The organism is Serratia sp. PF-27, assembly GCF_030053255.1.
GTDB lineage: Bacteria > Pseudomonadota > Gammaproteobacteria > Enterobacterales > Enterobacteriaceae > Serratia > Serratia bockelmannii.
This window is the reverse complement of record NZ_JASGBT010000009.1, coordinates 1-56,504: the sequence shown is the minus strand read 5'-3', so window position 1 is coordinate 56,504 and position 56,504 is coordinate 1. Positions and strand designations below refer to the sequence as shown.

The 56,504-nt window shown below is 56.9% G+C and carries 54 protein-coding genes, 1 tRNA gene and 2 pseudogenes (1 of these 57 running past the window's edge); 17 read left to right on the top strand and 40 right to left on the bottom strand.

What is annotated here, in order from left to right; translation table 11 throughout:
- Positions 1–140, top strand: the 3' portion of a protein-coding gene (locus QMZ29_RS04260; RefSeq protein ID WP_197811414.1) for a VOC family protein. It extends 292 nt beyond the left edge of the window; only the last 140 of its 432 coding nucleotides appear in the window; its start codon lies beyond the left edge, outside the window; it ends in the stop codon at positions 138–140.
- A 6-nt stretch (positions 141–146) separates the two neighbouring features.
- Here the strand turns inward: QMZ29_RS04260 and QMZ29_RS04255 are convergent, their stop codons facing one another.
- The gene (locus QMZ29_RS04255; RefSeq protein WP_025304098.1) at positions 147–1,691 is read right to left on the bottom strand and encodes a BCCT family transporter; all 1,545 of its coding nucleotides are present in this window, start codon (positions 1,689–1,691) and stop codon (positions 147–149) included.
- Positions 1,692–1,849: 158 nt separating this feature from the next.
- On the opposite strand from QMZ29_RS04255, the gene betI reads away from it, so the two are divergent.
- Positions 1,850–2,446, top strand: a complete 597-nt coding sequence (betI, locus tag QMZ29_RS04250; RefSeq protein ID WP_025304099.1) for a transcriptional regulator BetI — start codon at positions 1,850–1,852, stop codon at positions 2,444–2,446.
- A gap of 9 nt (positions 2,447–2,455) precedes the next feature.
- On the opposite strand, the gene QMZ29_RS04245 is transcribed toward betI, so the two are convergent.
- Positions 2,456–4,225, bottom strand: coding sequence for an ABCB family ABC transporter ATP-binding protein/permease (locus tag QMZ29_RS04245; protein WP_049206157.1), 1,770 nt, complete (start codon positions 4,223–4,225; stop codon positions 2,456–2,458).
- A 181-nt stretch (positions 4,226–4,406) separates the two neighbouring features.
- Between QMZ29_RS04245 and QMZ29_RS04240 the strand changes: the two genes are divergently transcribed.
- Positions 4,407–5,264 carry an AraC family transcriptional regulator gene (locus tag QMZ29_RS04240; RefSeq protein WP_043142553.1) on the top strand — a complete coding sequence of 286 codons (858 nt, stop codon included), beginning with the start codon at positions 4,407–4,409 and terminating at the stop codon, positions 5,262–5,264.
- Positions 5,265–5,298: 34 nt separating this feature from the next.
- Here the strand turns inward: QMZ29_RS04240 and actS are convergent, their stop codons facing one another.
- Positions 5,299–6,048, bottom strand: a complete 750-nt coding sequence (gene actS / locus QMZ29_RS04235) for an amidase activator ActS (RefSeq protein ID WP_025304102.1) — start codon at positions 6,046–6,048, stop codon at positions 5,299–5,301.
- A 188-nt stretch (positions 6,049–6,236) separates the two neighbouring features.
- A complete protein-coding gene (gene ycaC / locus QMZ29_RS04230; protein ID WP_025304103.1) occupies positions 6,237–6,866 on the bottom strand; it encodes an isochorismate family cysteine hydrolase YcaC in 630 nt (209 codons plus the stop codon).
- Positions 6,867–7,055: 189 nt separating this feature from the next.
- Between ycaC and QMZ29_RS04225 the strand changes: the two genes are divergently transcribed.
- Entirely contained in the window at positions 7,056–7,922 is an 867-nt protein-coding gene (locus tag QMZ29_RS04225) for a LysR substrate-binding domain-containing protein (RefSeq protein ID WP_161781787.1), read from the top strand.
- A gap of 127 nt (positions 7,923–8,049) precedes the next feature.
- Positions 8,050–8,619: an HdeD family acid-resistance protein gene (locus tag QMZ29_RS04220; protein WP_149570145.1), complete on the top strand. Its 570-nt coding sequence runs from the start codon at positions 8,050–8,052 to the stop codon at positions 8,617–8,619.
- A 58-nt stretch (positions 8,620–8,677) separates the two neighbouring features.
- Here the strand turns inward: QMZ29_RS04220 and QMZ29_RS04215 are convergent, their stop codons facing one another.
- Positions 8,678–9,937, bottom strand: a complete 1,260-nt coding sequence (locus QMZ29_RS04215; protein WP_261426896.1) for a glycoside hydrolase family 75 protein — start codon at positions 9,935–9,937, stop codon at positions 8,678–8,680.
- Positions 9,938–10,169: 232 nt separating this feature from the next.
- Complete coding sequence (locus QMZ29_RS04210; protein ID WP_282995041.1) at positions 10,170–10,736, bottom strand: hypothetical protein; 567 nt, start codon at positions 10,734–10,736, stop codon at positions 10,170–10,172.
- 607 nt (positions 10,737–11,343) lie between these two features.
- Here QMZ29_RS04210 and QMZ29_RS04205 point away from each other — a divergent pair.
- The 3 genes from QMZ29_RS04205 to QMZ29_RS04195 all read left to right on the top strand — a co-directional run bounded on the left by QMZ29_RS04205 (position 11,344) and on the right by QMZ29_RS04195 (position 14,475).
- Entirely contained in the window at positions 11,344–11,958 is a 615-nt protein-coding gene (locus QMZ29_RS04205) for a 2OG-Fe dioxygenase family protein (protein WP_225735536.1), read from the top strand.
- Positions 11,955–13,187, top strand: a complete 1,233-nt coding sequence (locus tag QMZ29_RS04200; RefSeq protein WP_197765201.1) for a cysteine desulfurase-like protein — start codon at positions 11,955–11,957, stop codon at positions 13,185–13,187. The genes QMZ29_RS04205 and QMZ29_RS04200 overlap by 4 nt, the downstream gene beginning before the upstream one ends.
- 295 nt (positions 13,188–13,482) lie before the next feature.
- On the top strand, positions 13,483–14,475 hold the full coding sequence (locus tag QMZ29_RS04195) for a LacI family DNA-binding transcriptional regulator (protein WP_043142708.1): 993 nt from the start codon (positions 13,483–13,485) through the stop codon (positions 14,473–14,475).
- Between the two features lie 120 nt (positions 14,476–14,595).
- On the opposite strand, the gene QMZ29_RS04190 is transcribed toward QMZ29_RS04195, so the two are convergent.
- The 4 genes from QMZ29_RS04190 to QMZ29_RS04175 form a co-directional block, all read right to left on the bottom strand.
- Positions 14,596–15,993, bottom strand: a complete 1,398-nt coding sequence (locus tag QMZ29_RS04190) for a c-type cytochrome (RefSeq protein ID WP_261426891.1) — start codon at positions 15,991–15,993, stop codon at positions 14,596–14,598.
- Complete coding sequence (locus tag QMZ29_RS04185) at positions 15,990–17,642, bottom strand: GMC family oxidoreductase (protein WP_025304112.1); 1,653 nt, start codon at positions 17,640–17,642, stop codon at positions 15,990–15,992. The genes QMZ29_RS04190 and QMZ29_RS04185 overlap by 4 nt, the downstream gene beginning before the upstream one ends.
- The gene (locus QMZ29_RS04180) at positions 17,639–18,226 is read right to left on the bottom strand and encodes a sugar dehydrogenase complex small subunit (protein ID WP_147823263.1); all 588 of its coding nucleotides are present in this window, start codon (positions 18,224–18,226) and stop codon (positions 17,639–17,641) included. Before QMZ29_RS04180 ends, QMZ29_RS04185 begins: the two co-directional genes overlap by 4 nt.
- A gap of 377 nt (positions 18,227–18,603) precedes the next feature.
- The gene (locus QMZ29_RS04175; RefSeq protein WP_197836024.1) at positions 18,604–19,074 is read right to left on the bottom strand and encodes a NanQ anomerase/TabA/YiaL family protein; all 471 of its coding nucleotides are present in this window, start codon (positions 19,072–19,074) and stop codon (positions 18,604–18,606) included.
- Positions 19,075–19,647: 573 nt separating this feature from the next.
- Here QMZ29_RS04175 and QMZ29_RS04170 point away from each other — a divergent pair.
- The 3 genes from QMZ29_RS04170 (at position 19,648) to QMZ29_RS04160 (ending at position 23,919) form a co-directional block, all read left to right on the top strand.
- Positions 19,648–20,598 carry a 2-hydroxyacid dehydrogenase gene (locus QMZ29_RS04170; RefSeq protein ID WP_049208196.1) on the top strand — a complete coding sequence of 317 codons (951 nt, stop codon included), beginning with the start codon at positions 19,648–19,650 and terminating at the stop codon, positions 20,596–20,598.
- 87 nt (positions 20,599–20,685) lie between these two features.
- On the top strand, positions 20,686–21,996 hold the full coding sequence (locus QMZ29_RS04165; RefSeq protein ID WP_261426883.1) for an MFS transporter: 1,311 nt from the start codon (positions 20,686–20,688) through the stop codon (positions 21,994–21,996).
- 1,131 nt (positions 21,997–23,127) lie between these two features.
- A complete protein-coding gene (locus tag QMZ29_RS04160; protein WP_282995040.1) occupies positions 23,128–23,919 on the top strand; it encodes a hypothetical protein in 792 nt (263 codons plus the stop codon).
- Positions 23,920–24,898: 979 nt separating this feature from the next.
- Here QMZ29_RS04160 and QMZ29_RS04155 read toward each other — a convergent pair.
- From QMZ29_RS04155 to prfB, 6 genes and pseudogenes are all read right to left on the bottom strand, one after another.
- Positions 24,899–25,789, bottom strand: a complete 891-nt coding sequence (locus tag QMZ29_RS04155) for a hypothetical protein (protein ID WP_282995039.1) — start codon at positions 25,787–25,789, stop codon at positions 24,899–24,901.
- A 36-nt stretch (positions 25,790–25,825) separates the two neighbouring features.
- Positions 25,826–26,104: a hypothetical protein gene (locus QMZ29_RS04150; protein ID WP_282995038.1), complete on the bottom strand. Its 279-nt coding sequence runs from the start codon at positions 26,102–26,104 to the stop codon at positions 25,826–25,828.
- 304 nt (positions 26,105–26,408) lie between these two features.
- Positions 26,409–26,648: pseudogene (locus QMZ29_RS25810) on the bottom strand (phage integrase central domain-containing protein); the annotation flags it as partial.
- Positions 26,649–26,908: 260 nt separating this feature from the next.
- Positions 26,909–26,982 (bottom strand) — tRNA-Gly (locus QMZ29_RS04140).
- Positions 26,983–27,129: 147 nt separating this feature from the next.
- Entirely contained in the window at positions 27,130–28,647 is a 1,518-nt protein-coding gene (gene lysS / locus QMZ29_RS04135; protein ID WP_004931697.1) for a lysine--tRNA ligase, read from the bottom strand.
- A gap of 9 nt (positions 28,648–28,656) precedes the next feature.
- A protein-coding gene (gene prfB / locus QMZ29_RS04130) for a peptide chain release factor 2 (protein WP_096242572.1) occupies positions 28,657–29,755 on the bottom strand; the annotation gives its coding sequence in 2 pieces (ribosomal slippage) (positions 28,657–29,679 and positions 29,681–29,755; 1,098 coding nt in all).
- 261 nt (positions 29,756–30,016) lie between these two features.
- On the opposite strand from prfB, the gene QMZ29_RS04125 reads away from it, so the two are divergent.
- Together QMZ29_RS04125 and QMZ29_RS04120 are read left to right on the top strand one after the other, a co-directional pair.
- On the top strand, positions 30,017–30,403 hold the full coding sequence (locus tag QMZ29_RS04125; RefSeq protein ID WP_049296187.1) for a type II toxin-antitoxin system RelE/ParE family toxin: 387 nt from the start codon (positions 30,017–30,019) through the stop codon (positions 30,401–30,403).
- Positions 30,396–30,740 carry a helix-turn-helix domain-containing protein gene (locus QMZ29_RS04120; RefSeq protein ID WP_197765181.1) on the top strand — a complete coding sequence of 115 codons (345 nt, stop codon included), beginning with the start codon at positions 30,396–30,398 and terminating at the stop codon, positions 30,738–30,740. Before QMZ29_RS04125 ends, QMZ29_RS04120 begins: the two co-directional genes overlap by 8 nt.
- Before the next feature lie 50 nt (positions 30,741–30,790).
- Here the strand turns inward: QMZ29_RS04120 and recJ are convergent, their stop codons facing one another.
- The 3 genes from recJ to xerD are packed head-to-tail and all read right to left on the bottom strand — an operon-like array spanning position 30,791 to position 34,194.
- Positions 30,791–32,524 carry a single-stranded-DNA-specific exonuclease RecJ gene (gene recJ / locus QMZ29_RS04115; protein ID WP_016929971.1) on the bottom strand — a complete coding sequence of 578 codons (1,734 nt, stop codon included), beginning with the start codon at positions 32,522–32,524 and terminating at the stop codon, positions 30,791–30,793.
- Positions 32,525–32,530: 6 nt separating this feature from the next.
- Positions 32,531–33,247 (bottom strand): bifunctional protein-disulfide isomerase/oxidoreductase DsbC, encoded by a 717-nt coding sequence (gene dsbC / locus QMZ29_RS04110; RefSeq protein WP_025304118.1) that lies wholly within the window; start codon positions 33,245–33,247, stop codon positions 32,531–32,533.
- 26 nt (positions 33,248–33,273) lie between these two features.
- Positions 33,274–34,194, bottom strand: coding sequence for a site-specific tyrosine recombinase XerD (gene xerD / locus QMZ29_RS04105; protein ID WP_154747450.1), 921 nt, complete (start codon positions 34,192–34,194; stop codon positions 33,274–33,276).
- Between the two features lie 85 nt (positions 34,195–34,279).
- Here xerD and fldB point away from each other — a divergent pair, with 85 nt between their 5' ends.
- Positions 34,280–34,798 (top strand): flavodoxin FldB, encoded by a 519-nt coding sequence (gene fldB / locus QMZ29_RS04100; RefSeq protein WP_025304119.1) that lies wholly within the window; start codon positions 34,280–34,282, stop codon positions 34,796–34,798.
- Between the two features lie 37 nt (positions 34,799–34,835).
- Here fldB and creD read toward each other — a convergent pair whose 3' ends face one another.
- The 5 genes from creD to sdhE all read right to left on the bottom strand — a co-directional run bounded on the left by creD (position 34,836) and on the right by sdhE (position 39,060).
- Positions 34,836–36,200, bottom strand: coding sequence for a cell envelope integrity protein CreD (gene creD / locus QMZ29_RS04095; RefSeq protein ID WP_197769867.1), 1,365 nt, complete (start codon positions 36,198–36,200; stop codon positions 34,836–34,838).
- Between the two features lie 80 nt (positions 36,201–36,280).
- Complete coding sequence (creC, locus tag QMZ29_RS04090; protein ID WP_261426819.1) at positions 36,281–37,699, bottom strand: two-component system sensor histidine kinase CreC; 1,419 nt, start codon at positions 37,697–37,699, stop codon at positions 36,281–36,283.
- Positions 37,696–38,391, bottom strand: coding sequence for a two-component system response regulator CreB (gene creB, locus QMZ29_RS04085; protein ID WP_025304122.1), 696 nt, complete (start codon positions 38,389–38,391; stop codon positions 37,696–37,698). The genes creC and creB overlap by 4 nt, the downstream gene beginning before the upstream one ends.
- Positions 38,391–38,813, bottom strand: coding sequence for a protein YgfX (locus QMZ29_RS04080; protein ID WP_025304123.1), 423 nt, complete (start codon positions 38,811–38,813; stop codon positions 38,391–38,393). Before QMZ29_RS04080 ends, creB begins: the two co-directional genes overlap by 1 nt.
- Positions 38,794–39,060 carry an FAD assembly factor SdhE gene (gene sdhE / locus QMZ29_RS04075; protein WP_004931679.1) on the bottom strand — a complete coding sequence of 89 codons (267 nt, stop codon included), beginning with the start codon at positions 39,058–39,060 and terminating at the stop codon, positions 38,794–38,796. The genes QMZ29_RS04080 and sdhE overlap by 20 nt, the downstream gene beginning before the upstream one ends.
- Positions 39,061–39,380: 320 nt before the next feature.
- Between sdhE and ygfZ the strand changes: the two genes are divergently transcribed.
- Positions 39,381–40,373, top strand: coding sequence for a tRNA-modifying protein YgfZ (ygfZ, locus tag QMZ29_RS04070; RefSeq protein ID WP_261426812.1), 993 nt, complete (start codon positions 39,381–39,383; stop codon positions 40,371–40,373).
- Between the two features lie 38 nt (positions 40,374–40,411).
- Here the strand turns inward: ygfZ and QMZ29_RS04065 are convergent, their stop codons facing one another.
- A complete protein-coding gene (locus tag QMZ29_RS04065) occupies positions 40,412–40,909 on the bottom strand; it encodes a DUF2165 family protein (protein WP_261426803.1) in 498 nt (165 codons plus the stop codon).
- A 150-nt stretch (positions 40,910–41,059) separates the two neighbouring features.
- Positions 41,060–41,734 carry a PAQR family membrane homeostasis protein TrhA gene (gene trhA / locus QMZ29_RS04060; protein WP_033639467.1) on the bottom strand — a complete coding sequence of 225 codons (675 nt, stop codon included), beginning with the start codon at positions 41,732–41,734 and terminating at the stop codon, positions 41,060–41,062.
- Between the two features lie 183 nt (positions 41,735–41,917).
- Here trhA and QMZ29_RS04055 point away from each other — a divergent pair, with 183 nt between their 5' ends.
- Positions 41,918–42,526: an HD domain-containing protein gene (locus tag QMZ29_RS04055; RefSeq protein WP_049208209.1), complete on the top strand. Its 609-nt coding sequence runs from the start codon at positions 41,918–41,920 to the stop codon at positions 42,524–42,526.
- Positions 42,527–42,566: 40 nt separating this feature from the next.
- Here QMZ29_RS04055 and rbsK read toward each other — a convergent pair whose 3' ends face one another.
- The 12 genes from rbsK to QMZ29_RS03995 form a co-directional block, all read right to left on the bottom strand.
- Complete coding sequence (gene rbsK, locus QMZ29_RS04050; RefSeq protein ID WP_060434995.1) at positions 42,567–43,493, bottom strand: ribokinase; 927 nt, start codon at positions 43,491–43,493, stop codon at positions 42,567–42,569.
- Positions 43,490–44,398 carry an allose kinase gene (alsK, locus tag QMZ29_RS04045; RefSeq protein ID WP_261426791.1) on the bottom strand — a complete coding sequence of 303 codons (909 nt, stop codon included), beginning with the start codon at positions 44,396–44,398 and terminating at the stop codon, positions 43,490–43,492. Before alsK ends, rbsK begins: the two co-directional genes overlap by 4 nt.
- Positions 44,399–44,408: 10 nt before the next feature.
- Complete coding sequence (gene alsE, locus QMZ29_RS04040) at positions 44,409–45,080, bottom strand: D-allulose 6-phosphate 3-epimerase (RefSeq protein WP_033639463.1); 672 nt, start codon at positions 45,078–45,080, stop codon at positions 44,409–44,411.
- A 31-nt stretch (positions 45,081–45,111) separates the two neighbouring features.
- Positions 45,112–46,146, bottom strand: coding sequence for an ABC transporter permease (locus QMZ29_RS04035; protein ID WP_025304131.1), 1,035 nt, complete (start codon positions 46,144–46,146; stop codon positions 45,112–45,114).
- A 10-nt stretch (positions 46,147–46,156) separates the two neighbouring features.
- On the bottom strand, positions 46,157–47,143 hold the full coding sequence (locus QMZ29_RS04030) for an ABC transporter permease (protein ID WP_049208215.1): 987 nt from the start codon (positions 47,141–47,143) through the stop codon (positions 46,157–46,159).
- Positions 47,136–48,653: a sugar ABC transporter ATP-binding protein gene (locus QMZ29_RS04025; RefSeq protein WP_043142616.1), complete on the bottom strand. Its 1,518-nt coding sequence runs from the start codon at positions 48,651–48,653 to the stop codon at positions 47,136–47,138. Before QMZ29_RS04025 ends, QMZ29_RS04030 begins: the two co-directional genes overlap by 8 nt.
- Before the next feature lie 2 nt (positions 48,654–48,655).
- Positions 48,656–49,639, bottom strand: coding sequence for a substrate-binding domain-containing protein (locus tag QMZ29_RS04020; protein ID WP_025304134.1), 984 nt, complete (start codon positions 49,637–49,639; stop codon positions 48,656–48,658).
- A gap of 47 nt (positions 49,640–49,686) precedes the next feature.
- Positions 49,687–50,505, bottom strand: coding sequence for a DeoR/GlpR family DNA-binding transcription regulator (locus tag QMZ29_RS04015; protein WP_033644759.1), 819 nt, complete (start codon positions 50,503–50,505; stop codon positions 49,687–49,689).
- A gap of 311 nt (positions 50,506–50,816) precedes the next feature.
- Positions 50,817–52,142, bottom strand: coding sequence for an MFS transporter (locus QMZ29_RS04010; RefSeq protein ID WP_043142622.1), 1,326 nt, complete (start codon positions 52,140–52,142; stop codon positions 50,817–50,819).
- Positions 52,139–52,792, bottom strand: a complete 654-nt coding sequence (locus QMZ29_RS04005; protein ID WP_043142626.1) for a DUF4286 family protein — start codon at positions 52,790–52,792, stop codon at positions 52,139–52,141. The genes QMZ29_RS04010 and QMZ29_RS04005 overlap by 4 nt, the downstream gene beginning before the upstream one ends.
- 49 nt (positions 52,793–52,841) lie before the next feature.
- On the bottom strand, positions 52,842–54,188 hold the full coding sequence (locus QMZ29_RS04000; RefSeq protein WP_261426783.1) for an amidase: 1,347 nt from the start codon (positions 54,186–54,188) through the stop codon (positions 52,842–52,844).
- Positions 54,188–54,901 carry a DUF2848 domain-containing protein gene (locus QMZ29_RS03995; RefSeq protein WP_025304139.1) on the bottom strand — a complete coding sequence of 238 codons (714 nt, stop codon included), beginning with the start codon at positions 54,899–54,901 and terminating at the stop codon, positions 54,188–54,190. Before QMZ29_RS03995 ends, QMZ29_RS04000 begins: the two co-directional genes overlap by 1 nt.
- A gap of 162 nt (positions 54,902–55,063) precedes the next feature.
- On the opposite strand from QMZ29_RS03995, the gene QMZ29_RS03990 reads away from it, so the two are divergent.
- Positions 55,064–55,708 (top strand): GntR family transcriptional regulator, encoded by a 645-nt coding sequence (locus tag QMZ29_RS03990; RefSeq protein WP_261427048.1) that lies wholly within the window; start codon positions 55,064–55,066, stop codon positions 55,706–55,708.
- 224 nt (positions 55,709–55,932) lie between these two features.
- Here QMZ29_RS03990 and QMZ29_RS03985 read toward each other — a convergent pair whose 3' ends face one another.
- Both QMZ29_RS03985 and QMZ29_RS03980 read right to left on the bottom strand, forming a co-directional pair.
- Positions 55,933–56,250: a BrnA antitoxin family protein gene (locus QMZ29_RS03985; protein WP_033639455.1), complete on the bottom strand. Its 318-nt coding sequence runs from the start codon at positions 56,248–56,250 to the stop codon at positions 55,933–55,935.
- Positions 56,213–56,440: pseudogene (locus tag QMZ29_RS03980) on the bottom strand (BrnT family toxin); the annotation flags it as partial. The pseudogene QMZ29_RS03980 and the gene QMZ29_RS03985, both read right to left, overlap by 38 nt.
- Positions 56,441–56,504: the final 64 nt, after the last annotated feature.

The following is a 56,504-nucleotide window of genomic DNA, read 5'->3' as shown; positions in this document are numbered from 1 at the left end:
ACCACCAGCGGCTGCTGGCGGCCGGAGCCGAGATCTTCTTCGGCCCGGTGGAAGTGCCCACCGGCGCCTGTTTCAATGCGCGCCTGCCGGACGGCACGATTGTCGAGTACGTGCATCATCGGCCGCGCGCGGACGAATAAACCGCCTCAGGGGATCGCCGGCGTCATGGCGTAACCGCGCAGATCCTTGCGCAGGCTGACCATGTACAGCACGATCACCGCCGAGAACGGCAGGCCGCACAGCACCACTGCGGTCTGCATCGCGCTGAAACTGCCGGCGTACAGCAACCCGGCGCACACCAGCGTGGTGACCGCCGCCCAGAACACTCGCAGCCAGGCCGGCGCGTCATCGTGCGCGGAACCGCCCTGGCAGGAGAGGTTAGCTATCATCAGCGTGCCGGAGTCGACCGGCGTCAGGAACAGCACAAAGCTTATCACCACCACGAAACCGGCGGTCAGCTGGGTATAGGGCAGGTATTCGAACAGCTTGAACACCGCCATCGGCGGATCGCTTTGCGCTACCTGCCCCAGGATCGCCTGCCCGCCTTCCAGCACCAGGCTGATGGCGGTATTGCCGAAGATCGACAGCCACGCCAGCGTGAACCCGAGCGGGATCAGCAACACGCCGAAGATCAGTTCACGGATGGTGCGGCCTTTGGAAATGCGTGCGATAAACAGCCCGACGAACGGCGCCCACGCCACCCACCAGGCCCAATAAAACAGCGTCCAGGCACCCTGCCATTGGCGCGCCTTGCCGTACAGATACATATCAAAGCTGCGGCTGACGAGCGAGGTCAGATAATCCCCGAGGTTCTGCAACATGCCGTTGAGCAGGTTCAGCGTCGGGCCAGCCAGAAACACGAACAGCAGCAGCAGGCACAAGAAGCCGACGTTGATGTTCGACAGCATGGCAATGCCCTTCTCGACGCCGGTGACCGCCGCCAGCGTGGCCACCACCATCATCACCACGATCAGCGCCAGCAGTACGCCGGTGCTTTGCGGGATGTCGAACAGGTAAAACAGCCCCGAGTTCACCAGCAGCGCGCCGATCCCCAGGTTGGTCACCATCGAGATAACCGTCACCAGAATGCCGAAGCTGTCCACCAGATGGCCGACGCCACCGTGGATACGCTCGCCGAAGATCGGGTACAGCGCCGAACGCAGCGCCAGCGGCAAACCGCGACAATAGGCGAAATAGGCGAGCGCGGTGGCGATCAACGCATACAGCGCCCAACCGTGCAGCCCCCAGTGTAAAAAGGTCAGCGCCATCGCCTGCCGCGCCGCCTGTACGCTGCCGCCGCTGCCTTCCGGTGGCGACAGGAAGTGATCCAGCGGCTCATAGGCGCCGTAATACACCAGCGCAATACCGATGCCCGACGAGAACAGCATCGCCACCCAGGAGGGGTAGCTGAACTGCGGCGGCTCGTCATCCTGGCTCAGGCGAATATGGCCAAAGCGCGACAGCGCCAGCCAGAACACGAACGCCATGCAGGCGACCATCAGCAGCATGTAATACCAGCCGAACACATCGGCCACCCAGCTTTGCGCGACATTCAACCACTGTTTGCTGGCGGCGGGAAACAGCACAATCAGCGATCCCAGCAGCAGGATCACTGCCGCTGAACCGAAAAATACCGGGACATTTAATCTGACAGGTTCTTCGTCAAGCGATGGGGGAGTTTTCATTGTCATTGGCAGGCTTCCATGATGCGAAAGACAGACGATTTAAATGCAACCTTCAGTTAACATCTTATCGTCATTTATTTGACATTTTCGCAGCATATAGAGTATTGATTGACCGTTCAATCAATCAAATTCAAAGTGTGATTTGCCTATCAGTTGGGGAAAATATGTACCGCAGAGACATTCCTGAGCAGCGCAAGGAGCAGCTGATTAATGCCGCCTTCGAAACCATCAGCGTGGTGGGGCTGGCCGGCGTCACCCTCTCTCAGGTGGCGAAAGAGGCCGGGCTGTCGACCGGCATCGTCAGCCACTATTTTGGCGATAAAGAAGGATTGTTGAGCGCGACCATGCGCAAGATCCTGCGCGATCTGCGCGACGCGGTGGCCGAGTGCCGCGCTCAGGCGGCGAGCGACAGCCAGTCGCAGCTGTGCGCCATCATTCAGGGCAACTTCCACCCCAGCCAAACCAACGCTATTTCCATGCGCGCCTGGCTCGACTTCTGGGCCGCCAGCATGCACCAGCCGGTGCTGCGCCGCCTACAGCGCGCCAACGATCGGCGGCTCTATTCCAATATTTGCAGCCAGTTCCGCCGCGAGCTGCCGCTGCAGCAGGCGCGCGACGCAGCGCGCGGGCTGGCGGCGATGATCGATGGGCTTTGGCTGCGCGGTAGCCTGGCCGGGGATGACACCGATCTGCAGCAGGATTACCGCATCGCCTGCGACTACGTGATACAACGGCTCAGGGCCGCGCCATCGGCGGAGTGAACGGCAGCGTCAGCGCGGTTCCTGCTCTTCGCTGTACTGGGTTTGCCACATGGCAGCGTAGCGGCCGTTCGCCGCCAACAGCGCCTCATGCCCCCCGCGCTCGACGATCTCCCCCGCCTCCAGCACGATGATCTCATCGGCATCCACCACGGTGGAGAGCCGGTGGGCGATCACCAGCGTGGTGTGGTTGCGGCTCACCTCGCGCAGATGCCCCTGGATTTCGCGCTCGGTCTGGGTATCCAGCGCGCTGGTCGCCTCGTCGAACACCAGGATGGCCGGATTTTTCAGGATGGTGCGCGCGATCGCCACCCGCTGCTTTTCACCGCCCGACAGCTTCAGCCCGCGCTCGCCCACCCGGGTGTCGTAACCGTCTGGCAGACCGACGATAAAATCATGGATATGCGCCAGCCGCGCCGCCCGCTCGATTTCTTCATCGCTGGAGCCGGTTTTGCCGTAACCGATGTTGTAGCGCAGCGTATCGTTGAACAACACCGTATCCTGCGGCACGATGCCGATCGCCTGACGCAGGCTGGCCTGGGTCAGCTGGCGAATGTCCTGGCCGTCGAGGGTAATGGCGCCGCCCTGCACGTCGTAGAAGCGGAACAGCAGGCGCGACAGCGTGGACTTGCCCGCGCCGGAGGCGCCGACCACCGCCACCGTGTGGCCTGCCGGAATGGTAAAACTCACCTGCTTGAGGATTGGTCGGCGCGTGTCGTAACCGAAGCTGACCGCGTCGAACCGCACTTCGCCGCGATCGAGGCGCAGCGGCTGCGCATCCGGGCTATCGACGATCTCACGCTTTTCCTGCAGCAGATCGAACATATTCTCCATGTCGATCAGCGCCTGGCGCACCTCGGAATAAATAAAGCCGAAGAAGTTCAGCGGCTGATACAGCTGCAGCAGGTAGGCGTTGACCAGCACGAAGTCGCCGACCGTCATCGTCCCCTGGGTAATGCCCTGTGCCGCCATGGCCATCATCACGATCAGCCCGATCGAGATAATGGCGGTTTGCCCCAGGTTGATCGCGGTAAAACTGAATTGGTTCTTGATGGCGGCGTATTCGTACAGCCGGCGCGACAGATCGAAACGCTCGGCCTCGAACGCTTCATTGCCGAAGTACTTCACGGTCTCATAGTTCAGCAGGCTGTCGATGGATTTGCTGTTGGCGTCGGCGTTGGCCTTGTTGAGCTCGCGGCGAAAACGGGTGCGCCAGCTCACCGCCAGCACGGTGAACAGAATGTAGCAGCCGACCGTGGTCAGGATCGCCAGCGCAAACCAGCCGTTCAGCATATGCCACATGATTGCCGTGACCAGCGAGAGTTCGAACAGGATCGGCACGATGGAGAACAGCAGCCGCGACAACACCGTGGACACCGCCTGGGTGCCGCGCTCGATAGACAGCGACAGCCCGCCGGTCTGGCGCTCCAGATGAAAGCGCAGGCTCAGCGCATGCAGCTGGCGAAACACCCGCACGCCCAACAGGCGCGTGGCGTTCTGGCTGACGTGGATAAACATCACGTTGCGCAGCTCCTCAAACAGCGCACCGCCCACCCGCGCCACGCCGTAGGCGATAATCAGCCCCAGCGGCACCGCCAGCATTTTCGCCGTCTCGCCGCTCAGCGCATCGACCATCGCTTTGTAGGCCAGCGGCACCAGCGTGGTGCTGACCTTGGCCGCCACCATAAACACGAAGGCCACCACCAGATACCCCCGCAGCCGCGGGTTGTCTTTCGGCCACAGGTAGGGCAGTAGGAATTTCAGCAAACGGGAACGGTCCATCATGTAATATTCATCTTCTCGGTCGGGCTCGCGGCGCATGGCCGCGCGGGGGTTATGAGTTTGGCCTGGCCGGCGGCGAACGCCGCAGCCATTCCGTTTTCCTGCGGTGGCAACTCAGCATCATCCGTCAGGAGAAGCAGCAGCGACTCGGGCAAAGTTCAGGCATGGAGGAGACAATCACATGACCCAGACGTATGCAAAGCGCTTTGCGCAGGTCTTTGACTATATCGACCGCCACCTGGACGAGGCGCTTACCGTCGACACGCTGAGCGAAGTGGCCCATTTTTCGCGCTTTCACTTTCAACGCCAGTTTAGCGCGTATTGCGGCATCTCGGTGTGGCGTTATATCCAGTGGATGAGGCTTAAACGCGCCTCTTACCGCCTGGCGTATAACCCGCTGGAGCCGGTGATTGACATCGCGCTGGACGCCGGTTTTCAAAACCCGGAGTCCTTCAGCCGCGCCTTCAAACAGGCGTTCAGCCAAACGCCGAGCCAGTTTCGCAAACAGCCGGCCTGGATCGATTGGCAGCAGCGCTTTCCCGAGCCGAAACACAAAAGGAAACAACCCATGAAGGTAGACATTGTCGATTTCCCGGCCACGCCAGTGGCGATGATCGAACATAGCGGCCCGCCCGCGCTGGTCAACGAAACCGCCGCACGCTTTATCGAGTGGCGCAAAACCAGCGGCCTGTCGCCGGTCAGAAGCAGCCGCACTTACGGCATTGCACCGCACGATCCGGCCACCACCGACGCGCAAGACTTCCACTTCTTCATTTGCGGCGAGGTCACTGCACCGATCCCGGAGGACAACGCCTCTGGCGTGGTGAACGGCACGCTGCCGGCCGGACGCTGCGCGGTGCTGCGCCATCACGGCTCGCTGGATGGGCTCTCGGAAAGTGCCCACTATCTGTACCGCGAGTGGTTGCCGGCCAGCGGCGAGGAGCTGCGTGACTTTCCGCTCTATTTCCACTACCACAACTTCGTGCACGAGGTGGCGGAATATGAACTGGTGACCGATCTTTATCTGCCACTGAAATAGCTGACATCCGGCCCCGTAAGGAGCCGGATTAATGTTAACAGGACGGCGACGATCCCTGCGGCGGCAGATAGCGCTGTGGATCGAGCGCGGTGGCGCGGTAGCGGATCTGGAAATGCAGGAACACCGAATCGGTGCCGGTGCTGCCCATGGTGCCAATCTTCTGCCCCGCTTTCACATCCTGGCCGTTGCGCACCAGCGTGGTGTCGTTGTGCGCGTAGGCGGTAATAAAGTCTTCGCCGTGCTTAATCATGATCAGGTTGCCGTAGCCGCGCAGTTGGTTGCCGACGTACACCACTTTGCCCTTGGCGGAAGCATAGATCGGCTGGCCGCGTTTACCGGCGATGTCGATGCCCTTGTTGCCGCCATCGGCATTGGAGTACGCCTGCACGATCCGACCGCTGGTTGGCCAGCGCCAGCAACGTGCGGCGCCCGGCGGTGGCGTTTGCTTGGCGATAGCGGAGGAAGACGTTTTACGGCGCGTGGCGGCGGTTTTGGTCGGCGCGCTGCCGCTCAGCCGCAGCTTTTGCCCCACTTCCAGGCTATAAGGCGGGCGTATCTTGTTGATTCTGGCCAGATCGCTGACTTCGCTGTCGGTGATCCAGGCGATGTAGTACAGCGTATCGCCCCGTTTGACGGTGTAAGACTTGCCGGTGTAGCTGCCCTTCGGCAGTTTGTCGTAGTCACGGTTGTAGGTATTTTTACCCGAACACCCGGCCAACAATAGCCCCAATGTCAGACACACCGCGATGCGGCGCCACCTCGCCAGCTTGCTTCCTGTGCTCAAATCCTGTCCCCAATCGTCTTTTCGGTTCTGATACGCGTCAGCCGCACAGTGTAACATTTGCGCCGGGTCAGTCAAAAAGCGGGAAAGAGGCAACTATCGGAAAACAACTGGCACGGAGGCCGCTGCGGCACGATCGGCGGGAGGAAAAATGGCGCCATAAGGCGCCAAATCATGCAGCGATGCCGGGGTTACTGTTTACCTGAGGTCAGCAAACTGAAGCTGGTCATCAGATTGCGATAGTCAGGGATATGTTGAGAGAACAGGTTCCCCAACCCTTCGATATCATTTCGCCAATCGCGGTGCAATTCGCACGCCGCGCCAAACCAACTCATCAGCTGCGCGCCGGCCTGGGACATGCGATCCCAAGCCGCATCGCGCGTAATCGCATTGAACGTGCCGGATGCGTCGGTGATGACGAAAACCTCATACCCCTCTTCCAACGCAGAGAGCGCAGGAAACGCCACGCAAACCTCGGTCACCACGCCGGCGATGATCAGTTGTTTCTTGCCCGTGGCCTTTACCGCCTTGACGAAATCTTCATTATCCCAGGCATTGATATTGCCGGGACGAGCAATATAGGGGGCGTCAGGGAACGTTTGCTTTAGCTCTGGCACCAAAGGGCCGTTCGGTCCGTTTTCAAAACTCGTGGTCAGTATCGTCGGTAAATTGAAGTATTTAGCCAGATCGGCCAGCGCCAAAACATTATTTTTGAATTTATCCGGATCCTGATCTCTAACCAGGGACAGTAGCCCCGTCTGATGATCGACTAATAACACGGCGGCCTGTGCCTTATCTAATCGGTTATATTTAAAAGTCATTCCCTTCTCCTTTATCATCAAAATCATCAAATTCCGATCGCCCCATGCATTCCAAGCATGTAGCATGCTTTCAAACGCTCCGACATCAGGCTAGCAATGAACCAGCCGGGTAAATAGAACGATTATTGGGAATGAGTATCTCACCACTGGGAAGGTCAACTTTATATGATAGATTTCAATGAGATGGTTATGTTTGCCAGAGTAGTTGAATGCGGTGGATTTCTTTCCGCCAGTAAGAAGTTTGGTATACCCAAATCGACGCTATCAAGACGAATATCCAATTTGGAAAAAAGGCTCAATGTCAGACTTATTCAGCGTTCAACGCGAAACCTCATGGTCACCGATATAGGAAAAGAATATTATCAGTACTGCCTGCAGATGATTAGCACCGCAGAGAAAGCGGAATGCCTAATTATTAACAAAAGCGAAAAACCCACTGGAAAAATAAAACTAACCTGCTCAAACATTCTCCTGGATCTTGGCCTAACGGAAGTCCTGGCGAAATTCATGCTGCAATACCCTAAGGTCAGTTTGCATGTGAAAATATTTAATCGCAACGTGGATATTATTTCTGAAGGGTATGACCTCTCATTAAAACTCATCGCCGATGAACCCAAAAACAGCAACTTGGTGATGCGTCGAATTTGCGCTGTGCCCACCGCATTTATGGTCGCCCCCTCTGCAACTATTCAGTACCAAAGTATCAATACGCCCGAAGATCTCTCCAGTTTGCCAACGGTCGGGTGGTTATCGACCCATCTTCAGGCCGCCTGGACGTTTCAACAAGCCGATCGCGAAGTCAAAATAAACAACGAGTCGCGCATGGTGTGCGATGACATTCGCCTGATCAAGGAATCGATCGTAAAAGGCGTCGGTGTTGGCTGCCTGCCGCTGAAATTAGCCCGCCAGGAACTGCTCGACGGCAGCCTGAAAACGCTGCTCGACGACTGGACATTGGAACAACACAAGATTGTCGCGTTTTACCCTTCCAGACAAGGACTCCCCCCTTCGGTAAGGGCGCTGATTGATTTCATCGTTGATGAACTGGCCGAATAACACGCCGCTACCAAGCATAAACGCCACGCCGGATTTACCGCAGTGATTAAAAAGTGACTACTATAATAGAGCGCTCGGAAAAATAGAGTGCCCCCGAGGATCGCAACAAAGAGAATGGAGCTGTAACATGCTAAACCTTGATCGCAATAATCTGCCCCTCCTGAGCGAAGAACTGCTCAAAAAGCAACGCACCACCCTGCTGATCATCGCCTTCCTGCTGCTGGCGGGCGGTATAGTGTGCCTGGTTAATCCTTTCGCCTCCGGCGCGGCGCTGAGCATCGTGGTCGGCGTCCTGCTGCTGTTGAGCGGCGCCGGGCTGATTATCGCCATGATCGCCAACCGAGCGCAGAATACTTGGCCGATGATCGGCGGCATTCTGCTGGGTGTGGCCTACCTGATTATCGGCTATGTGTTCATCACCAGCCCGCTGGCGGGCATTCTGGCGCTGGCAGTGTACCTCGCCGTGCTGTTCGCGCTCGGCGGCATCGCCCGCCTGGCGGCTGGCTATATGCGCCGCGGCTTGCCGGGCAACTGGCTGCAGTTCGTTATCGGCGTGCTCGATTTGATCATCGCCTGGATGCTGATCGGTTCAGGCCCGGCGGCGTCGGTCACGCTGGTGACGGCGATCGTCGGCATCGAGATGCTGGTCAGTTCCTTTGCGCTGTTCCAGGCGGCGAATCTGTTTAGAAAAAGCTAACTCGGTAGCCGCCACTCCCTTGAGCGGCGGCTTTGAATAACACGCCAATAAAAATTCCCTAGGGCATTCTTATTGCGTAACGCCATTCCCCAATCGTTGAACCTATACCATCGAGAGAACGTAGGTGGATACCAAAATATTGATTATCAAAAATAGCCGCATAGCCGACCTGCTCGGCAGAAAACGAGACAAAGCAATAAACATGGTCAAATTCCTTGAGGTGGCCAATCGGCCCAGAGACACAAATATCTCCCGGCGCCAAACTCGCACGGTGGGTTATCTTCTGCCATCCCTGCTCCAGAGCCCATTCAACGAAATAATCAACATTGATAGACTGCATGCTGCCAAGTTGCGGATAAGGTAGGTCACAAAGTTTAAGGCAACTGACCTGGTGTGCAACACAGGCATTACTTGTCGCGGTAGGGCTGTATTCCGGCACAAACCAGTCTTCTACTGCTTCCCTGATTGAACGGTAATCTTCTTTAAACATCCCGACAAACCGTTCAGCATTACTGGGAAATTGATCATTCCACACCATGGCATCAGCCAGTTGCACAACAAACGGTGCATCTATCGTGACCTTTGTTTTGGGCAGTAGTTGCAGTATCAGAGCGAGCTCCTGAGTATCACTATATTCTTTAACATGACTTTCTCCCGATTTCGACGAGATAACTACCGTCGGAGTTCCCTTTCCATTAATACCTAACATAACACCGGAGATATCTTCGATTTTCATCGGCAAACTAAAAGGCAAGTTTTCCTTGAATAACTCTCTACCATATGCCTGGATCGTTTCAAAACTCACCGTTGCCCCCAAGCTTGCAGAACCTGCAATGACCTCATAGGTCACGCCATATCCGATCCCCCTGATTATTTTTTTCTTATTTTTACTCCATGGGTTAACGCCAAGCGCTTCGACTGCGGCAATGGAGGCCTCTCCGATAGAATCTTTTCCACCGACGTCTGCACAGATTGCATAGATATGATTATTTTTATAATTTATTTTAGCCATATCTCCCATATTCACAGCGACCCCGGTGATCTTCTTCCAATTACCTGGAATAACAAAATATGGAATAATACGTGCATTAACATAATCTCCCTCACCTCGCCAACCATTCCCTCTTCTTAAGCTGGTTTCCTTTTGCCCTGTCGGATCGATTTCCTCGGCATCAGGACTGCCATCGGCATCCGTATCCGCATCGGCAATAATTAAAATATGGCCATCATCTTTAATCATAACTACAGGATCTGGCATGACCGGCTCATCTGGGGAAGTCCGGTTATTTTTCCATGGGTGGGAGATGATATTTGACATAATGTTACCCTCGGTGAAAGGATGGCACCAACCGATATATATTACCGACAAGCAAAAAGATATACGTGATACATTATGACGGCTTGTCGGTCATATTAATTCGGCAGAGTTTTATCTTCGATTTAACAGATGCGACCACCAACTCTTTGTCTTCTTTACTGTAAAATTTACTCCCTTGACTCATTGTGACACTCAGCAATCTTTCTTTATTTTGTTGTTCTTTTTTAATGGCTTACGCCAACGCATCAAGATTAGGCGTGATTAATTCAACACCCGCCTGCCTGATCTCCAATTCATAGGCCAAATCCTCCAGATTCTGGTAGAGATAATTTCCAATATCAGTATAGTATGCCTTGTTAGCATTAATAATTAACGCAATATCCTGATCTAAAAGGTTAACGGCTTCATACATGCAATTAGCCGATGCCGCAGCCGTCTTGTAATTATAGATTTGCGTTGCATAATTATAATGACCGGGAAAGATATTAGCGCCAGCTGCAATACCGCCACTGTACATCGCAGTGGTCACTGAACCACTTGCGGCCGAAATCACAGCAACGAGAGTACCAAAAAAACCCACTTCATTATATCCATAAGTTTGCTGATAAAGACTTATGTATTTTTCTCGCCATAAATTCCGATAAACCAAAGCGATTTTTTTAATGTTATCAATCTTAGGTTTTTTTTCTGCCTCGACCGGCCACGGTGCGGGCCGAGGTGTTTCTACCGGGATCGGATAAGGACTAGTACAGCCAGAAAGCATCCACGCTAATGATAATGAAGCTAATAGATTATTCATATTCTAAGCTCACAACACAGACACTTATTTATAAAAATAGCTCAGTACTTTTTTTCCTCCACTTTTCTAGTTATAGACTTTTAGTTTGAAATTTAAATCTAAGAAATCAACGATCGTCTGATATTTTGTTCTTCACAATGGTTTACCTATGCATAAAAATCTTGGATAGAATATCTTTGACCACCGCTCCTTTTCACTAAAGTTAAAACATTCAATATAATAAAGCAGACCTCTGCCCTGACGGAAAATCGCCAATAGATATGATAGTATTGTGCACAGCATTCGATAATATGTCCTCTTATCCCTACCCCCTCATCTGACAGGTAGTGTTCTATCATGCCTCCACTCCTTAGCCAGGTGTAAACCAGGCTTGATTGGGATGCTCTTGTAAAAATGACGTTTGCCTCTCATTACCACCGAAAAACGCGTTGATGCAACCGCCCCTCTCTACTGTTCACCCCACTTTACGACCGCCGTCACACCGCGCCACCGCCAAATTGCGTTGGTTATAGAGTCGTCTACAATTCAATCGAATTACCCCCTACAACATCAGAAATTATTATTATTAGAGGTGATTATGTTACAGAAACACGAAAACGTAATAAGTATGACTGTACTAAGCCCGCAAGCCACCCAACAGCTGATGCCATCGTTCTCCTCCTTGCCCCACACGCAACACGCCGACGGAAAATATCGCCTGCGCCGTTACTCGGTCGTCAAATACCTCAACCCCAACGTCGCCGAAGTGGGGCCGCGCACTTTCATGCAGTCGGATCAGATCAACCACTTTCAGGGCAACGTGGTGCGCCGCTTCGAACCTATCGACAGCGCCGTGTTGCAGAGCGCCGGCATGGCAGAAATGTGCAACCTGTTTGCAGAAAGCAACGAACTGCCGGAAGGCGCCGAGATAGAGATCCACCAGATGCGCGTGGTCGCCATCGAGAAAGACACCCAGGTGGCGCCGGAAGGCATTCACCAGGACGGTTTCGACCACATCGCGATGATCGCCATTCACCGGCACAACATCGTCGGCGGTGAAATCATGCTGTATGACGACAGTCACCACGATCCCTTCTTTAAAAAAGCGCTGGCGGACGGCGAAGCCGTGCTGCTGGCGGACAGCAAACTGTGGCACAACGCCACGCCGATCAACGCCGTGAGCCCAACAGAAGAAGGCCATTTGGACCTCTTCGTCCTCACCGCGCGGGGAGAGAAAGCATGACCTTTACTCCCGAGCTCGCCCGCCGCCAGTTCAGCGCCCTGTCCCAGCTAATCGACGGCAAACCGGCGATCTTTTTCGACGGCCCCGGCGGTGCGCAGGTTTCACGGGGCGTGCTGGAAAAAATGACAGATTACCTGGGGGCATACAACGCCAACCTGGGCGGCCACTACTTCTCCAGCCGAGTCACCGGCGAGGTGATGGGCCAGGCGCGGGAATCGGTGCGCGCCTTGTTAAATGCCCCGTCGGCCGACACCATCGTCTTCGGCATGAACATGACCACGCTGACTTTTCATCTCAGCCGCATCATCAGCCGCGACTGGCAGGCCGGCGATGAGGTCATCGTCACCGCGCTGGATCACTACGCCAACGTCTCCAGCTGGCAGCAGGCCGCTGCCGACATAGGGGCCGTGGTGCATCAGATACCGCTCGAGAGCGCCGACTGCGCATTGGATGCCGCGAAAGTGTGTGAGCGCATCAATGCCAACACCCGCCTGGTGGCGGTCAGCTACGCCTCCAACGTCACCGGCAGCATTGTCGATATCAAAACCATCGTCGAAGCCGCGCATCAGGTCGGTGCGCAGGTGTATGTCGACGCCGTTCATTACGCCCCGCATAACCTGATCGACGTACAGGCGCTGGGCTGTGATTTCCTGGTGTGCTCCGCCTACAAGTTCTTTGGCCCGCACATCGGCATGGCCTACATCGCGCCGCAGTGGCTGCAGCGCCTGCGTCCGTACAAAGTCGAGCCGGCCACCGACGTCGGCCCCGGCCGTTTCGAGACCGGTACTCAGAGCTTCGAAGCGCTGGCCGGCGTCGCGGCCGCTATCGAGTATCTGGCGCAGTGGGGCTCGCCCGGCGCGCCGTTAAGGCAGCGTTTGCAGGAGAGCTTCGCCGCCTACCACCAGCATGAAGAGGCGCTGTGCCGCCACTTCCTGCAACGGCTGCAGCAGCTCGACGGGGTGCGGCTTTATGGCAATCCCCAGGCGGACAGCGCGCGCCGCACACCGACCTTCGCCCTGACCTTCAGCGGCCATACGCCTGACGCAATCGCCCGCCGCCTCGGGCAGCACAACATCTGCGCCGGCAGCGGGCATTTCTATGCGTTGGGCTTGGTGCAACAGCTGGGGTTGCAGGACGGCGGCGTGCTGCGCATCGGCATGATGCACTACAACACTCAAGGCGAGATCGATACGCTGTTCAACGTGATCGCCGAAGATATTCTCAGTTAACCCGGCCACATCGCCCGCTCACCTTATTGAGCGGGTTGAGCGGACGAAAAGGAATCAAACTGCCCGCCTTTTCTTCCATGAGAGTCCACGGCACGCTGATGCGTGCCTTTCTTTCACTCCGTTACGAAATGCGGGGATAATGAACATACTCATGCTGGAACGGCAAAAGAAGCCGGGATCGGCGCATCGTGCGGTTGTCACCGGATACGCCGGAGGTAGCGCATTGCACGCATTCTCTTTTGACTCAGCAGTGGGCATAATGACAAACACGGTCTGGGTCAGATGAGTATGAATGGTGAAGTCGCAGCGAATTACGTTAAATGACATTGCTGTACTGGCGGGTGTAACCAAAATGACGGTCAGTCGCTATCTGCGCACGCCGGACAGGGTTAAACCGGAAACAGCTGCGCGCATTGCCGCCGTTATCGAGGAAGTCGGCTATCAGGCCGATCCCGACAATCCCGCCCTCTATTCCAATAGCCCTCCCCTCATCGGCGTTCTGGTTCCTTCTTTTAACAATCTGATATTTGCTGATGTCCTCGCCGGCATTGAATCCGTGACGTCTATACAGGGTTATCAGACGCTGGTCGTCAATTATGACTACAACAGCAAACGCGAAGAGGAGCAAATTGCCGCGATCCTGGCTTTTAAGATAAAAGGGCTGCTGCTGACCGAGTCGGTCCATAGTCTGCGGGCGGAAAAATTCCTGAAGACGGCAAAAATACCCGTTGCTGAAATCATGGGGCTGTCAGGCAATACAGATCGAATTAACGTGGGTTTTGATAATGTGAAAGCTGGCTACGATATGACCACCATGCTGCTGGCCAGCGGTAAAAAACGCATTATCTATTTTGGTTCAATGTCTGATATCCGCGATGAACAGCGTTATACGGGATACTGTCAGGCAATGGCTAACCATGATTTACCTACCGGTCGTATCTCCCCCAATAAGATCTCTTCCATTTCGATTGGAACAGGCATGATGACGCTTGCGAGCCAGATGTATCCGGATATGGATGGGATTCTCTGTACCAACGACGATCTGGCCGTGGGCGTGTTACAGGAATGTCTGGCAAACGGTATCAGCGTTCCAGCGCAAATTGCCATTGCCGGATTTCACGGTCTTGAGATCGGGCAGATCATTACCCCTCGGTTAGCCAGCGTATTGACGCCACGGTATGAGATGGGGAAAGTGGCGACAGAAATCATAATAAAAAAAATTAAAGGGCTGCCGACCATTGAACGTGTCGATCTCCACTTCCGCCTGTCGATGGGGGAGACAATATAACTTGCCCCTGCCAGTGACTTTATCACTGGCCATCATTGCCCGCTTCGCCAGAAGAGCATCACTCGTTATCCCGGCCAGAGATTCGGCCAGATGGCGCCACCCACCTGACCGAACGTCTCCTTAACGGGCCTTGCGGCGCCGGAGCCAGAATAGGACCAGCAGAATAATGACGACCGCCGCGACGGCCATGCCAGGCAGAATCATCGGCTGCGCGCGCGCCAACAGCGGTTTCGGGCCCCCGGCGCGGACTTCACTCACGTCCGCCTCAGTCACGCTCAGCGTGCTGTTGCCGTATTTCTGCAGCACGAAGTTAGCGATGTCGGCAACCTGCTTATCCGTCAGCTCTCCGACATAGGAACCGGCGCCAAAGCTCGGCATCAGTACGTGCTTACCGTCAACCCGGCGATCAACCCCCTGCAAAATGACGGCAATCAGGTTTGACGGATTGCTCGCGGCCGTGGTGGAGTTGTTGAATAGCGAAGGGTAGGCCTGGTTCAAACTGCCGCTGCCATCCGGCTGATGGCAACTGGCGCAGTAGCCGCTGTAGAGCGCCTCGCCGCTATTGAGCGTGTGGTTGGCGTTGGGCGAATTGATGCCGCGGAGATGGTGCTCAACGTTGTAATGCGCTTGACTAAAGCTATTGCCCTGGCGCTCATCGCCCTGTGACGGCACGGTCTTCAGGTAAGTCGCTATCGCCTGCAGCTGCCGGTCGGTCAGGTATTGGAAGCTGTGCTCAACGGCTTCAGCCATTGGCCCCGCCGCTTGCGCGCGCCCTTCCGCCCGACCGGTTTTCAGGTAGGCCACTAACTCCTGCTCGCTCCAGCCACCGATCCCTTCTTGGCGATCTGCGGTGATATTCGGCGCGTACCAAGAGCCCAACGATGCCCCCATCAGGAAGCGCGAATTGTCTTCCGCCATCAGCACATTACGCGGCGTATGACAGGTTCCACAGTGAGCCGGGCCCTGCACCAGCGCGGCCCCTTCGTTCCACGCCTCACCTTTCGTCAGATCCGGGGTGAAGCGCCGATTGTCCAAATAAAGCCTGTTCCACACCGCCATGGAGAGGCGGATGTTGAACGGAAACGGCAGATCGGTTTGGTGCTTGGCCGGCTCATCGACCGGGGCAACGCCATACATGAAATAGGTATACAGAGCGTGGATCTCGTCATCACTCAGACGGGTGTAGGCGGTGTAGGGCATGGCCGGATAGAGATACGCCCCATCTTTCCGGATCCCGGCGCGCAGCACGTCGGCAAACGCCGCTTCGGAATAGCCGCCGATACCGTATTTTACCGATGGAGTAATATTGGTGGCGTAGATAGTGCCCATGGGGGAAGCGATGCCGTACCCCCCGGCAAAAGGTTTACCCTGCTGCTGCGTATTCGTATGGCAGGCCATGCAGTCCGAGGCGATAGCCAGCGCTTGCCCTTTAGCGATCAGATCGCCGTCCTGGGCATGCGCCGCAAAACCGCTTCCCAGCAGCAGCGTCGCTGCCAGCGCGTGGGGGATTTTATTCATTTGCTCTCCAGGGCTCGAAGTACGTCATTGGCCGCCTTGAGTCCAAGCGCCGCCATCGTCAACGTGGTGTTGACAACGCTGGCTGAAACCATGGCGCCTCCACCCGGGATCCAAAGGTTGTCGTGATCGTGAGCACGGCAATTACCGTTCACCACCGAGTTCGTGGGGTCGCTGCCCATGATCGTGCCGCCCATAATGTGGTTGTTGGCATTCAGCTTGTCGTTAATCACAAACTCTTGCGCATCGAACAAGTCGCCAATCTGCCGTAGCTGGGTTTTGACCACTTCCAGCCCTTTGCGCACGTAATCGCCGACGTCGTAGTGGATGTCCGGGCAGGCCAGGCCATGCTTGTCTTTGCGAGTGGGGCTCAGGGTCAGACGGTTGTTCGGGTCCGGCAGCGGTTCCAGGCTGATGGAAAGATCCACCGAGCGGCTGGCGCGATCGCGCACTTCATCCTGCAGCGCCTTGCCGACCTTGCCCGTTTTCAGGACTTCAAGGGCGGAGGGGATCACCCGGTTGATGTTGTTGATGATGATCTTGTTGGCGGAGTGGTCGCTGCGGAACGCGCCGTCACGATACCCCACCATGCAGCTGCTCTGCGCCGGGCCGCGGCCAACCCACAGGGCCTCTCGCGCCAGGAAGGAACAGTGCAGGCCCGAGTGATCCATCATGTTGCGTCCCACCTGATCCGAGCTGTTCGCGATGCCGTTCGGGTTCTTTTCGTTGGCCGCCAGCAACAGCAAGCGCGGGTTCTCAATCCCATTGCAGGCCAGAACGAACGTTTTACCGATCGCCCGATGGGAGTTGTGCGCCGTGTCATACCAGTGAACGGCGGTGACGCGGTTATTGTCGTCGGTGTCAATTTTGTACACCACCGCTTCAGGGATCACCTTCGCCCCCTTGTGTTCGGCCCGTTCAACGTGGTGAATACCGTTGTACATCGCCCCGATCGGGCAAATCGGCTGGCAATTGTTATTGCCGCAGCAGGTGGGCCGTCCATTCCAGGGCCGGGTGCTGCGGCCTTGCGGAATGGGCACCGATTTAAAACCGTGAGGATTAACAATCTCAGCAATGCGTCTGTCGCCGTAGGCCCAGGGCACCATGTCCATCGGGTAAGGCCCGCTGCGTTCCGCAGGGGACTGCCACTCCGGATTATTCGGGCCGGCAACGCCTATTTCCTCTTCGGCTTTCGCGTACCACGGTTCGATATCTTCGTAAGAAATAGGCCAGTCTCTCCCCACGCCATAGAGAGATTTCATGCGAAAATCATTGGGATGGTTGCGCCAGCAAGAAGCGGCCCAGTGCCAGGTGGTTCCCCCCACCACACGCAAATAGCCCTGTTTAAAGCCAGAGCCATTGGGGCCGGTCAGTTTGATATAGTCGTTCTCCGGGAAATAGAGCGGCGCGGTGGCGTACTCCGATTGCGGGTAAAGCCCCTGAAAATCCGACCCCGCACGATTGTGCAGTGGCATATTGCGCCAGTTTTCCACAGCCTGTGCGCGCTCAATGCGCGGGCCTGCCTCAAGTACCAGCACCGAGTAGCCCTGGCTCACCAAAGCATCCGCCATCAGACCGCCCACAATACCGGAACCGACAATGACGACATCGGCCTCTGCATCGCCGGAAGCATTAATTATTGGGCTTTTCACACGCGGTCCCCATATTTTTTATCGGCTACGGCAGGCAAATCTGTTGCGGGAATGGAAGGTTGGCGAGTAACGCCCGGCGGCAAGCCGGTCCACCACAGCGGACCAAAATTGCACCAGGTCGGCACGATCAGGGCATCCTGAACCGTGCGATACATCAGTGCCTCTTTATAGGTAATCAACTGACCCTGCTCGGCGCTTGAAGGATCTACGGTTCCGGTATACCACGCGGTCACGATGGCCTGAATAAGCTCCCTCTGCCCCTGTTCAATCGCATGTCGGTTCAAGGTTTCCGCATCGGTAGCTTGCTGGCTCAGGGTGAACAGGGCGTTGAGTTGCGAGTTCAACTGCGGAAAATGTTCGCGCAGTGCGGAAAAAAAGCGGGCGGAGAGGGTGACGTCCAAATCGTCAAACTCGGTAATTTTTCTCGAAATTTGCAAAAATTGCGCGTATTCAACGGGCGAGGCGGCAATTTGTGCCCGTTCGGCATAGGTTATATTTGAATAAGGCAACAGGCTGGCGGCGACGATGACGCCCACCATTTTTCCCAGCGCCTCCCTGCGGGTAAGCACGATTTGCAACGACATTGTTAGCTCCGAAATAATTTATTTTTATATAGTTTTTTTTAATATCTATCAGAACGCAGGCAAACCAAAATAAAAAATTGTGCCAATGGGGAGGAACCGCATTAAAAGATCAAGGCGTTATGAGATTGGCTACATCGACTACAGAGGTAAACTCACGGCCTTTAAGGATGTAATGTGAACCTGAAGAAAATATCCCTGTAAATAATACGGCGTAATCTCTGCCGTAAATTTATTCAACCCAACTCAATCTTTAAAAATTAGGGGCTATGGCTTTGACGGGAAAGGCGTATTCTTCGGAATCGCTGCAGACAGCGGATGAGCGAGGCTTTCCGCCGGGCAGCCTGAAGTCGCGATACCAGCCGCCGCTGAACGTCTTGCTACGTCAGCAGGGCGCAGTCGATTTTCGCCACAATTTTACGCAGAGCTGCCGGTGCCGTGCAGGTACTCATCGGGCGGTGCAACTCACCCGGGAAGATAACAGCCAGTTCACCGGGTTGCAGGTGGATGAGAGTCTCACCGGGGATCGCCGGGCTAAACCCAAGATCGTGCGCCTCGTTAAACGGCTCACTCAGGGGCAGAGGTAGCCCCAGAACCCCGGCGCCAATCACTTCTTTCCCTTCCAGGACAAGATGGATATCCAGATACTGGCGATGAAACTCTGGCTTCTGGTCGGCCAATAGTTTGGTTTCCCCTTCAACGACGTTAAAGAACATCTGTTTACCCTGCACCTGATAGTGCCCGACAGGTAAATTGTACGGCTCATTTTCAATAATACTGGCCAGCATTTTACGGATGGCCGCCGGATAGAACCTATTATTTACGGCAGTGGTTAAAGCATCAATAACCATAATATTTTCTCTGGTCAATATCGGCTCGGTATTTCACCGACAAAAACAATGGTTGGATAGTGTTATGGCAACACGCAATCTCGGCGTAATTACGGCAGAATCACTATTAGATCGTTCTACGGGCGCCACTATGAATAAACAACAAAGCAAACCGCTTTGTTTCTAATATTTACAACCTATCACCACTGTGAGTAAACTCCACCTGAAAGGCCATTCGGCATGGTGAAATAAGTCATGGCCTATCTCACGGTTTTTAGCCGTTTAAAACTGTGACAAAAGTCACTTAATTAAGTGTTACGAAACAGCGTTACTTATCCTGTGATCCACGGCAGAAAATCACTGGCTATTCACCCTTTTCACCAGAATCGACCGATTTCACACTCTCCGCCTACGGGCATAACGGGCTATCGCCCCCGATAATAATCGACAGAAGCCACGAAATTGCACACGAGATCACGCCAGCAGTAACATGCTTTTTTAACACTCTTTGGCGTGATGTAGATCGCAATAATAAGCGGTAAAAAAACGTCTGATACAGAATATCCCCTATTGTTTTCAGACAGGATCGCAACGATGCACACTGACACTCAACCTACCATTTTACTTATCGCGCCGGTGATGGATGCTTTACAGGCCGCGTTGGACGCCAGTTACCGGGTATTCCGTCTCTATGAACAATCAGATATTCCAGCCTTCCTGGCTCGCCATGGCGCAGACGTTCAGGCGGTGGTCACCCGTGGCGACGTGGGGGTAACCCGGGAGACGCTGGAGCAGCTGCCGCAGGCGGGCATGATTGCTGTTTTTGGCGTGGGAACCGACGCTATCGACCTCAACTACACCCGGGAACGCCATATCAGCGTCGGGATCACCGCCGGCGTGCTGACCGATGATGTGGCCGATCTGGCGATGGGGCTCTTGCTGTCCGCCAGCCGCCGCCTCTGCCAAGGAGACCGTTTTGTACGCGAAGGCCGCTGGGAAACGACGCCGCCACCGCTGGCGACCAAAGTGAGCGGTAAGCGCATCGGTATTTTTGGCATGGGGAATATTGGCCAAGCCATCGCCCGCCGGGCGAAAGGCTTCGATATGACCATCCTGTATACTGACCGCCGGCGCAAAGACGACCTGGATTACCCGTGGTGCGCCGATCTGCACACGCTCGCAGCGCAGAGTGATTTCCTGGTGATCGCGGCATCTGGCAGTGCGGAAAACCGCGGGATTATTGATGCCAGCGTATTTAACGCCATGCCCGATCGTGCCTGGCTTATCAATATCGCCCGCGGCAGCCTGGTCGATGAGGCGGCGCTGATAAAGGCGTTACAAAATCATGTTATCGCCGGGGCCGCTCTGGATGTGTTTGAAAACGAGCCCCATGTCCCGACAGCGTTCTTTGCGCTCGAGAATGTTTTGCTTCAGCCCCACGTGGCCAGCGCTACCGTAGAAACCCGCCAGGGAATGAGCCAATCCGTTTTGGATAATCTCGCAGGTTATTTTTCCCATCAGGATATTCCTGGCTTAATTCAATAAAAATGATCGCCTGAATGGCGCACCATCATTTTTATTCAGCCTAACAAAATATCCGCTTATCGTGGCGGATATCATCGAGGCATTACTATGACCGATAAAATACCAGGAACTCGCTGGCTGCGGGTTATCGCGCCGATCCTTGTCACCTGCATTATTTCATTTATGGATCGCGTTAATATCAGCTTTGCTCTGCCGGGCGGCATGGAACAGGATTTAGGTATTACCAGCCAAATGGCTGGCGTGGCCAGTGGGATATTTTTTATTGGTTATTTATTTCTGCAAATCCCTGGCGGACGACTTGCGGTTTACGGTAGCGGGAAACGTTTTATCGCCTGGTCGCTCGTGGCCTGGGCGATTGTCTCTATCGCCACCGGCTTTGTCACCCATCAGTATCAGCTGCTCGTGCTGCGTTTTATTCTCGGGATCTCCGAAGGAGGAATGTTGCCCGTCGTGCTGACCATGGTCAGCAATTGGTTCCCGGAAAAAGAACTGGGCCGGGCCAATGCCTTTGTCATGATGTTTGCCCCACTAGGGGGGATGCTGACCGCCCCAGTTTCCGGCGCGATTATTGCCACTCTCGACTGGCGCTGGCTGTTCATTATCGAAGGCTTGTTGTCGGTCGTGGTGCTGGCCATTTGGTGGCTGGTGATCAGTGACCGCCCGGAAGAGGCGCGTTGGCTGCCGGCGAAGGAACGCGACTATTTATTAACCGAGCTGGCCCGGGAGAGCAAAGCGCGAGAAGGGATGGTGCCGGCGGCAAAAGCACCGTTAAAAGCGGTGTTTCGCAACAAGGGATTAATGCGCCTGGTCGTGCTGAATTTCTTTTACCAGACCGGAGACTATGGATATACGTTGTGGCTGCCCACCATCTTGAAAAACCTGACCGGTGGCAGCATGGCCAATGTTGGGGTATTGGCGATCCTGCCGTTTGTTGCCACTCTGGCGGGGATTTATGTGATTTCGATGTTCAGCGATCGCAGCGGTAAACGCCGTTTGTGGGTCAGGATCTCCCTGTACTGTTTTGCGGCGGCGCTGATAGCCTCGGTGATCCTGCATGAGCACGTGGTGGCCGCCTATATCGCGTTGGTGGTGTGCGGCTTCTTCCTTAAAGCGGCGACCAGCCCCTTCTGGTCAATTCCCGGACGCATTGCGACGGCAGAAGTGGCGGGCAGCGCACGCGGGGTGATCAACGGGCTGGGCAACCTCGGTGGGTTCTGCGGCCCCTATCTGGTAGGCGTCATGATTTATGTGTACGGACAGAACGTCGCGGTTTGCGCGCTGGCGGCATCGCTGCTGCTGGCGGGAAGTATCACCTTCCTGCTGCCGAAAGAATGCGATCGCTCCTGCGAAGAAACGGACAATCTCCCCCCCTCCGGGGCCAAACAGAAGTGGAGTTAAGCGGCAATAACGCGGTGTGGGCAGCGACGGTGGCTCACACCCGCATCAGGACTGGATGGCGCGTTGTGTTATCGCGGTAAGATGCCAGACCAGCGGCTTGCTCGTCTCACACGTCAACCCACACCAAACGGTGATGCAATCGTTGAGAATCAGCTTTTCTGAAAACGGTTATAGCTCAATGGGGTGATGCTTAGTGAGTTTTTGGAGGGTGAAGGGAGTAGAACCCAGAACCACAAACCCAGTAAAACTGGGTAATTCTGACTTTAAAAAAACCAAACTACACACATTTCTATACACATTAGTTTTTGCTTGGGCCTCTGTTCTCACGTCTTCCCTGTCTCAATGGCCAAAGTGAGAGCGCTCTGAACTGCTGACGCCAGACAGAACGAAATATATTAGGTAAAACTTGCCCTGGCTTCTGGCTGCCTACTCAAGTACCCAAGACTGCACAACGCTTGACCAAAGTTATCAACCCACTTTATAACTCTACAATACTTTAATCATCGATACAGATAGCTAACAATATGAATTATAAGTCTGTTATATATACCCTATTAATAAGCCTACCGGCGATGGCATCAGAACCATCCCTTATCGTATGTGAACCGCAAAATGCAAATGATCAAACCGCTACAGGTATTTGGCCTGCACCATATTTGTCACAAAATCAACTATGTTTCGACATTCGAGTAGATTCCGGTAATGCATGCGTCAGTAACATGCAGACCACGGCTTGGTTTACTGAGGCAGTGATCGTTGACATAGACGGTGAATCACGGGGCCGGGATGATACGTGGTTCAGAGTCGTACACCCGACCATCACCGACAAGAGCATTGAGTACAAAATAGAAGGCTCAAGGGATAAGAAAAATTGGGGGTTAGTGTCAAACGTGTCAATTAATCGACTTTCAGGACAAGCTGTAGATTGGCTTATTGGCGAACATGGCGGAACTGCTTACAAATGCCATCTGGAAGGGCGAAAGATCTGAATTGGCATAATGTGTATATATACAGAAAATATGTCAGCTCGGTTGGTTCACGAGTCTCCAGGCAACACCGTACTTGGGTTTAGCTGAACCAATACACATGAAAAATGTAGGTTCTGTCAATGTTAGTTCAAAGGGATAATATATGTTTAAAGAAATAAAAACGATTCCATGGGGACCGATTCGTTCTACTTTGACCGATAAATTCAGTTTTGGTGACATAAAGCAGATCGTCGGATATGGAGATTTGGATATGTCTTCCCTAGCTAACCTTGAACAAAAGCCGCAGAATGGCGCCTCAAAGTCTCAACTTCTGAGCGCAATTGATAAGCAGGTTGCTTTGATGGATGAGAAACGTCGCAACGTATTCGTTTCCATCTGTTGCGAAGAAATGATGCGCCGCAAGCCCGAAACCATCGCCGAAATAGATCGAGTGCTTTCTCGTATAGGCTGGAAATTCTCCGGCACATATCTCATCCCAATTGAAATTTTCGATATCGCAGAGCTGGCAGAAATCCCCGAATCGGCTCATGTGGATATCCAAAAAGCAGCCAGTAGACTACGAGATGGTGATTTAAGTGGCGCGCTATCGGCAGCCTGTGGCGCCCTGGATGCAGTTACTAATGATATTTACAAAAGATATGGTCTAGGTGATGTAGGGAAAGCATCGTTTCAAGAGCGAATCAAGAGATCGATCGATGCTCTGCAGGTGAAAGATCGTCTTATACGTGAACTAGCCGAGATCGGATGGACAGAGTCTGACTATAAACCCCTATCCGCAAACATCGATGGCTCATTAAACCAAGCCGCGTTTGTTATGCAAAAACTACGATCCGACATGGGTGATGTACATGGCACGAAACCGGTTATCAGTGCGTTGATTTATGACTCCATAAAGTGGTCAACCTTGCTACTAAGAATCTTGGCAATCAGTTAGAAATTTCGTTACTGCTTCTCAACGTATACTGGCTAACCCAACGTCGCGGCATAATAGTTAATCTTATATTTGCGACAACAATCTAGTATTAGTCTTTCAGTACACTAGGGATGCGAATTTATTCGCATCCACAGATGAGTGCGCATCATATTTCTTTGTTCACCTACATGATACTCCTTATCAATTTAACGCAATCATTTCCAAAATCATATTACCGTAATCTTACCGCCGTGCATTTTTGCGCTCTGCCAAAAACCTTGCTGTAATCTTGCACTACTCATTGGGTAAGTATTTTAGAAATGGCGTTTTAGTTCGTACAGGTCTGCGTACATTAGTGCAAACTTGGTATGACCTTAGGGTGATCGTAGAGTGGTTTTGTTGTGTCCAATCAGCTGAAGTGCGAGTTTTTAGACTCCATAAAAAAGACGAGTTAACCCTCCGTCTCCCCTCATTTCTGCTCACTAACGACCAAAATGAGAGGTCGAGATCAACCCTTCTCATTTTGCGGGCGTAAATAACACAATTAACTATATAAATCAACATGTTATTGATGACACCAAAACAAAAAAGTCGTTAGCCAGTATCATGATACATGTGGGCACTTATACCCAGTGCATAAGGAAATTAGCACCCCATAATTTATGGCATTACAGATAGCAAAATAAAATCCCACTCACGTAGGTTTGTTATTCTTAACACTAGTTTTTGGTGCTCTTCTTTCACCATGGGATTTTTTGAAAAATATAGACGCTATAAACTCTTTACATTTATTTTAGAATAATTAACTGAAAATACGTTTTATTTATTTTTAAGGCTAAAAAAAAAGGAAAAATATCTTTATATAACAATCAATAATAATTTAAGAAAACCTACACTCACACACAAAACACTTCCAGTTGATACTCAAAGCCAATAAAAATAGGATGTTCCACGCTAAAAAAGAAACATATCTTGAATCAGCAATAATTAAAACTCAATTCTAAAACTCAATTCGCTGAGCAGGAATTGAGTTCAAAATCCAACACTCTTGGTGAACATAATGTGCAGAAAGACTATTTTGATATTTACTATGTGCTGCCTCTAAGTTGAGTTGATTATCCATATCTATACTTGGATCTCCTGTGGGGGCTTGAACTCTTTCATGCAGTACTTTGTATGCCTGATGCTGATCTAACATATCAATGAAGCTTTGAGTTTTAAACTGCTTATTATGCATATTCGCATGAACACCTGCATATTTATAAGAATCCATAACCGTTACCCGTCCATCACCGTCTACATCAGTGGGGGAGGAAATCCATTTAAATACATGTAGCAAAAACAGGTTGGCAGGCCAAGGAAAGGGGCCAGAGATGAAGTCTTCTGACGTTGGATGGCTAAGGCTTTCATGAAGGTTTGTTGCACCAATAAAAATGATATCAACACCTTCTTTACCTTTCGCCGCATTGACATAATTAAATAGCCCCGCAAAGCACTGCCCTAGATATACAATTGCGTTATTCAGACCAGGTATATTCTTTAAAGTACTGACAAGTCTATTAGGTGTAATGTCTTCAACAGCATCAATACCATTGGGGCTGCCATGACCAGTGATAAACATCACTAAGTTTTCATATACATTTTGTGTCGAATCGTCGAAAAAATCTTCGGAAGATTTGATTTTATATTGATTTATCGTTCCTAGTGAAAAAACCTTTTCCAGAAGGTCAGTTGGTCCATCAATATAAATAAATATATCTTGAGGACGGACCCCCGAACGCTCCAAGCACATTAAACCGAATACAAGATCAACTACGTGTCGGAACTCTGGAGCAGTATTTGAACTTGATAAAAACAAGATCCACTTTGTTCTTTGACTTCTTAATTTCATAAGCAGCCCCCCTTTGTAACTCTACATATTAATAAATCAATGTTTAAATACAATAGCATTACTCAGGGAAATTGGTTTAGGTATATCAGAGAAATAATATAACTCATTCATTTCAACACCTTCCACAGGAGTTGATGTCAAAACTTTCCCACTCTTACCTAAAGCATATAGATCTTTGTCTGTTTTAAGATAGAAAAAAACATTAGCATCATCAGAATGTGCCTTAAAAAGCAACCACTGTCCGAGGTTCACACACTCTTTGACAAGCTCCGTTATTTCCGGCAGTGCTGACGACTGTATAGTTACAAATTTCATAATTAATCCTCAACAACGCAAGGCTCTTCAGTCCATTAGGTATGAGAGTGACCTTCCAATCCCCCCTCTCTTTTTTGTGAAGTGTATTACCTTAGTGGTAATCTTTCAACGTAGACCATCCGTTTTGTTCACCGTAAGTTGTCTTAAAATGCCTTCACTGGCTTTGTAGTGCGTCAAACAACACCACCATACACCTCTACATGGGGAAAAAAATCATTTTCCGAATCGCTTTCTGTTTCGCTTGTGAGGTATCTTTTTTTGCACCTAATAATCATTAAAATAAAATCAATAAGTTAAACGAACACTATCTTGAACCCTCTGACTTCTTCCACTGGTATGTCGGTGCGTTCATCCTCTGTCGATGTCGTTCTTTTGCGGCTAGTGCCGTAGCAACCCTTGTGCGCAACTCTAGCATGTCTAGTTTAGAAAACGTCCCCATACGCTCCATTGGCCTAGTATCAGCAATTGAGCGATGGCCGATGTATGGAAATACATCGCTCTCAAACGTTTTCATCATCTCTTCTGCATATGATTCGGACCAGCGAACGCGCCGCTTGCCGTATCATTCCCGCGCTATCCCTTCGAAGGTATTGCCAGTTACATTTTGCCGATCTCGTGGAGCGCCGTAGCTCAAGGTCTGTGAGGGGCATTGTGTATAGCTCCGAGGTAAATCAAACGTCCCATACTCATTACTATACACATGGATGTATAGATTTGGGTCGATGTGTGTAGACATTGGGATAACCAGATTTTACCGGGATACTTGTCGTTACTGGGGTTAGTAGACGTTGGTAGAGGTGTGTTTGGAGCGGGTGAAGGGAATCGAACCCTCGTATGCAGCTTGGGAAGCTGCCGTTCTACCATTGAACTACACCCGCATCGGTGTGCGACAGGCATTATAACCGGTTATCGGCGGCGGGCAAGCGGAGATGGCGCGTAACTGTCGATGTTTTAAGCGGTTAAGTCCCGTAGACGAAAAAAAACCGGCGCAGTTTCCCGCACCGGTGGTTTCACGCTAAACGCGATTATTTCTGCGGGCGCATCGCCGGGAACAGAATCACGTCGCGGATGGTGTGGCTGTTGGTGAACAGCATCACCATACGGTCGATACCGATGCCCAGACCGGCGGTCGGCGGCAGGCCGTGCTCCAGCGCGGTAACGTAATCTTCGTCGTAGAACATCGCTTCGTCGTCGCCGGCGTCTTTGGCGTTCACCTGATCGGCGAAGCGCTGCGCCTGGTCTTCGGCGTCGTTCAGCTCGGAGAAGCCGTTGCCGATTTCACGGCCGCCGATGAAGAACTCGAAGCGGTCGGTGATTTCCGGGTTCACGTCGTTGCGGCGCGCCAGCGGCGACACTTCAGCCGGGTACTCGGTGATGAAGGTCGGCTGAATCAGATGGCTTTCCGCCACTTCTTCGAAGATCTCGGTCACGACGCGGCCCAGACCCCAGCTCTTCTCAACCTTGATGCCGATGGATTCGGCGATGGCCACCGCTTTACCCATGTCGGCCAGGTCAGCCAGATCGGTTTCCGGACGGTATTTCTTGATCGCCTCGGTCATGGTCAGCTTCTCGAACGGCTTGCCGAAGTCGAACACTTCGTCGCCGTACTGCACCTGAGAGGTGCCCAGCACTTTCTCGGTCAGGGTGCGGAACAGGGTCTCGGTCAGCTCGATCAGGTCTTTGTAATCCGCGTAAGCCATGTAGAGTTCCATCATGGTGAACTCTGGGTTGTGACGCGGAGAAACGCCTTCGTTACGGAAGTTGCGGTTGATTTCGAACACGCGTTCGAAGCCACCGACCACCAGGCGCTTCAGATACAGTTCCGGCGCGATGCGCAGGTACATGTCGATATCCAGCGCATTGTGGTGCGTGATGAACGGACGCGCGGACGCGCCGCCCGGGATCACCTGCATCATCGGGGTTTCGACTTCCATGAAGCCGCGTTCCACCATGAAGTTGCGGATAGCCGACATCACCTGCGAGCGCACCTTGAAGGTGTTGCGCGATTCTTCGTTGGCGATCAGGTCCAGGTAACGCTGGCGGTAACGGGTTTCCTGATCTGCCAGGCCGTGGAATTTGTCCGGCAGCGGGCGCAGCGCTTTGGTCAGCAGACGCAGCTCGGTGCAGTGGATCGACAGTTCGCCGGTCTTGGTTTTGAACAGCTTGCCGCGCGCGCCGAGGATATCGCCCAGGTCCCACTTCTTGAACTGCTCGTTGTACACGCCTTCAGCCAGATCGTCGCGCGCGACGTACAGCTGAATGCGGCCGCCCACGTCCTGCAGCGTAACGAAGGATGCCTTGCCCATAATGCGGCGGGTCATCATACGGCCGGCGACGGTCACTTCTACGCCCAGCGCTTCCAGCTCTTCGTTGTCTTTATCGCCGTACGCGGCGTGCAGTTTGTCGGAGGTGGAATCGCGACGGAAGTCATTCGGGAACGCAATGCCGTTCTCACGCAGGCCGGCCAGTTTCTCGCGGCGGGACTGCAGTTCGTTATTGAGATCCAGCGCCTGATCGGCGCCCTGTACTTGTTGTTCAGACATTTCTATTCCTCATAACCCGGCTTTCAAACTTGCCTCAATGAATTTATCCAGGTCGCCATCCAGTACGGCCTGCGTGTTACGCGTTTCGACGTTGGTGCGCAAATCCTTGATGCGGGAGTCATCCAGCACGTAAGAACGGATTTGGCTGCCCCAGCCGATGTCGGACTTGTTGTCTTCCATCGTCTGCTTATCAGCATTTTTCTTTTGCATCTCAAACTCGTACAGCTTGGCTCGCAGCTGTTTAAACGCTTGATCCTTGTTCTTATGCTGAGAACGATCGTTCTGGCACTGCACCACGATGTTGGTTGGCAGGTGAGTAATACGTACGGCGGATTCGGTCTTGTTGACGTGCTGACCGCCCGCACCGGAGGCGCGGTACACGTCGATACGCAGATCCGCCGGGTTGATTTCGATATCGATATCGTCGTCCACTTCCGGGTAGATGAACACCGAGCTGAACGAGGTGTGGCGACGGCCGCCGGAATCGAACGGGCTCTTGCGCACCAGGCGATGCACGCCGGTTTCAGTGCGCAACCAGCCGAACGCGTAGTCGCCGATGATCTTGATGGTGGCCGATTTCAGGCCCGCGACGTCGCCGTCGGATTCTTCGATCACTTCGGTCTTGAAGCCCTTGGCTTCGGCCCAGCGCAGGTACATGCGCAGCAGCATGCTGGCCCAGTCTTGCGCTTCGGTGCCGCCGGAGCCGGCCTGGATATCCAGGTAGCAGTCGGCGCTGTCGTATTCGCCGGAGAACATGCGGCGGAATTCCAACTGATCCAGCTTGCTCATCAGTTGATCCAGCTCGGCGACCGCTTCGTTGAAGGTCTCTTCATCGTCGGCTTCCACCGCCAGTTCCAGCAGCCCGCCGACGTCTTCGCCGCCCTGCTCCAACTGATCGATGGTTTCAACGATGGCTTCCAGCGCGGCGCGCTCTTTGCCGAGCGCCTGTGCGCGTTCCGGCTCGTTCCAAACGTCCGGCTGCTCCAGCTCGGCGTTGACTTCTTCTAGGCGTTCCTTCTTGGCATCATAGTCAAAGATACCCCCTAAGAACCGCAGTCCGCTCGGACAGGTCCTGAATTCGGTTTTTTACCGGGTTAATTTCAAACATGGTTTCGTTCTTTTACGTTGATGTCGTCGATGGCGGAATGCCATTGGAACCGCTAATTCTAACGGATCCGGGCGGCAGTTTATAGCGAGTTGGTCAGTTTTTGTGGCGATCGGGCGACAAAGCGGGTGGCAGGAAGAGCAGGAATTTCACCAGCGTTTTATTACCGGTGCCCCTCACGCCGCTAAGCTGTTCAAGTATTGAGCAATGTGGTCATTGAGACTATAGTCGCTATGATGACTCACAGGGACAGGCGGTGCCAAAATGGACATTTTCGTCACGGATGATTTCGACAAATTTATGAAGAAAAATCGCATCGTCGATCAAAAGATTTGCACCGCGGCTCACGAACTCGCACACGGTAACCATGACGGCGATCTGGGCGGCGGCGTCTACAAGAAACGTATTTCGCTCAATCGGGGTAAACGGGGTGGCGCTCGATCCATCGTGGCGTTTAAACGCGGTCGTCATCAGTATTTTATTGATGGATGGCTGAAAAACACCGTAAAACAGAACGGTGCAAAAGAAATCAACGATGATGAATTGGCAACCTATCGCGAGCTCGCCAGAGATTTTCTTGCCATGCCGCCGGAAATTATCAAACGAGCCATCGATAGCGGCTACTTGCGAGAGGTGAAATGCGATGACTGATAATCGCCTGCTCAGACTGCAAAAAATGGCACAGCGTTTTAATGAGATCGGTGCGGTGTCAGACGATACCGTACGCAACATCGCCACACGAGTACAGGCGCAGGAACAATATGCCCAGCGTGAGCAGCATGATCAAATGGACGGCGCACGCATCAAAATGCTGCGCAGACGGCTCGGCTTGAGCCAGGCCGATTTAGCGGCCGTGGTCAACATGTCGACCACCAGCGTACAAAAATGGGAACGTAACGCGGTAAAACCCCAGGGAGCCGCACTCAGAATGCTGGAAATTATCGAACAGAAAGGGGTCGCCAGCCTGATCATCTCACCACGAAACTGATGAGCGTTCGTGCACCAGTCACTTACCGATGCACGAACGTCAATTCCGCCTCAGCGCGGCCAAAGATGCTGGATCAGCAGCTGCACGTTGCGGTTGCCGCGAAACTCGTTGACGTCGAGCTTGTAGGCCAGTTCCACCTCGCGCACGCTGCTGTCAGGCCACAGCGTGGTGTCCACGTTGAACGCGATGCCGTCGAGCAACGGGCCGCCGCCGAGCGGCTCCACCATCAGCTTCAGGTGTTTCTCGCCCACCAGCCGCTGCTGCAGGATGCGGAACTTGCCGTCGAAGGTCGGTTCCGGGAACGCCTGGCCCCACGGGCCGCCCTCGCGCAGCAGCTCCGCCGTCGTCAGCGACAGCTCCTGCATCGCCAGTTCGCCGTCGGACCAGATCACCCCTTCCAGCATCGCCGGATCGAGCCATTCGCCCACCAGCTCGCCGAAACGCTGGCGGAACTCGTCGAATTTGGCCTCTTCCAGCGACAGCCCGGCCGCCATCGCGTGGCCGCCGAACTTCATCATCAGCCCGGGGTTCAGCATATCCAGCCGCTCCAGCGCATCGCGCATGTGCAGGCCGGGCACCGAACGGCCGGAGCCTTTCAGTATGCCGTCGCCCGCCGGTGCGAACGCGATCACCGGGCGGTGGAAACGCTCTTTGATGCGCGAAGCGAGGATGCCCACCACGCCCTGGTGCCATTCCGGGTGATACATCGCCAGCCCGTAAGGCAGCTCGGTGCTGGTGCGCTCCAGCTGATCGCACAGCTGCAGGGCTTCCACCTGCATGCCTTGCTCTATCTCGCGTCGCGTCTGGTTCAGCGCATCGAGATCGTTGGCCAGCATACGCGCCTGCGCAATGTCGTCGCTCAGCAGCAGCGCCACGCCGATAGACATGTCGTCCAGCCGGCCGGCGGCATTGAGGCGCGGGCCGAGGGCGAAACCGAGATCGTTGGCCGCCAGTTGGCGGGCATCGCGATTAGCCACTTCAAGCAGCGCGCGGATGCCCGGTCGGCATTTGCCGGCGCGGATGCGGTTTAACCCCTGATACACCAGAATACGGTTGTTGGCATCCAGCGGCACCACGTCGGCCACGGTGCCGAGCGCCACCAGGTCCAGCAGCTCCGCCAGATTGGGCATCGCCAGCGCGCGCTGCTCGAACCAGCCGCTGTCCCGCAGGCGGGCGCGCAGCGCCAGCATCAGGTAGAACGCGACACCAACCCCCGCCAGCGATTTGGACGGGAAGGCGCAGCCGCGCAGGTTGGGGTTAACGATCGCTTCGGCCGCCGGCAGGGTCTCGCCCGGCAGGTGATGATCGGTCACCAGCACCTGCATGCCCTTGGCGTGCGCCACGTCGACGCCGGCGTGGGAGGAGATGCCGTTATCGACGGTGACAATGAGTTCTGCGCCGCGTGCCGCCGCCTGCTCCACCACTTCGGGGCTCAGGCCATAACCGTCTTCGAAACGGTTAGGCACCAGATAATCGACGGCTGCGCCGCCCATGCTGCGCAGCGCCAGCACCGTCAGCGCGGTGCTGGTGGCGCCGTCGGCGTCGAAATCGCCCACCACCATGATACGGCGACCGTCGGCCAGCGCCTGTTGCAGCAGGCCGACGGCGTCGTCGATGCCGTCCAGCTGTTGCCAGGGCAGCATGCCCTTGACGCCGCGTTCCAGCTCTTGCTCAGCCTGCACGCCGCGCAGGGCGTAAAGCCGACGCAGCAGCGGCGGCAAACTGGCGGGCAGATGCGTGTCGTCCGCCGCCGGGCGGCGGCGTAGTTGCGTTTTAATACTCACCGGCGATTAACCACCGGCTTTGGTGGCGGCCTGGTGCGCATCCAGCATGGCGGCCATCTCTTTCGGCCCCTGATAGCCCGGGATCATCATGCCGTTTTCCAGGATGATGGCCGGCGTGCCCTGAATGCCGAACTGCACGCCCAGCTCGTAATGCTTGCTGATGTCGGTTTTGCAGGTCGCCGGAGAAACGGCATCGCCCTTCATGGCGGCGTCGAACGCCTTGGCCTTGTCGGCGGTGCACCAGATCGACTGCATGTCTTTTTCAGCCTGGGAAGCCAGCCCCTGGCGCGGGAATGCCAGGTAACGCACGGTAATGCCCAGATCGTTGTACTCTTTCATCTGCTGATGCAGTTTGTGACAGTAACCGCAGGTGATGTCGGTGAACACGGTGATCACGTGTTTCTCTTTCGGCGCTTTGTAAACGATCATCTGATCTTTCAGCGCGTCCATCTTGGTGCCCAGCAGTTGGTTGGTCACGTTGACCGGCTCTTTGCCGCTGACGTCAAACAGCGGGCCCTGCAGGATGTGCTTGCCGTCTTCGGAGGCGTACAGCACGCCGCTGTCGGTCAGCACGGTTTTCAGGCCGTTTACCGGTGAAGGCTGCACGTCCGCCTGCTGAATGCCCAGGCTGGCGAGCGCTTTTTTGATCGCCGCGTCATCGGCATGGGCGGCGCCGGCCACCGAAGCCACCAGCAGAGAGAGCAGCATTAAACCTTTTTTCATTGTTCCAATCCTTTCGAACCCGCCGCTCAGGCGCGCGGGTGATGCTGTTGATGTAGCTGTTTCAGTCGTTCGGTCGCTACATGTGTATAAATTTGCGTGGTCGAGAGATCGCTGTGCCCTAACAACATCTGTACGACACGGAGATCGGCCCCATGGTTCAGCAAATGGGTGGCGAACGCGTGCCGCAACACGTGCGGCGACAGACGCTCGCTGTCGATGCCCGCAAGGATGGCATAGTGTTTGATGCGATGCCAGAACGTCTGTCGGGTCATTTGCTGGCAGCGGGTGCTGGGGAACAGCACATCCAGCGTCTGGCCGTTGACCAGCCATGGGCGGCCGTGCTCCAGGTAATTTTCGATCCAGTAGACCGCCTCTTCGCCCAGCGGCACCAGCCGCTCCTTGTTGCCCTTGCCGATCACCCGCACCACGCCCTGGCGCAGGCTGACGTCGCTGATGCTCAACCCCACCAGCTCGGAAACCCGCAGCCCGGTGGCGTACAACACTTCGAGCATCGCCTTGTCGCGCAGCTCCAGCGGTTGATCGACGCAGGGCGCCTGCAACAGCGCATCGACCTGCGCCTCGCTCAGATCCTTCGGCAAACGCTGCGGCAACTTGGGAGACGCCAGTTGCGCGGTGGGATCGTCGGCGCGCAGCTTCTCGCGGTACAGATATTGAAACAGGCGCCTCATGGCGCTCAACAAACGCGCGGAGCTGGTGGCCTTGTAGCCGCCGTCCACCCGCTCGGCGAGAAACGCCTGCAAATCCAACGCCTGCGCCTGCAGCAAGGTGGTATTTTGCTGGCCAAGCCAGGCGCCCAGGGCCTGCAAATCCAGCCGGTAGGAGGCCAGCGTATTTTCCGCCAGATTGCGCTCAAGCCACAGCGCATCCAGGAATTGTTCAATCAGCGCATTGTCTTGCTGTTGCACGCGGTCCTCTCTTTGTTGCATTTCCACCCGCGCCATTATGCCTTAAGCCGACGCAAATCAGGTATACTCGCTGCAATTCTCTAAACAGCAACGTAACGGTTTACACATGAAGATTGGTCTGTTTTACGGCTCCAGCACCTGCTACACCGAGATGGCGGCAGAAAAAATCCGTGAGATTCTGGGTGAAGACCTGGTCGACCTGCACAACCTGAAAGACGTCTCGCCCAAGCTGATGGAGGACTATTCCATTCTGATCCTCGGCATCCCGACCTGGGATTTCGGCGAACTGCAGGAAGACTGGGAAGCGATCTGGCCGCAGTTGCCAGAGCTGGATCTGAAAGGCAAGATCGTCGCCATGTACGGCATGGGCGATCAGCTCGGTTACGGTGAGTGGTTCCTTGACGCGCTGGGCATGTTGCACGATCACATCGCGCCGCTGGGCGTGCAGTTCATCGGCTTCTGGCCAACTGAGGGCTTCGAGTTCACCAGCCCCAAACCGCTGAGCGCCGACGGCAAACACTTCGTCGGCCTGGCGCTCGATGAGGTCAACCAATACGATCTGAGCGAAGAGCGCCTGCAGCAATGGTGCGAACAGATCCTGCTGGAGATGGAGCCGCTGCTGTAGCCGCTATCGGGCGCTGAACGCGCCCGATTCCCCTCGCTTATTTCCACAGCCGGAAGCGTGGTTCGTCTTCCCCGGCCGGCGTTTCCTTGGTCAAACGCGCCGGATCGGCCACCTGATACCAGTCCAGTTTGCGCGTCAACAGCATAATGCCCGCCAGAATGGCGAACAGCAGCCCGGCCCCCAGCACCAACGCATTATCCTCCGACTGCAACAGCAAATAGAGCACGCCGTACAACAACAATAGGCTCGCGGCGAACAGCGCACCGCGCAGCTTGCCGCGCAGTACGGCGCTCAGATAGAAGCCGATCAGTCCGCTGCAGGCGATGCTGGCCGCCAGGTAAGCGGGAGCGAATCCCAGGTGTTCGGAGAAGGCCAGCAGAATCAGGTAGAACAACACCAGCGCCGCACCGACCAGCAGGTACTGAATCGGGTGCACCCGCAGCCCGGTCAGGGTTTCGAACAGGAAAAACGCCATAAACGTCAGCCCGATAAATAGCAGCGCATATTTGACCGCGCGCTCGGTCAGCTGGTAGTGATCGACCGGTTCGACCAAGCTGGCGCTGAAGGCCGGCAGCTTGTCCTCGTCGATAATGGCATCGTCGTAATAGAACGCACTGTTGATGTTGTTGGCAAACCAGGTGCTGCGCCAGCGAGCGCTAAACCCTTGCTCCGTCACCTTGCGTTCGTCCGGCAGGAAGTTGCCGAGGAAATTCGGGTGCGGCCAGTTGCTTTGCAGCTGCAGCTCGCTGCTGCGCCCCAGCGGCACCAGCGACAGGCTACTGGTGCCCGCCAACGTCAGGGTAAAGTCAGCGTTCAGCCCCTCTTTTTGTTGCAGCGCCGTCAACGTCAGCGGTGCGTGGATCCCCTGGCGCAACGAGCCCACGCCGGTGCCCGGCTCAAACGCCACCGGCTGCGGCATTGCCAGCGGGGAAATGCGCTTGATGCCGCGAGAGTCGCTCAGCGCCACCAGCAGGAACGGCTGGCCGACGGTCACGTTGGCGCGTTGCAAATCCGTCAGCTCCGGCTGGCCGAAACGCACCTTGAAGTTCAGCGGCCCCTGGTAAACCTGCGTCTGATAAATGCCCAACTTGCGCACCTCCACATTCGGCGCGCCCTGTACCTGAAGCGACTCCGGCAGCAAATAGCGGTAATGCTGCACCCGCTGCACTACCGTTTGTCCTTTCTCGTCTTTCTTCTCTTCGCGTTCGACATAGGGAATGACAATCAACGGACCGAGCACGCGCTGCGCCCCGCTGGTGCTTTCGCCCACCTGCCCGACCACGCTTTGCCGATAGCCGCTGCGTTCGTCGATCACGCTCATCAGCTGGGCGATGGGGATCAACATCACCACCATCAATCCCAGCAGCGTGGTTATTTTCCAGAAAAGTACCGATTTCATCATGCTCGCTCCTCGTAGGTAATAAGGCCACGATAAAACCCGCAAGTGAAATCAGAATGTGGTTATGTGAAGGGAAGGTGAAGTCACAGCGATAACATGAAAGTCGCTTCCACCCCGTGCGGCCGGCGGTTGCGCAGGTGAATGCCGCCATGATGCAGACGGGCGACTTCCTGCACGAAGTTCAGGCCCAGCCCGCTGCTTTTCGGCCGTTCGGCGCGCGGCAGCGAATAAAAACGTTCGAACACTTTATCGAGGGCGTAGTCAGGAATGCCGCTGCCGTCGTCACAGACGCTGATGCAGTAATACTGTTCCCGCCGTTCGCCTCGCACGCTGACGCCCCCGCCCGACGGGGTAAAGTCGATCGCGTTGTCCAGCAGGTTGGTCAACGCCTGGCTGATCAGCAACGCATCGCCGTTCAGCGTCACCTCCGCCAACGCCTCCAGTTGCAATCTGACGCCGCGTTGCGTCGCCTGCGCCTCTTTGCCCGCCATCGTCTGGCTGACCAGCGCCGCGATCGCAATCGGCGCGGTTTCCATGTCTGGCCGACTCTCCAGCCGCGCCTGCACCAGCAGTTTGTCCACCAGCTGTTGGATGCGTGCGCTTTGCTGCTCGATATTGGTGAGAAAACGCCGGGCGGTCTCCGGCGGCGGCAGCTCCTGCAACAGCTCCGCCGCGCCCCTGATCGCCGCCAACGGGCTTTTCAGCTCATGCGTCAGGGTATGTGCATATTGTTCGATATAAGCTTTGCCTTCCAGCTTCAGCCGCATACTCTCCAATGCCTGCGCCAGCTGCGTCAATTCCCGGCCACCCACTTTGGGCAGCGGCGCGCTTTCCCCTTGCGCCACCCCGTCGGCATAGCGCACCAGCCGGCCTATCGAACGGTTGATCCACCAGACGAATACCGCCCCGATCAGCAGCGCGATCCCCAGCAGCAATGCGCCGGCCCACAGAATGCGCCGTTCGCTGCGTTTGATCACCGGCGCCATGGTGCTGTTGGGTTTGCCCACGGTGAGCACGCCGATAATACGCCCTTGCTCTATCACCGGTGCGGCCACATACATCACCGAACTGTTTTCATCTTCTGGATCGCTACGGGTGCTGCGGGCGCCGTACTGGCCGCGCAGCGTCCGATAAACGTCATTCCAGCGCGAGTAGTCTTGCCCCTGCGCGCGGCCGGCAGAATCGAAAATGACCCGGCCCTGGGCATCGGTCAGATAGACGTGGTATTCACTGCGATCCTTGCGGATGCCGGAGATATTGGCGCCGATCGGCCGCTGGTTCAGCTGCGTGAACGCCTGCGCCAGTTGGCCATGCGCCGCATCGCCGCGCTGCATGTCCTGACGGGCGATTTGCGCCAACAGGTTGGCGGTGTCCACCAGCGTGCCTTCGGTAGCGCGCCGCACGCCGGGCTTCACTTCCTGGACGAAAATGCTCAGCACGAAGTACCCGGCCACCGCCACGATCAGAAAATATCCCAGCAGCAGGCGCAGGCCAATTTTCATGGCTGGCGGCTCACGCTGTAGCCCAATCCGCGGTGGGTGTGGATGGGCGGCTCACCGGGCTCAACCGCACGCAGCTTGGCGCGCAGCGTTTTGATGTGGGTATCGACGGTGCGATCCAGGCTTTCTTCCGCTTGCGCCCAAACGCTTTCCATCAGTTGCTGCCGCGAGAACACCCGTCCAGGCGCCAACAACAGCGTCTTCAGCAGCAGGTATTCATAACGGGTCAGCGGCAGCGGCCGCTGATGGTAGGAGATGGTGGCCGCGTCTTCGTCGAGCGTGAAAGCGCCGAAATGGTAGCGCGCGCTCTGTTGCAGGCGCTGCTGCTTATGCAGGCGGCGCAAAATGGTGCGCACCCGGGCGCTGACCTCGCGAGGGGAGAACGGCTTGGCGACATAGTCGTCGGCGCCGATCTCCAGCCCGATCAGGCGATCCACTTCATCACTGCGGGCGGTAAGAAACAGAATCGGCAGGTCAGCCGCCTGAGCCAGCAGGCGGCGACACAATTCAAAACCGTTGATATCCGGCAAACCGACATCGAGGATAGCAAGCGCGGGCGCGCCTTGCGCCAGCGCCTGCAACGCCGGTTCCGCACGTTCGAACCAGCGTACTTCGAAGCCTTCGCTCTCCAGCGTGTAAACCAGCGTATCGGCAATACTGGGTTCATCCTCCACCAACCAGAGCACGGGTTTCATCAGGGTTCCTCGCCGTTACCCGCCGGCGGATACAGCAACAGCTGCCGCAGGTGGCGCCACTCCTCTTTGCTCATGCAGTCGGAAGCCAGCCACAGCCGGCGGCGCTTTTTGCCTTCCATCGGCTGCAGCGTCAGCAGCAGGCCGTAGCCCGGCATCCAGGGCTTTTTCGCCAGCCGCCATTCTCGGCCGTGCCAGCTGAAACGCCGGTCCGCCAGCAGCCGCAGCTCGCCCTGCACTGCGGCGATGCGCTTCTGGCTACGAATGCACTGAAACACCACCAGCGTCAGCAGCACCAGCCAAAGCGGGCCATAACCTTCCGGCCAGGGCGAAATCAGGATCAGCAAGATCAGAACGCCATGAGTCAACAGGGAAAAAAGCTGGGTGCGCCAGGAAATGCGGATATCACATCGCCACTGGGCCACGGTCTTTATTTCGCGTTTGGATCAGGGTCACCATTCTCTGCAGCTCGCCGTCCTGCGGCGCGCCATGATTCATCAGCCAGTTGAACAGATCGGGATCGTCACACTCCAGCAGGCGGATAAACAGCGCCTTGTCCGCGTCATTCAGGCTGTCGTATTCGTATTCGAAGAACGGCATGATGGAGATGTCCAGCTCGCGCATGCCACGACGGCAAGCCCAGTGAATACGTGCTTTGTTGTTAATATCCATGTTGTTATGACTCACCTCTTTTCAGCGCGGCAGCGCCAGCGCAGGGTTCAAATGACACACTGTATGGCAACGCCGTCGCAATATAATTCCATCAGCCGGGGATCTGTCTGCAAGGGTGCCCTGGCCGCAAGCCTATAGAGTAACAATTTGACATACACGCCGGGAAGGCGCTTTGCTGCGGAAAACGTAATAAAGCGCAAAATGCCAAAAAAAGCGCCCCCCGGTCCCACGGCGCGAATAACAGTTTGCAAAGCCCGCCGCCTCTTTTACCATGGGTTCAATACCCTTCAGGTAAGCTAAACGTTGAGCAGGAACTTACTATGGCGCATAACATTCCATTCCCACCCCGTCAGCCCTCCGCTTCCACCCATCTCCCCCTGACGCTGATCTCGCTGGAAGATTGGGCGCTGGTGACGTTGAACGGGCCGGACACAGTGAAATATCTTCAGGGCCAGGTGACGGCGGACATCGACGCGCTGGCGGCCGATCAGCACGTGCTGTGCGCCCACTGTGACGCCAAGGGCAAAATGTGGAGCAACCTGCGTCTGTTCCACCGTGGCGAAGGCTTCGCCTATCTGGAACGCCGCAGCGTGCTGGACAGCCAGCTGGCTGAAATCAAAAAATACGCGGTGTTCTCCAAAGTCACTATCGCCGCCGATAATGACGCGGTGTTGCTGGGCGTCGCCGGTTTCCAGGCGCGCGCCGCGCTGACGGGCCTGTTCGCCACGTTGCCGGACGCCGAGCACCCGGTGGTGCAGGACGGCGAGACCATGATTCTGCACTTCGCTACGCCGGCGGAACGTTTTCTGCTGGTGACCCGCGCCGCCGTGGCCGAACAGCTGATCGGCAAGCTGCATGACCAGGCAGAGCTGAATGACAGCAGCCAATGGCTGGCGCTGGAGATCGAAGCCGGTTATCCGGTTATCGACGCTGCCAACAGCGCACAGCTGATCCCGCAGGCTACCAACCTGCAGGCGCTGGAAGGCATCAGCTTCAGCAAGGGCTGCTATACCGGTCAGGAGATGGTGGCGCGCGCCAAATTCCGCGGTGCCAACAAGCGGGCGCTCTACTGGCTGGAAGGTAAAGCGGCCCGCGCCCCGCAGGCGGCGGAAGATCTGGAGCTCCAACTGGGTGAAAACTGGCGCCGCACCGGCACCGTATTGGCGTCGAGCCAACTGGCCGACGGCACGCTGTGGGTACAGGTGGTGATGAACAACGATTTGGATGCCGACAGCCAGCTGCGGGTGCGCGACGATGCCGCCAGCCAACTGGCGATCAAACCGTTGCCCTACTCGCTGGCCGAAGAGAAATAATCCGTCGGCCGCAGGCGCCCTGCCTGCGGCCATCTTCATTACTCGTCCAATTCCCCGTCGCGCTGCACCAGATAAATCAGCACCAGAATGATGGTGACGAAGAAGCGAAACGCATCCGGCACGCCGTTCCACTGCTTCGACATCCACATGCCAAACCACTCGCCCCCAATCGACATAAAGCCGACCTGCCAGGTGAGAAAGCCCAGCGTCAGCCCCACTATCGCCAGCTTTTTCCGACCGTTAAAGGCGTGCGCAGGCAGTTTCAGGCCGCCCAACAAACGCAGGCCGCCGATCCAGCACAGCAGCGCGGTCAGGCTTTCCAGCGCGATGATGAAAATATAACCGGCGTGATGCAGCCACGGCGTCTGTATCGAGCGGTATCCGATGGTGGCGTCGGGGAAAATCGTGTCCATCATAAAGACGTGGCGCACGAAGGCGAAGTTGGAACCGTAGTCGGTGATGTTGCCGAAGGCGACCAGCGAAGCGAACAAGGCGATAGCGCAGACCAGCAGCGCTTTGGATAAGCGAACGATCATCTTGGTGAGTCCTGAACAGAGGTTAAAGAAACGGTATGCGGGCTCAGAAATGAAGGAACGGGCTTGCTGGATACCCGAAAGAAGCAAGCGCCTCTTTTTTAAAACAAAAGAGGCGCCAGTTCAATACGCATTCAGACGTAGCGGGAACGCTTAGACGTAGAGGTAGATCGCCATGAAATGGCAGGCGCTGCCGCCGAGCACGAAGGCGTGCCAGATGGCGTGGCCAAAGCGAATGCGCTTGGAGGCGTAGAAAATCACGCCCAGGGTATAGACCACCCCGCCGATCGCCAGCAGCGTGACGCCGCCGGCCTCCAGCCGCGTAACCAACTGATAAATTACGATCAGCGACAGCCAGCCCATCGTCAGGTAGGTCACCAGCGACAGGGCTTCAAAACGGTGGGCGAAGGCCAGCTTGAACAGCACGCCGAGCAGCGCCAACCCCCAGATTACCGCCATCAGGCCCTTCGCCAACGGCGAATCCAGCCCCACGAGTAAAAACGGGGTGTAAGTCCCGGCAATCAGGAGATAAATGGCGCAGTGGTCAAATTTTTTCAGCCAATGCTTGGCCTTCTGATGCGGGATCGCATGGTAGAGCGTGGAAGCGAGAAACAGCAGGATCATGCTGCCGCCGTACAGGCTGTAACTGGTGATGGCCGTCGCATCGGCACCGGTATTCACCGCCTGCACCAACAGCAACACCAGGCCGACGATGCCGAACACCAGCCCGATGCCGTGGCTGATGCTGTTGGCGATCTCTTCCGCCCACGGATAAGCCGCGGCGACAATCTTATTGCTCCCGGCTTTCACTACGTCCGTTTTCCCCATAACGCGCAACCCCTCAAAATGCCCTGCTTTGTGCGAAATTAACGCAAAGCAGCTTAACTGAGAATAATTCCAGTGTACACGTGTACGCTAAAATAAAAATGTGAACGCGTGTAACCATCGAAATCCCCCGTCCGGTGGTCTACAATCGTCAGGCTTCAACCCACCCACCTTGAGGTTTACACCATGTCATCCGCTGTACCCGCGTTAGATTTCGGCTCAATGACCCAAGTCATCCAATTCCTGATGGAAATCGATAAGTTGAAAGGCGTGCAACGCCGCACCAAAGTGCTGGGCACCCAGCGCCAGGAAAACTCCGCCGAACACAGTTGGCACTTCGCCATCGCCGCCATGAGCCTGGCGCCCTACGCCGGTGATGACGTAGACATTCAGCGCGTGATCCAGATGGCGCTGCTGCATGACATCGTGGAAATCGACGCCGGCGACGTGCTGGTCTACGATCTGGCGGCCCGCGCAGCGATCCACGATCAGGAAGTGGCGGCGGCGCGTCGTCTGTTCGGCATGTTGCCGGAGGCTCAGCGCGAGTATTTCACCGCTTTATGGCAGGAATATGAAGATGGCGAAAGCGCCGATGCACGCTTCGCCTTGCTGCTGGATCGCACCATGCCGATGCTGATGAACCTGCACAATGAAGGCCAAAGCTGGGTGGAAAACGGCATCAGCCTGGAGCAGGTACTGTCGCGCAATGCGTCGATCGCCGACGTACACCCCGAGCTGTGGCGCCATATGGAGCAACACCTGCGGGATGCGCAGCGCAAAGGCTGGTTGAAGTAAGGGAACCGGGCTGCCGCCTCTTGGCCGCAGCCCGTTATCGTCACGCGAACGCCCGTTGGCGTTCCAACGCCTCCTCATAGCTCGGCATCGACCCCGCCGCCCCGGCGCGTTCCACGCAGACCGATGCGTAGGCGGCGGCAAAGCGCACCGCATCGGCTAACGGCACCTGATTTGCCAGCTGCGCCGCCAGGGCGCCGTTAAACGCATCGCCCGCGCCGGTGGTGTCTTTCGGCTGTGCCGGAAACGCCGGGATCAGCTCGCTGTTTTCCCCATCCGAGAACAACGCCCCCTGCGTGCCCAACGTCACGATCAGCAAACGAATGCCCTTGGCGTGCAACACCTGCGCCGCCTGGCGCGCCGAAGCCACATCGCGCACCGGCACGCCGGTCAGCAACGTGCACTCGGTGGCGTTGGGCGTCAGCAGATCGACCTGCGCCAACAGGCTGTCCGGCACCGGCTGAAACGGCGCCGGGTTGAGTATGATGAACGTTTGCGCTTCGCGGGCAATGGCGATCACCTGCTCGATCGCCGGCAGGTTGTTCTCCAACTGGGTCAACAGAATATCCGCCGCGGCGATCGCCGGGCGGCACTGGCGCACCTCGTCTTCGCTGACCGTCAGGTTGGCGCCGGGATCGACGGCGATCATATTCTCCGCCTCCTCGCCGGCAACATAGATAAGCGCATTGCCGGTCGGGCAATCGCCGGTCGAAAACAGCGTCACCGCATCGAAACCGGCGGCGGCGAGGTGGCGCCGGGCGAAGGTGCCGAAGTCGTCGCGCCCCACCTTGCCGATATAATGCACCCGCGCCCCGGCGCGCAGCGCGGCGGTGGCCTGGTTGGCACCCTTACCGCCCGCGCCCATCATGCTGTTGCGGGCGATCAGCGATTCACCGGGCTGCGGAAAGCGCGCCATGCCGGCGACGATATCTAGGTTGAACGAACCGAACACGCAGACTTTGCCTTTCATTGCGGGTACTCCCTGCTCAATTGGAGGTGGCGCCGGGCGGCCAGGCAGGCGCCTTTGCTGCCGGTTTCATCGGTCAGGCGGCTGACGGAGATCGCCAGCCCCTGCGCCGGCTGCGGCCCGCGCAAATGGCGGCGAATCTCTTGCTCAAGGTGCGCCAACGGGAAACCGCTCATGGCGATCACGCCGCCGCCCAGGATCAGCCGCTGGGGATCGAGCACGTTCATTTCGATGGCGATGGTCTGCGCCAATCGTTCGACGAAGCGCCGCAGATCCGGATGATCGCCGTGGCGCTCGAACAGACGTTCGAACGGCGTCTGCGCCGCGTTGGCGCGCGCCCAGCCGGTCAGCCAATGCCCGGAAGTCAGGCTCTCGACGCAGCCCCGTTTACCGCACGGGCACTCGCCCTGATGGCCGGGCCAGGGAATGTGACCCAGCTCGCCGGCGGCGCCGTGCGCCCCGTGATAAAAGTCGCCGTTCAGCCACAGGCTGTTGCCCATGCCGGTGCCCAGATACAGCCCCACCGCCACCTGCGGCAGCGCCGGCAGCTGCTGCAAATCCCACCACAGCAGATGGTTGACGTCCTTGTCCATTCGCACCGGCAACGCCAACACATCGGCCAACAGCGCCGCCACCGGCTGGGCGTCCAGCGCAGGAATAAACGGCAGCGACAGCACCCGCGAGCGATCGCGACTGAGGATCCCCGGCAGCCCCAGCATCACCTGCGCCACCTGACGATCCTCGCAATGCCCGGCGATCAGGCGGCCCAACGCCGCCAGCGGATCGGCCTGCTGCGCCCAGTCGGCGGTCGCTATCTTGCGGTACCCGCTGAACTCGCCGTCATCATTCATCAACAACAGGCGGGTATTGGTGCCGCCGACGTCAACGCCAAGAAAATGCCGCATCATGTCCCCCGCCTCAGGCCGCCTGCCGCATTTGATCCAGCATTTTTTCCCATGCCGTCTCCAGATCCGGATCGAGGTTGAACAACCCGGAGCTGCCGACGATCAACACCTCCGCGCCGGCGCCCATCAGATCGCGGTAGGTCCGCTGATTGCAGGATCCGTCGATCTCGATCAGATAGCGCAGATTTTGCTGGCGTTTCAGATCGCGCAACTGACGGATCTTTTCCAGCATTTCGGGAATGAACGGCTGCCCGGCATAGCCCGGATCGACGGTCATCACGGTGACCTTGTCCAGCAGGTGAAGGTAGTGGCGGATAAACTCCACCGGCGTGGCCGGGTTCAGCACCACCCCCACTTTTTTGCCCAGCGCGCGGATTTGATTGATCACCCGAAACGCGTCGCGGTTGATGGTTTCGGCGTGCGGGCAGATAAAGTCCGCCCCGGCGCGGGCGATCGGGTCGATGAAATCGGTCGGGTTCTCCACCATCAAATGCACATCCAGCAACAACGAGGTGTGCGGGCGGATCTGTTCGATAAAGAACGGCGACAGCGTGATGTTTTTAACGTAGTGCCCGTCCATGATGTCGATATGCAGCATATCGGCGCGGCGATTCAGCACCGCCAATTGCTGGCGGATATCCATCAGGTTCATGCACATCAGTGAAGGTGAAATCTGGTATTTCATTAGCGTTATCCTGCGCAAAAGGGAAAAGGGATCAGTGGCCCGCCGCGGTTCTGGCCTGGGCCGCGCTGCGGCGCATCGCCCGCCGCTGCCGATAGCGATGCCGGAAAAACTTCATCGCCAGCACCGCGATCAGCACCGCGCCCCACATCGCCAGACTGAAATGCGGGCTGACGTTCATCAGGTTCAAACCGGTCGCGATCACCTGCAGCACGATCAGCGCCAATACCACGCCGCTGACCCGACCAAAACCGCCGAACGGATCGGTGCCACCCAGAATGATCGCCAGCACCGTCAGCAGCAGGTAAGAGTCGCCGTAGCCCATGCGCGCCGAGTTGAAGCGCGCCATCATCACCAGCCCGGCAATGACGCACAGCAGGCTGGAGAGGGTGTAAATGGCGATCAGCACCCGATGGGTATTCACGCCGCTGAAGTGGGTAGCGTTGATGTTGCTGCCGCTCATGTAGATGCATTTGCCGAGCCGGGTTTTCTGCAAGAACAGCGCCAGCAACGCGGCGACCACCAGGAAGATCCACAGCGGTACCGGCACGCCCAGCACGCTCTCAGCGCCGATAAACCGCACGATCTCCGGCATGCCGCTTAGGGCCGCGCCGCGCGTCAGGTAGATGCCGATACCGTTGACCGTGGTCATGGTGGCCAGCGTCACCAGAATCGGATGTGCACCGACGTACGCCACCAGTGCGCCGGTCGCCGCGCCGATAAGCCCAGCCAACAGCATCGCCGCCGCCAGTGCCAACACCAGCCACAGCGCCTGCAAGCCCAGCCCGGCGTCCGCCGGCAGATAGCTGATGAACAGCCAGGCCATCAGCAGGCTGGTCAGGTTGGCGCTGGCGATAATGCACAGGTTCAGGCCGCCGCTGAGGATCGGGATGAACATCGCCAGCGTCAGCAGGCCCAGCTCCGGCAACTGGAAGGCCACGCTGGTGAAGGTGGCGCCGCTGAAGAAGCGCCCCGGCATCAGCAGGCTGAAGGCCAGCACCACCGCCAACAGCAAGGCCAGCAAACCGACGGCGGCCCCGTCTGGACGAAATTTCAGGTTGTTGCCCATCAGGTGCTCCTCAGGCGAAACCGACGTCGGTTTCTTTGCGTTTCTTGTAGTGAGTGACGGTGATCGCCGCGACGATCACCAGACCGATCACCACGTTCATGAAGTAGCTGGACACGCCGATCAGGTTGAGGCCGTTTTTCAGCACGCCGATCAGGAACACGCCCATCAGCGTGCCGACCACGCTGCCCTTGCCGCCGTTCAGGCTGGCGCCGCCCAGCACCGCCGCCGCCAGCACGTCAAGCTCGCCGCCCACCAGCGCGTTGGGCACCACCTCCCCCATGCGGTACACCTGCACCAGGCCGCCGATCGCCGCCATCGCGCCCAGATAGCCATAGGCGAACAGATGCAGCAGGCCGACGCGGATGCCGATGCGCCGCGCCGATTCCGCATCGCCACCGACGGCAAACAGCTGGCGCCCGAGGTGCGTTTTGTTCAGCAGCAGCCAAGTCAACAGCGCCACCGCCAGCATCACCAGCGTCGGCAAACCGAGCTGATAGCTCTGCTCACCCAGTTGGAACGGCAGCACGCTGCGCGGCAGCGTCCACCAGTCCGGCAAGGCGTACAGACTGCGGCCGTTGGTCAGCCACATCAGCATGCCGAACAAGAACGCCTGCATGCTGATGGTGACAATGATCGAGACGATGCGAAGGCAGTAGATCAGCAGCGCGTTGACCATGCCCAGCGCGGCGCCGATCGCCAACGCCAGCAAAATGCTGCCCGCCGGGCTGGCCAGGCCGTAATGCGTCGCCAGCGTGGCGATCAGGTACTGCACCACCGAGGCGACTGCGGCGAAGGAGATATCGATGCCGCCGGTCACCAGCACCACGAACAGGCCGAGGGCGAAAATGCCGCTCACCGCGTAGCTTTCACTAAGATCGAGCAGGTTCTGCACCGTCAAAAACCGATCGCTGAGCAGCGAAAAGACGATGACCGTCAGCAGCAGTACCCAGGCCAGATAGCCTTCGTTGCCGCGCGGTTTCAGACTGAATCTACGCATTGACCGCCTCCGCCAGCTGCTGCTGGCTCACCTGCCCCGGCAGGTATTCGCCGATCACGCTGCCGCCGCTGAAGTGCAGCACCCGATCGCAGTTGTAATACACCTCCGGCACTTCATCGGAGATCAGCAGAATGGCGATCCCTTCCTGCGCCAACAGATGGATCAGTTGGTAGATGCTGGCCTTGGCGCCAACGTCGACGCCGACGGTCGGCGAGTCGAGGATCAGGATCCGCGGCTGGGTCAGCACCCACTTGGCCAGCACGATCTTTTGCTGATTGCCGCCGGACAGCGTCGAAACCGCCTGATCCGGATCCGCCACCCGCACGCCGAGTTTGGCAATCCACTCCGCGACGATGCGATTCTTGCGGTAATCGTCGATCAGGCGAAAACGCCCGCGCAGCTTATCGAGAATGGTCAGCACCGCGTTATCCGCCACCGACTGTTGCTGCACCAGCCCCAGCGTCAGGCGATCCTCCGAGACGTAACCGATGCCGGCCTTGATCGCGTCCTCATGGCCGCGAAAGCGTACCGGTTTGCTGTCGAGATAAAGCTTGCCGCTGTCCGGGCGGGTCATGCCGAACAGGCTCAGCGCCAGCTCGGTACGCCCGGAGCCGAGCAGTCCGCACAGCCCGAGCACCTCGCCCTGATGCAGGCGGAAGCTCACGTCCTGATACTGCCCGGCGCGGCTGAGACGATCCGCCTCCAGCATCACCCGATCCTTATTCATGCTCGGTGACTTCAGGCGATAATCCAGCTTCAAGCCGGTCATCAACTCGGTCAGGCGATCGCCGGTGATCTCCGCCGCCGGCCAGGTGCCGATCTTGTTGCCATCGCGGATCACCGTGACGCGATCCGAGATCTCCAGCACCTCGTCCAGCCGGTGGCTGACGAACACCACGCAGATGCCTTTCGCTTTCAGGTAATCCACCGTGCGCAGCAGCTGATTGACCTCGGTGCGGGTCAGTGAGGCGGTCGGTTCATCCATGATCACCAGCCGCGCTTCCGCCACCAGCGCGCGACAGATTGCCACCTGCTGGCGCTGGGCAATCGGCAGCTCCGCCACCCGTTTGTCGAGATCGAGATTAAAACTCAGCTCCTGCAGCAGGCGCTCGGCGGTGCGCCGCAGCCGCGCCGGCCGGTGCCACCCCAACAGCCCGCGCAGGTTGTGCTCGAAGGCGATGTTTTCCGCCACCGTCAGGTTGGGAAACAGCGACAGATCCTGATAGATCACCTGAATGCCGAAGGCGCGCGCCTGATCCGGCGACAGCCGGCCGAAGGTTTGCCCATCGAGGGTAATGCGGCTGCCGTCATCCGGTTGATACACGCCGGCGATCGCCTTGATCAGCGTGCTCTTGCCGCAGCCGTTAGTACCGGCCAGGCAGTGCACCTCCCCCGGCATCAGCGCCAGTGAGATATCGTTCAGCGCTCGCTGCCCGCCGAAGGTCATCGACAGCTGTTGCAACGCGATCAGCGGTGCACCCTGCGTTGCCGTATTGCCGGAAATCGCCATGATTACAGCCCCATTTTCACCAGCTTCGGCAGGTTTTGCTTATCCAGGCTTTCGGTGGCGTTGCCGAGAATAGTGTGCTGCTGCGCATCCACCTGCACCTTGCCCATGCCCTCGATGGTCATGCCATCGGTGATTTTTTCTCCTTTGTGCATCATGTCGGCGATGCGCACGAACACTTCGCCGGCCACCATCGGATTCCAGATATAACCGCCCTTGATGGCGCCGCGATTGACCAGCGAAGCGCCCTGGCCTGGGCTGAACGGCCCAATGACGCAGATATCGTTGCTTTTGCCGCGGTTGAGCACCGCGCGCCCGGCGCCGATCGGCCCCTGCGAACCGAACGCCAGCACGCCTTTCAGATCGGGATATTTGGCCATCAGATCGTTGGTGGTGCGCACACTGTCATCCAGCGATTCCCCCACGCCGAACTTGTCGCCCACCAGCTGCATGTTCGGGTAGTGCTGCTTCTGGTAGTTGATGGCCGAGTCCGACCAGGTGATGTGCAGCGGCACCGTCAGGCTGCCGACATACACCGCATACTTGCCCTGCTCTTTCATGCAGGCGGCCAGCGCTTTCATGTGGTTGACCCCGTGCTGCGAGGCGTCCACCAGCTCAAAATCCCAGTCGGCGTACTTCTGGCCGGGGGATTCGTGCACGATCACCTTGATGCCCGCTTCCTGCGCGCGCTTGAGCACCGGCTCCAGCACCCGGGCGTCGTTCGGCACCACGCCGATAATGTCCACCTTCTGCGCGATCAGATCCTCGATGGCGCGCACCTGCAGCGCCGGATCCGCCGCCGTCGGCCCGACCATCCAGGCGTCGATGCCGCGTTTGGCGCTCTCGCTTTTGATGCCGGCCTCCATGGCGTTGAACCAGGGAATGCCGCCGATCTTCACCACCACGCCCATTTTCAGCTTGTCCGCCGCCTGCGCGGAGACCGACAGCAGCAGCGAGGCAAACAGACCGACCAGTACGGATTTTTTCATTGTTCTCTCTCCACAAGTGTTGGCTGTAATAAAGGTTTTCGTTGTTGTTATCGCGCCGCCCTTTTCGCGGCGGGTGAAACTTCAATCACGTCGACGTTATTCCAGGCCAATTCCTGACGAAACTCGTCGTCGCCAAGCCTGTCGGTGATCAGCGTATCTATTTCCCGGTAATGGCAAATGCGAGCGAACGAGCGGCGGCCGAACTTGTTGCTGTCCACCAGCAGGAACTTGCGCTCCGAGGCCAGCAGCATCTGTTGCTTCAGCCGCGCATGGTGCTCATTGCTCTCGCGGATGCCGCCGTCCTGGCAAATGCCGTGGCAGGAGAAAAACAGCTTGTTGATCACGAACTCTTTCAGCATCTGCTCCGCCAGCACGCCGATAAAATCCTCGTACTTGGCGGAATACTCGCCCCCCAGCCCGATGGTGCGCACGTTGGCCTTGCAGGCCAGCGTCTGGATGATGTGCAGCGAGTTGGTCAGCACCACCAGCGAGATATCCGGCAGCTGGCGCGCCAAAAACCAGCTGGTGGAGCTGCTGTCCAGCAGCAGGCAATCCCCGGGCGCGATAAACTCCAGCGCGCGTTTGGCGATGCGCGTCTTCTGCTCCGGCGACTCATTGCTGCGCTGGCGGAAGGACTCCCCCTGATCTATCTCGGCGGGCACATAGGTTTTTTCCACCGCCGGCGGCTCGACGAACACCGCGCCGCCGTGGCTGCGCAGCAGCAGGCCGCGCCGTTCAAGCAGGGCCAGATCACGCCGCGCCGTCTCGATAGAGATGTGGCACAGCTGCGCCACCTCCTGCACCATCACGCGGCCGCGCTGGCTCAAGACTTCGGTAATAAAGCGATGACGTTCTACAGGCAGCATGTTTCTTTTCTCCTCCACGACGATGATTACGATATCGATTTGCCGCGCCGCGTTTTGCGCGCAGACGCAAAGCGCATCGCCCCGCGGTCGGTCAACGATCGCGCTGTGATAGTTGTCAAAAAAATCGGGAAGGAAATGAAATGAATAATTACGAAAGTGTGGAGTAACAGGCAGTTATGATGTGTGTGCGTCTTAGACAGACAGGAGAGAAACGGTAAACGGTCACAATTCCACGGTCCGCAGCATGACCGTTAATGACCGTTTTTGTGGTTTTGACCGAGCGCCGGCCCCAAAGTAGCCCGGCGTTCTATTTACAGCGGCTTATGCGCCGTTTCCCGCGCCGCCCATACCGCCCAAAGTGTGATAAGCAGAGCCAACGCAACATAGGCGGAAATCGCCAGCGTGCTGTCGTAAGATTTAAACAGAGAAGTGATGATCAGCGGGGCAAAGCCGCCACCGATAATCCCCGCCAAGGTATAGGCTAACGAAGAGCCGGCATAACGCACCCGTGTCGGGAACTGTTCCGTGATGAATGCCGCCTGTGGCCCATACATCGCCGCATGGATCAACAGCCCAATCACCACAGCCATGCAGATCAACACCGGTTGACTGCTGTCGAGCAGGACGAAGAACGCAAACGCCCACACTATCGCCGCCAATGCACCGCCGATATACACCGGACGACGGCCGAAGCGATCCGACAACGCGCCAAACAGCGGTACTGCGACGGCGTTGCCTATCGCCCCCAGCATGGTGGCACCCAGCGCCAGCGGGCGCGGCAGATTCAGCACGGTGGTGACGTAGGTCAACGTGAACACGACCACCAACGCATAGAGCACGTCAGAGCCGATACGCGATCCGCCGGCGATCAGCAGCGGACGCATGTGCTGCGTGAAGACTTCGCGCACCGGCGACTGCGTAACATCTTTCGACGCCTCCAGTTGCAAAAATGCCGGCGTCTCACCCACACCCCGGCGCAGCCACAAACCGAAGATGACCAGCACCAGACTCAGCAGGAACGGAATCCGCCAGCCCCATTGCTGAAAATCGTCCGCCGACATCGCCAACGTCACCAGCGTAATGAGGCCTGTGCCGATCAACGAACCGCAGGACGGCCCTACCTGAGCAAAGGACGCGTTGCGCCCGCGCTGATGCGGCTTACCGTGTTCCATCGACAACAGTACCGCACCCGCCCATTCTCCGCCCAGCGCAATGCCCTGAATAAAGCGCAGCGTCACCAGCAGCAGTGGGCTCCAAATCCCCCAGCTGGCGTAGCCGGGCAGCAACCCCATCAACGCCGTGGTCACGCCCATGATCACCAGCGTGGTGACCAGTACAAAGCGCCGTCCCAACACATCGCCAAGGTGGCCGAATAAGATGCCACCGATCGGCCGGGAAACATAGCCCACCGCGTAAGTGGAGAAAGCCAGAATCGTGCCCACCAGTGGATCGAACGATGGGAAGAATACATGGTTGAAAATCAACGCGGCCATGATGTTGTAGACGGTGAAATCGTACCATTCCAGCGCCGTACCGATCGAGCTGGCCGCCGCAAGTTTGCCGGTATTGGGCGTTGCGGCGGCACTTTCTGCGGCCGGTGCGGCAACCTGTGCCGTTTCAGTGGTGTATGCATTCATGATGTCAGCTCCTGTGCAGTCAGTTGCCAGCCAAGGGCATAATGCCAGGCATCGGCGGCGGGCATGTTCAGCGCTTCAGCGGCCTGCTCGCTTAAACGCAGGCCGGCTTCGGCGTCGCTGCTTTCGATCAATAGCATCGGCAACATTCGGCGGTTTTCTCGCGATTCTTTCGGCAGCGGGGAACTGAGTTCGGCATCCGGCGTCAACAGGCTGCTGCGCACGAATCCAGGCTGTTCAGCCAGCTGCGCGCCCAGTTGCAAGATGCGGGCATGCAGCGCTTCCGATGCCGCCGAAGGCAGCACGAAGATACAGAGATGACTGCCGCACCCTTGGCCAGTGACCGCCTCCACCGCACACACTCTGCGCATTGGATCTCGCATTTTCTCCAGGCTCGCCACCGACCATGGCGTTTGGTGTTGAAACGCGGCGCGATAGGCTTCGGAGGTAAAACTGGCCAACGATTCGGTTTTATACAGCCCCAAATATTGACGCCCCCCCTGCAATGCCCGATAGCGTGTGCCGGATAAAAAGCCGGGCACCCGCACTCGCTCCTCCACATGTTCGCGGTCATACCAGCGATTGAAATCCGCATCATCCTGCGTGGCGACATCCGTCGCGACAAACAGCATTCCGTTCTGGGAATCGTTCATGAATATTCTCCTGGTCATCTCAAAAGGCAGGCCTGCGCCCACCGGAAAATCACGCGTCGGCGAGGCAGCGCTCGATCGCCAGCGCCCACCCCAACAACGCCTCATCACGCATCGGCAACCCAGCCAGCATCAGTCCGACCGGCGCCTCTCCTGGCTGTTGGCAAGGCAAGGACAACGCGCAACCGTCGAGGAAATTGATGATCGCGGGATTGCGCAGCATCAGTCCGTTGCAATGGAAGTAGGCATCATCCGCCGCCAGCTCGCCGATAGTTGGCGCAATCAGCGGCACGGTCGGCATCAGCAAAGCGTCAAAACTCTGCAGCGCCGCCGTAACTCGCCGCTGCCAGTCGGCACGTTGTCGCTGCAACAGCTGCAGCTCAGCATCGCCCAAGGATGCACCGCGGCGAATGCGCGACAGCACCCTTGGGTCATAGCCATCGGCCCGTTCAGCGATCAACGCTTGATGCCAGCGCCAGGACTCCAGCGCGGTGAAACCGCCATCGGCATTGATCGCCGCCAGCTCGGCGAACGCCGTGGCGGGGATCAATTCAATACGTGCGCCTGCCTGACTCAGGCATTGCAGGCTGCGCTGGAACGCCCCGGCAACTTCCGGCTGCAGTTCATCCAGCACCACCGCTTGCGGCACGGCAAAATGCGCCTGCGCCAACGTTTTTTGCAGCACCCGCAGCGGACAGTCGGCAATCAGTGCATCCAGCGCAATACAGCTGGCGACGTCATGAGCGATCACGCCGATCGAATCCAGCGAAGGCGACAGCGGCAGTAAGCCAGCGTCATTGATGCGCCGTGCAGTGGGTTTATATCCGGTCAACCCGCACAGCGCGGCGGGAATGCGTACCGACCCGCCGGTATCGCTGCCAATCGCGCCCAGGCACATGCCGTCGGCCACCGCCACCGCCGCACCGGAAGAGGAGCCGCCGGGAATGCGCGCCGCCTGGCGCTCCCAAGGATTGGCCGGCGTCCCGTAATGCGGATTGATGCCCAGACCGGAATAGGCGAACTCCGTCATCGTCGTTTTGCCAACCACCACCGCGCCGGCTTGCAACAGCCGTTCCACTACCGCAGCGTGTTTTTCAGCGGCTGGCGCGTCCGCTAATACGCGCGAACCGGCCGTGGTCACCTCACCGGCCACGTCAAACAGATCCTTGACCGAGATCGGCACGCCATCCAGCGCCGACAGAGGCGAGCCGGCGGCGCGTCGCCGATCGGAGGCCTGCGCTTGCCGTTGCGCCCACTCGGTGTATGTTCGCGTAAACGCGCGCCCCCCCTCTCCCCGCTCATCGACGATCTGCGCCAAAGCGGTGGTGGTGAGTTGCACTGCGGTGAACTCACCGCTAGCCAGCCCGGCGGTGGCCTGCATCAAAGTCAGCTTTTTCATTACGCCACCACCGGCAGTTCGATGCTGCGGTAGCGATGACTGATGGTTCGCCCGAGCACGTCGTCCACCAGTTCCATGCGAAACTCGCCAGCCGGTCGAATGCCGCCGATCGCCGCCACCGTGCCGCAAGTCATCGCCAACCCGTCGGGCGTTTGCGGCTGCGCCAGCCCGCACTCCGGCGGCTGCATACCGGTGAAGTAACGTTCCAGCAAATCACCGGGCGTACGCAACGCGGCAAGGCAGCCCTGTTGATACAATCGCCATTCGCCCTCTTCCCTGATCCACGAACGCAAGATCAAACTGTCCCAATGTTCCAACACCTCCTGGAGCGGCCAGGCGGCTCGCGCCACCGGTTTAACGCAAATCTGTTTCGACAGCGCCACGCTGTGCGCTTCGAGTTGACGATCGGTGTGATCGGACGCCAATGACACGAACAGTTCGCCGCGGTGGGCAAAAATCAGCGGTTCCACTTCGCCGGACGTCGCGTTGCCAATGACTTCAATGGTCTCTTGCTGGCTCAACTGATTGGCGGCAACGCGGTAAAACAGGGGGATTGCACTGGGCTGGGGCACGCCCAGCTCGGCCAATTCACGAATATGGTGCAAGATCGCCTCGCGATCGCGTCCGGTCCAACCGGCGATCACCAGATGATCAATCTCAACATTCAACGTCGCCGCGCCGCAGGATTCAGGTAAAGTGAAGGTCAGTCTCATGGCAGTTTCGCCCCTTTTGTTAAAACACTGTGAAATTTCACTATATCTTTAGTTACCAAATAAGCGATTTCCATGCCATGTTTTTGTGTACTATGTCTAAAAACTTTCTTCTTGCAGGAGCAAAACGTGAAGACTGTTGACGCAGAAAGCCCGCAGCGCCCGATGACGGAAGAAGCCGGCGTGTCACTGAACGAGCTGGCCTACCGGCGTTTCAAACAGGCGCTGGTCACACTCAGCTACAAGCCGGGCGAATATCTCAATACCGCGCAGGTGATGAACGACCTGGATATGGGGAGAACGCCGATCAATCAGGCAATCCACCGCTTGGCCAACGAGGGGTTATTGCAGGTCATCCCGCGCAAGGGCGTGATGGTTTCACCGTTGTCGATGGACGATGCGTTGGAATTGATCGAAGTAAGGCTGGCTAACGAGATGCTGTGTATGCGGCTGGCAAGCCAGAAGATTACCGAGAGGCAGATAGCAACGCTGACCGAACTCAATCGGCAAATCGAAGCCGCGAGCCAGGAGCGAGATAGGGTGCGCATGATGACACTCGATCATGAATTTCACCAGGAACTGGCGCAGATCGCCGGCAATAACATGCTGGCGGATATCCTGAGTGTACTGCACGCCAGGGCGCAGCGTTTTTGGGCCAGCACCCTGTCGCGGGAAGGGCATATGCGCGAAGTGATCGACGAACACCAGGCAATTATCGCCGCGCTGGCCGCACAAGACAGCGCCGCCGCCGCCGAGGCCGCGCAGGCGCATATCCTGTCATTCCGCACTGCGCTGCTGCACGACGGGTAACCCCGCGGCGCAGGATATTACCGGGAATAGTTATGATGACCCTGTTCTGCCGATGAGCAGGAGATAAACGGTAAACGGTCACATTTCACGCTCCGCGGAATGACCGTTTTTATAGTTTTGATCGAGCTCCATCGAGAGGTGGCCGACGTTGGTAGGCGTTGCCTTAAAAAACAGCAAAAAAATCCGGTGAGAATCTCACCGGATCGTTAGCCGCCTGACACACATTATTCTTCGTGCTCATGCTCTTTCAACATCGCCTCACGCAACACGGCGTTCAGGCGTTTCTGATAGCCTTTGCCTGGCCGCTGAAGCCAAGCCAACACATCCGCATCGATTCGGATGGTTTTTGATACTTTCATCGGCTTATAAAAACGCCCCTGAACCGCAGTCTGCCACGTTTCTTCCCCCAGCGCCGGCGCATCGGCATAATCGATGTCCTCGTCCGGCAACGCATTCAGTGAAGCAATTTGCGCTTTCTGCTCCTCCGTCAACGGCGGGAGTACGCTATGGGCCAGATTTTTGGCGGAATTTTTGCGCTTCATATCTTCCCCTCTCTTTGGCATCGGCCTTGCGTGCTGAAATGATACGCACGATCTCGACGGTATCGCCTTCGACATCCGTTTCGATCGTCGTATGTGCCACCAGCAACAGCAAACAGGATCCGACCATACCGATCGTTTGCCAACGTTCTTCTCCATCCTCGATCCTTTCCAGCACAGCCAAATGGTTGGGTGATCCTACCCGCGTAATGTGGACACTGCGCTAAGCGAGGTTCTTGTTTTCAAATTGTTCCGGG

Coding starts and splice junctions, on each gene's coding strand:
- alsK (WP_261426791.1), bottom strand. CDS start 44,398: ATGATGCGGCATTTTCTTGGCGTTGACGTCGGCGGCACCAATACCCGC.
- QMZ29_RS04035 (WP_025304131.1), bottom strand. CDS start 46,146: ATGGGCAACAACCTGAAATTTCGTCCAGACGGGGCCGCCGTCGGTTTG.
- ygfZ (WP_261426812.1), top strand. CDS start 39,381: ATGGCGCATAACATTCCATTCCCACCCCGTCAGCCCTCCGCTTCCACC.
- QMZ29_RS04010 (WP_043142622.1), bottom strand. CDS start 52,142: ATGAATGCATACACCACTGAAACGGCACAGGTTGCCGCACCGGCCGCA.
- xerD (WP_154747450.1), bottom strand. CDS start 34,194: ATGCAACAAAGAGAGGACCGCGTGCAACAGCAAGACAATGCGCTGATT.
- QMZ29_RS04150 (WP_282995038.1), bottom strand. CDS start 26,104: ATGAAATTTGTAACTATACAGTCGTCAGCACTGCCGGAAATAACGGAG.
- QMZ29_RS04005 (WP_043142626.1), bottom strand. CDS start 52,792: ATGAACGATTCCCAGAACGGAATGCTGTTTGTCGCGACGGATGTCGCC.
- QMZ29_RS03995 (WP_025304139.1), bottom strand. CDS start 54,901: ATGAGACTGACCTTCACTTTACCTGAATCCTGCGGCGCGGCGACGTTG.
- QMZ29_RS04065 (WP_261426803.1), bottom strand. CDS start 40,909: ATGATCGTTCGCTTATCCAAAGCGCTGCTGGTCTGCGCTATCGCCTTG.
- dsbC (WP_025304118.1), bottom strand. CDS start 33,247: ATGAAAAAAGGTTTAATGCTGCTCTCTCTGCTGGTGGCTTCGGTGGCC.
- QMZ29_RS04125 (WP_049296187.1), top strand. CDS start 30,017: ATGGACATTTTCGTCACGGATGATTTCGACAAATTTATGAAGAAAAAT.
- QMZ29_RS04220 (WP_149570145.1), top strand. CDS start 8,050: ATGCTAAACCTTGATCGCAATAATCTGCCCCTCCTGAGCGAAGAACTG.
- QMZ29_RS04025 (WP_043142616.1), bottom strand. CDS start 48,653: ATGGCGATTTCCGGCAATACGGCAACGCAGGGTGCACCGCTGATCGCG.
- QMZ29_RS04120 (WP_197765181.1), top strand. CDS start 30,396: ATGACTGATAATCGCCTGCTCAGACTGCAAAAAATGGCACAGCGTTTT.
- QMZ29_RS04245 (WP_049206157.1), bottom strand. CDS start 4,225: ATGGACCGTTCCCGTTTGCTGAAATTCCTACTGCCCTACCTGTGGCCG.
- sdhE (WP_004931679.1), bottom strand. CDS start 39,060: ATGGATATTAACAACAAAGCACGTATTCACTGGGCTTGCCGTCGTGGC.
- QMZ29_RS04180 (WP_147823263.1), bottom strand. CDS start 18,226: ATGTCGTTGCAAATCGTGCTTACCCGCAGGGAGGCGCTGGGAAAAATG.
- QMZ29_RS04155 (WP_282995039.1), bottom strand. CDS start 25,789: ATGAAATTAAGAAGTCAAAGAACAAAGTGGATCTTGTTTTTATCAAGT.
- QMZ29_RS03990 (WP_261427048.1), top strand. CDS start 55,064: ATGACGGAAGAAGCCGGCGTGTCACTGAACGAGCTGGCCTACCGGCGT.
- QMZ29_RS03985 (WP_033639455.1), bottom strand. CDS start 56,250: ATGAAGCGCAAAAATTCCGCCAAAAATCTGGCCCATAGCGTACTCCCG.
- QMZ29_RS04240 (WP_043142553.1), top strand. CDS start 4,407: ATGACCCAGACGTATGCAAAGCGCTTTGCGCAGGTCTTTGACTATATC.
- QMZ29_RS04215 (WP_261426896.1), bottom strand. CDS start 9,937: ATGTCAAATATCATCTCCCACCCATGGAAAAATAACCGGACTTCCCCA.
- lysS (WP_004931697.1), bottom strand. CDS start 28,647: ATGTCTGAACAACAAGTACAGGGCGCCGATCAGGCGCTGGATCTCAAT.
- QMZ29_RS04015 (WP_033644759.1), bottom strand. CDS start 50,505: ATGCTGCCTGTAGAACGTCATCGCTTTATTACCGAAGTCTTGAGCCAG.
- QMZ29_RS04255 (WP_025304098.1), bottom strand. CDS start 1,691: ATGACAATGAAAACTCCCCCATCGCTTGACGAAGAACCTGTCAGATTA.
- QMZ29_RS04225 (WP_161781787.1), top strand. CDS start 7,056: ATGTTTGCCAGAGTAGTTGAATGCGGTGGATTTCTTTCCGCCAGTAAG.
- QMZ29_RS04170 (WP_049208196.1), top strand. CDS start 19,648: ATGCACACTGACACTCAACCTACCATTTTACTTATCGCGCCGGTGATG.
- QMZ29_RS04200 (WP_197765201.1), top strand. CDS start 11,955: ATGACCTTTACTCCCGAGCTCGCCCGCCGCCAGTTCAGCGCCCTGTCC.
- QMZ29_RS04190 (WP_261426891.1), bottom strand. CDS start 15,993: ATGAATAAAATCCCCCACGCGCTGGCAGCGACGCTGCTGCTGGGAAGC.
- fldB (WP_025304119.1), top strand. CDS start 34,280: ATGAAGATTGGTCTGTTTTACGGCTCCAGCACCTGCTACACCGAGATG.
- rbsK (WP_060434995.1), bottom strand. CDS start 43,493: ATGAAAGGCAAAGTCTGCGTGTTCGGTTCGTTCAACCTAGATATCGTC.
- QMZ29_RS04160 (WP_282995040.1), top strand. CDS start 23,128: ATGTTTAAAGAAATAAAAACGATTCCATGGGGACCGATTCGTTCTACT.
- creC (WP_261426819.1), bottom strand. CDS start 37,699: ATGAAAATTGGCCTGCGCCTGCTGCTGGGATATTTTCTGATCGTGGCG.
- alsE (WP_033639463.1), bottom strand. CDS start 45,080: ATGAAATACCAGATTTCACCTTCACTGATGTGCATGAACCTGATGGAT.
- QMZ29_RS04205 (WP_225735536.1), top strand. CDS start 11,344: ATGACTGTACTAAGCCCGCAAGCCACCCAACAGCTGATGCCATCGTTC.
- QMZ29_RS04055 (WP_049208209.1), top strand. CDS start 41,918: ATGTCATCCGCTGTACCCGCGTTAGATTTCGGCTCAATGACCCAAGTC.
- QMZ29_RS04175 (WP_197836024.1), bottom strand. CDS start 19,074: ATGGTTATTGATGCTTTAACCACTGCCGTAAATAATAGGTTCTATCCG.
- creD (WP_197769867.1), bottom strand. CDS start 36,200: ATGATGAAATCGGTACTTTTCTGGAAAATAACCACGCTGCTGGGATTG.
- betI (WP_025304099.1), top strand. CDS start 1,850: ATGTACCGCAGAGACATTCCTGAGCAGCGCAAGGAGCAGCTGATTAAT.
- trhA (WP_033639467.1), bottom strand. CDS start 41,734: ATGGGGAAAACGGACGTAGTGAAAGCCGGGAGCAATAAGATTGTCGCC.
- creB (WP_025304122.1), bottom strand. CDS start 38,391: ATGAAACCCGTGCTCTGGTTGGTGGAGGATGAACCCAGTATTGCCGAT.
- QMZ29_RS04030 (WP_049208215.1), bottom strand. CDS start 47,143: ATGCGTAGATTCAGTCTGAAACCGCGCGGCAACGAAGGCTATCTGGCC.
- QMZ29_RS04210 (WP_282995041.1), bottom strand. CDS start 10,736: ATGAATAATCTATTAGCTTCATTATCATTAGCGTGGATGCTTTCTGGC.
- QMZ29_RS04000 (WP_261426783.1), bottom strand. CDS start 54,188: ATGAAAAAGCTGACTTTGATGCAGGCCACCGCCGGGCTGGCTAGCGGT.
- QMZ29_RS04165 (WP_261426883.1), top strand. CDS start 20,686: ATGACCGATAAAATACCAGGAACTCGCTGGCTGCGGGTTATCGCGCCG.
- ycaC (WP_025304103.1), bottom strand. CDS start 6,866: ATGACTTTTAAATATAACCGATTAGATAAGGCACAGGCCGCCGTGTTA.
- QMZ29_RS04020 (WP_025304134.1), bottom strand. CDS start 49,639: ATGAAAAAATCCGTACTGGTCGGTCTGTTTGCCTCGCTGCTGCTGTCG.